This window comes from Streptomyces flaveus (genome assembly GCF_014647675.1).
Taxonomy (GTDB): domain Bacteria; phylum Actinomycetota; class Actinomycetes; order Streptomycetales; family Streptomycetaceae; genus Streptomyces; species Streptomyces flaveus.
The window spans coordinates 436,120-493,437 of record NZ_BMPQ01000003.1 but is presented as its reverse complement, the minus strand read 5'-3'; the positions used below and the strand labels follow the sequence as shown (position 1 = coordinate 493,437).

Below are 57,318 nucleotides of genomic sequence, written 5' to 3'. Positions count from 1 at the left end.
AGGCGACGCTGCGCCGGGTCACGCCGGACTTCTTCGCCGCGCACACGGTGGCCGACCTCGCGACCCGCAGCGGCTACTGGCTGGGCCAGCAGGGCCGTCTCACGCACCCCATGTATCTGGCGGAGGGCGCCGAGCACTACGCGCCGGTGTCCTGGGAGCGGGCCTTCGACATCATCGCGGAGGAACTCACCGCACTCGGTTCCCCAGACGAGGCCCTCTTCTACACCTCGGGCCGCACCAGCAACGAAGCGGCGTTCCTGTATCAGCTGTTCGCCCGCGAGTTCGGTACGAACAATCTGCCGGACTGCTCCAACATGTGCCACGAGTCGTCGGGTTCCGCGCTCAGCGAGACGATCGGCGTCGGCAAGGGCAGCGTCCTCCTGGAGGACCTCTACAAGGCGGATCTGATCATCGTTGCCGGGCAGAACCCGGGTACGAACCATCCGCGGATGCTCTCGGCCCTGGAGAAGGCGAAGGCGAACGGCGCGCGGATCATCACGGTGAACCCGCTGCCTGAAGCGGGCATGGAGCGGTTCAAGAACCCGCAGACCCCCCAGGGCATGTTCAAGGGCGCCGCCCTGACCGATCTGTTCCTGCAGATCCGCATCGGCGGCGACCAGGCCCTCTTCCGCCTTCTGAACAAGCTGATCCTCGAGACGGAGGGCGCGGTCGACGAGGCCTTCGTCAGCGAACACACCCACGGCTACGAGGAGTTCGCACAATCGGCCCGCGCCGCCGACTGGGACGAGACGCTCACCGCGACGGGCCTCACGCGCGCGCAGATCGACGAAGCGCTGCGCATGGTCCTCGCCTCGAAGCGCACCATCGTGTGCTGGGCCATGGGCCTGACCCAGCACAAGCACTCCGTGCCGACCATCCGCGAGGTGGTCAACTTCCTTCTGCTGCGCGGCAACATCGGCCGCCCGGGCGCGGGCGTGTGCCCGGTGCGCGGCCACTCGAACGTGCAGGGCGACCGCACGATGGGCATCTTCGAGCGCCCCGCACCGGCCTTCCTGGACGCCCTGGAGAGGGAGTTCGGCTTCGCGCCGCCGCGCGAGCACGGCTACGACGTCGTACGGGCCATCCGCGCGATGCGCGACGACAAGGCGAAGGTCTTCTTCGCGATGGGCGGCAACTTCGTGTCGGCGTCCCCCGACACCGAGGTCACCGAGGCGGCCATGCGCCGCGCCCGGCTCACTGTGCACGTCTCCACGAAGCTCAACCGCTCGCACGCCGTCACGGGCGCGCGGGCCCTGGTCCTGCCGACCCTCGGCCGCACCGAGCGTGATCTCCAGGGCAGTGGCGAGCAGATCGTCACCGTCGAGGACTCCATGGGCATGGTGCACGCCTCACGGGGCCGCCTCGAGCCCGCGAGCGAACACCTGCTGTCCGAGACGGCCATCGTGTGCCGCCTCGCGCGCCGCGTCCTCGGCGACGAATCCCGCACGCCCTGGGAGGAGTTCGAGAAGGACTACGCGACGATCCGCGACCGCATCGCGCGCGTGGTCCCCGGTTTCGAGGACTTCAACGCGCGCGTGGCCGATCCGGGAGGCTTCGCCCTGCCGCACGCACCGCGCGACGAGCGCCGCTTCCCGACCGCCACCGGCAAGGCCAACTTCACGGCCGCGCCCGTCGAGTACCCGAAGCTCCCCGAGGGCCGTCTCCTGCTGCAGACGCTGCGCTCGCACGACCAGTACAACACCACGATCTACGGCCTGGACGACCGCTACCGGGGCATCAAGAACGGCCGCCGGGTCGTGCTCGTGAACCCCGACGACGCCCGTGAGCTGGGCCTGGCCGACGGCTCGTACACCGATCTCGTCAGCGAGTGGCAGGACGGTGTGGAGCGGCGTGCCCCCGGCTTCCGGGTCGTGCACTATCCGACGGCCCGGGGCTGCGCGGCGGCGTACTACCCGGAGACCAACGTCCTGGTCCCTCTGGACGCCACCGCGGACACCAGCAACACCCCCGCCAGCAAGTCCGTCGTGGTCCGTCTGGAACAATCGGCCGCCAACTGAGCGTTCGCTTAGCGAGCGCGCCGACAGACGGCCGAAAGACGAAGGAGCCGGACTCCATGGGCGAGCACCAGCACGTGAACTTCCCGCAAGAGGTCATCGACGAGTACGCCGCCCTCGGCGTCGATCTCGTCGCCATGTTCTCCGCCGGGCACCTGGGCACGCGCATGGGCGTCGAGATCACCGAGGCCTCCGCGGACCGCATCGTGGGCACGATGCCGGTCGAGGGCAACACACAGCCGTACGGACTCCTGCACGGCGGCGCCTCCGCCGTGCTCGCCGAGACGTTGGGCTCGATCGGCGCGATGCTGCACGCCGGCAGCTCCAAGATCGCCCTCGGTATCGACCTCAACTGCACCCACCACCGGGGAGCCAGCTCCGGCCTCGTCACCGGTGTCGCGACACCCCTGCACCGCGGCCGGTCCACCGCTTCGTACGAGATAGCGATCAGCGACGAGGCGGGCAAGCGCGTATGCACCGCGCGACTCACCTGTCTGCTGCGCGATGTGACGGCGAGCGACGAGGAACGCGTACGTGCCGCGGACTGACCCACGCCCTTTCGGGGAACCGGGACCGCCGGACCCCAATCACCCTGGCGGGTACCGGAGTTGTCCACAGCACCGCGGCTGTCCACAGGGCCGTTGCTCCCCGGCACCCGGCAGCTTAGCGTCAAGGCATGAAATCGGGAGAAGCCCCCTGGCCGGGGGCACCGCTCGGATTCGGGCTCGGGCTTGCGCTGTTGACCGGCGCCCTGATCACCGGATGCGGGCAGGCCGACTCGAAGGACAGCGCGGGTCCGCGGGATGCCGCGCAGACCGGCGTCGGCTCGCCGTCGCCGTCGGCCACTCCTCCCAAGGACCTGTGCACGCGGATCGTCACGTACTGGTCGCGGGAGGCCCTGACGGGGGACACTTACGGGGACTATCAGTCGATGGGCCTGTCGGGCGGGCAGTACGAGATCCTGATGAAGGTCGTGGACGCCGCCCGGGCCGAGAAGAAGAGCAAGGGCGCACAGGCCGCGGAGCGGCTGATCGACCGCGAAGCGCGCGCGGGCTGCGAGGACCTGTACCGCGACGGCATCCCGAGCGGAGGGCCGTGGGGGTGAGCGGCGTCGGCCCCGTCGAGCCGGGCGAAGGCACGCGCGCGTGGGACATCCCAGGCCCGGGCACTCCGCCGGAGCCCTCGCCCGAACCACCGCGCGGGCGCCTCGCGCAGACGTACACCCGGCATCGCCGCGTCGTCCTGTCGATCGCGGCAGCAGCCGTTCTCCTCGCGGGCGGCGGCTATCTCTACGCCACCCGGCCCGAACAAGCCCCGCCGGACCCGCCGCCGTACCCCTCACAGGTGGTCGGCATCACCTACCTCGGGCCGGAGCCCTCGCCCGACAACGCTCCGCCCAAGAGCTTCAGCATCGGCGTGGAGCTGACCGTCCAGTCCGGCCCTCAGGTCACCGTGCTGCGGATAACGCAGCCCTATGCCGGTCTTTCGCTGGCCTCCGTTCCGCGTCTGCCTTTCCGGACAAGGACCGGCTTTCCCCACAAGATCAACATCACCATGCAGGTGACGGAATGCGCACAAGTGCCAACGAACGCCGGACTACCTTTCCTGGACGTAACTCTGCGTAATATGCGCGCAATACAAGTGCACAGTTTCATCCTTGGCGAACGGTATGCACACGACCTCTCGGAAGCCGTTCAAGGCGCCTGCAGCACCAACTCCGCGACAGCACCAAAACGGTAGTACACTCCTGACGACACCCGGTGAGGCCTGCGAGTTCTCACTATGCGGACCGGGCGAATCGGCCGTAATTCGACTCTTCCGCCCACTGAGTACCGCTCTGCATTACCTCGTGTCATAACAAGAGCGTCACAGCATTGGCCAGACCCTCCTCCACGTTCCCCACACACGCTTAGAGTCACGCCCAGTCACCGCGCCATCGGATCCGAACATTTTTCGGACCAGCGCTCGACTCGGCCGCTTCTACGGGGAAGGGCCGCGCCAGGGAAAGGACTGATCGTGCGCCAACGTTCGCTCATCGCCATCACCGCCGCGCTGGCGGCGGGAGCACTCACACTCACCGCCTGCGGCTCGCGAGACGACGACGGCGGCGGCTCCTCCGGCGACGGTGGCACCACCGTGGTCATAGGCGTCGATGCCCCGCTCACCGGCGACCTGTCGGCCCTGGGCCTCGGCATCAAGAACTCCGTCGACCTCGCCACCAAGCAGGCCAACAAGGAGAAGGTCGTCGACGGCATCACCTTCAAGATCGAAGCCCTCGACGACCAGGCACAGCCCTCCTCCGGCCAGCAGAACGCCACCAAACTGGTCGCCAACAAGGACGTCCTCGGCGCCGTCGGCCCGCTGAACTCCTCCGTCGCCGAGTCCATGCAGAAGGTCTTCGACGACGCCAAGCTCGTCCAGGTCTCCCCCGCCAACACCAACCCCGCCCTCACCCAGGGCCAGAACTGGAACGGCGGCGAGAAGGCCCGCCCGTACAAGTCGTACTTCCGCACCGCGACCACGGACGCCATCCAGGGCCCGTACGCCGCGCAGTACGTCTACAACGACGCCAAGAAGACCAAGGCCTTCGTCATCGACGACAAGAAGACCTACGGCGCCGGCCTCGCCGCCACCTTCTCCGACGAGTACAAGAAGCTCGGCGGCAAGATCGTCGGCACCGAGCACATCGACCCCGAGACCAAGGACTTCTCCGCGGTCGCCACCAAGGTGAAGAACTCCGGCGCCGACGTCGTCTACTACGGCGGCGAATACCCGCAGGCCGGCCCGCTCAGCAAGCAGATCAAGGCCGCAGGCGCCAAGATCCCGCTCGTCGGCGGCGACGGCATATACAGCGCCGACTTCATCAGTCTGGCCGGCGCCAGCGGAGCCGGCGACCTCGCCACCTCCGTCGGCGCACCCGTCGAGGAACTCCCCTCCGCCAAGGAGTTCGTCGCCAACTACAAGGCCGCCGGATACAAGGACGCCTACGAGGCGTACGGCGGCTACTCCTACGACTCCGCCTGGGCGATCATCCAGGCCGTGAAGAAGGTCGTCGAGGACAACAACGGCGAACTCCCCGACGACGCCCGCGCCAAGGTCACGGAGGCCATGCAGAACGTCTCCTTCGACGGTGTGACCGGCAAGGTCTCCTTCGACGAATTCGGTGACGCCACCAACAAGCAGCTCACCGTCTACTCCGTCGAGGGCACCGACTGGAGCCCGGTGAAGTCCGGCACGTACGAAGGCTGATCCACACCCGCACCACTGAACGAGCCGCGCGGGGCGCTGCACCACTGGCGCCCCGCGCGGACTCGCATCCGGTCACATCCCTCGACAAATCCGAAGTCTCGGAGGACATGCGGTGAACGAACTGCCGCAGCAGCTGGTCAACGGCCTGCTACTGGGATCCATGTACGGGCTCGTCGCCATCGGCTACACGATGGTCTACGGCATCGTCCAGCTCATCAACTTCGCCCACGGCGAGATCTTCATGATCGGAGGGTTCGGCGCCCTCACGGTCTACCTGTACGTCCTGCCCGACGGCACCACCATGTGGATCGCACTGCCCCTGATGCTCCTCGGCGCCGTCATCGCCGCGGTCATCGTCGCCGTAGGAGCGGAACGGTTCGCCTACCGCCCGCTGCGAGGCGCACCACGCCTCGCCCCCCTCATCACCGCCATCGGCCTCTCCCTCGCCCTCCAGCAGGCCGTATGGGCCTGGTACCCCGGCGCCAAGGAATCCATCAACTTCCCGGAGATCGCCGGCGGCCCCTTCGAGATCGGCAGCGTCACCATCCAGACAGGCGACGTCTTCCTGCTCGCCGTCGCCCCCATCAGCATGGCGATCCTCGCCTACTTCGTCATGAAGACCCGCACCGGACGCGGCATGCAGGCCACCGCCCAGGACCCCGACACCGCCAAACTCATGGGCATCAACACCGACCGCATCATCGTGGTCGCCTTCGCCCTCGGCGCCGTGTTCGCCGCCGTCGGAGCCGTCGCGTACGGCCTCAAGTACGGCCAGGTCCAGTTCCGCATGGGCTTCATCCTCGGCCTCAAAGCCTTCACCGCCGCCGTCCTCGGCGGCATCGGCAACATCTACGGAGCCATGATCGGCGGCCTCGTCCTCGGCATCGCCGAAACCATGGCCACCGCCTACATCGCCGACGTCCCCGGCATGTCGCAACTCGGCGGCCAGTCCTGGGCCAACGTCTGGGCCTTCGTACTTCTCATCCTCGTCCTCCTCTTCAGGCCACAAGGCCTGATGGGTGAGCGCGTGGCGGACAGGGCGTGACACCGATGACCACACAGACCACTGCCCCCCAGACGCCGAGCACCCCGGCCAAGGGCAAGCCCAGCGGCCTCATCGGCATCCCCGAAAACCTGGGCCGCACCCTCGCCACCGGCGGCGGCATCCTCACCGTCGTATCCACGTTCCTCGCCTGGACCTGGACCGACGCGTTCCCCGGTGACCTCACCGTCTACGGCTACCCCGGCGGCCTCCAGGTCCTCGTCCTCATCACAGGCGCCCTCACCGCACTCTTCGGCCTCGCCTCCTATGGAGTGAAGGGCCTGCGCTGGCTCACCCCCGGCTCAGCCGACAGCGCCATCAAGCTGGCCGCACTCGCCGCCTTCGCGACCGCCTGGTTCACGATCATCGCGATCAGCGTCAACCTCGGCGGCCTCGCCAACCTCGAGCCCGGCGGCTGGGTCGTCGCCATCGTCACCCTCGCGACCGTCCTCGGCGCCCTCTCCCTGCCCTTCGAACGGCCCGTAACCGAACCGGCCGACCCCGATGACACCGACTGGGAGCAGTTCCGCCACAACACCCGCAACAAGCTGACGGTCTTCAAAGCGGCCTTCGCCTCCAGCGAGGTAACTCCGGCCCGCAAGCTGCCCGCGTACGCCGAAATCCTCATCATCGTCGCGGCGCTCGCCCTCGGCCTGACCGTCTTCACCTACGGCATCGGCACCGAATACGACGAACTCTTCGTCGGCTTCATGATCACCGTCGGCTTCGGCTTCGCCGCCGTCACCAAGGCAGGACTGGTCGCCAGGGTCTCCGCGATCACCGCCAAGCACCGCAACGTCACGATGATCGGCGCCTTCGTCGCCGCCGCGGCCTTCCCCTTCACTCAGTCCGACGACCAGTACGCGACCATCGGTGTCTACATCCTGATCTTCGCGACCGTCGCCCTCGGCCTGAACATCGTCGTCGGCATGGCGGGGCTCCTCGACCTCGGATACGTCGCCTTCCTCGGCGTCGGCGCCTACACCGGGGCCATGGTCTCCGGCTCGCCCTCCTCGCCCTTCGACATCCACCTGCCGTTCTGGGCCTCCGCCCTCCTCGGCGCGGCAGTCGCCATGGTCTTCGGCGTCCTCATCGGCGCCCCCACCCTGCGCCTGCGCGGCGACTACCTCGCCATCGTCACCCTCGGCTTCGGTGAGATCTTCCGCATCGCCGTCCTCAACGCCGACGGCACCTCAGGCCCCGACATCACCAATGGCTCCAACGGCATCTCATCGATCCCGAACCTCAACATCTTCGGCTTCGACTTCGGCCAAGAACACAGCATCGCCGGATTCACCATCGCCCGCTTCGCCAACTACTTCCTGCTGATGCTCCTCATCACCCTCATCGTCGTCATCGTCTTCCGACGCAGCGGCGACTCCCGCATCGGCCGCGCCTGGATCGCCATCCGCGAAGACGAAACCGCCGCCCTCGCCATGGGCATCAACGGCTTCCGCGTCAAACTCATCGCCTTCGCCCTCGGCGCCGCACTCGCCGGCCTCGCCGGCACCGTCCAGGCCCACGTCACCTACACCGTGACCCCCGAGCAATACCAATTCGCCCACGTTGTACCACCGAACTCGGCATTCCTCCTCGCCGCGGTCGTCCTCGGCGGCATGGGCACCATCAGCGGACCCCTCGTCGGCGCCGCACTCCTCTACCTGATCCCCGCCAAGCTCCAATTCCTCGGCGACTACCAGCTCTTCGCCTTCGGCCTCGCGCTCGTCCTGCTGATGCGCTTCCGTCCGGAAGGCCTCATCCCGAACCGGCGCCGTCAGCTCGAATTCCACGAAGAAGCGGAAGCGCCCACAGTCCTCAGCAAGGCAGGGGCCTGACCACCATGACAACCGACACCACCACCAAGGACACCGCACCGGCCGCACCCACGCCCGGCCAGACCGTCCTCGACGCACGCGGCGTCACCATGCGCTTCGGCGGCCTCACCGCCGTACGCAACGTCGACCTCACCGTCAACAGCGGCGAAATCGTCGGCCTCATCGGCCCCAACGGCGCCGGCAAAACCACCTTCTTCAACTGCCTCACCGGCCTCTACATCCCCACCGAGGGAGAGGTCCGATACAAGGGCACCGTCCTGCCGGCCAAATCCTTCAAGGTCACCGCCGCCGGAATCGCCCGTACATTCCAGAACATCCGGCTCTTCGCCAACATGACGGTTCTGGAAAACGTACTCGTCGGCCGCCACACCCGTACGAAGGAAGGGCTGTGGTCCGCGCTGCTCCGCGGCCCCGGCTTCCACAAAGCCGAAGCCGCCTCCCGCGAACGGGCCATGGAACTGCTCAAGTTCATCGGCCTCGACAAGAAGGCGGAACACCTCGCCCGCAACCTCCCGTACGGCGAACAGCGCAAGCTGGAGATCGCGCGGGCGCTGGCCAGCGAGCCCGGCCTGCTGCTGCTCGACGAGCCGACTGCCGGCATGAACCCGCAGGAGACCCGGGCGACCGAAGAACTCGTCTTCGCCATCCGGGACATGGGCATCGCCGTACTCGTCATCGAGCACGACATGCGCTTCATCTTCAACCTCTGCGACCGCGTCGCAGTCCTCGTACAGGGCGAAAAACTCGTCGAAGGCAGCAGCGAAGTCGTACAGGGCGACGAACGCGTCGTCGCCGCCTACCTCGGAGAACCCTTCGAAGACGCCCCCGGCGCCAAAGAAGTAGCGGAAGTCGAAGCCGCCGAGGCCAACGCCGCCACCCAGACGGACGCCGCGCCCCGCAAGGAGAACGACCGATGACCGCCCTCCTCGAAGTCGACGAACTCCGAGTCGCCTACGGCAAAATCGAAGCCGTCAAAGGCATCTCCTTCAAGGTCGAAGCCGGCGAGGTCGTCACCCTCATCGGCACCAACGGAGCCGGCAAGACCACGACACTGCGCACCCTGTCGGGACTGCTGAAGCCGCTGAGCGGCCAGATCAAATTCGGCGGCAAATCGCTGAAGAAGACCCCGGCCCACCAGATCGTCTCGCTGGGACTCGCCCACTCCCCCGAGGGGCGGCACATCTTCCCCCGCATGACCATCGAGGACAATCTGCGGCTCGGCGCCTTCCTCCGCGACGACAAAGCAGGAATCGAAAAGGACATCCAGCGCGCCTACGACCTCTTCCCCATCCTCGGGGAACGCCGTAAGCAGGCCGCCGGAACCCTCTCCGGCGGCGAGCAGCAGATGCTCGCCATGGGCCGCGCCCTCATGTCACAGCCCAAACTCCTCATGCTCGACGAACCCTCCATGGGCCTCTCACCGATCATGATGCAGAAGATCATGGCCACCATCGCCGAACTCAAATCCCAGGGCACCACCATCCTCCTGGTCGAACAGAACGCCCAGGCGGCGCTGTCACTCGCCGACCACGGACACGTCATGGAAGTCGGCAGCATCGTGCTCACCGGCACCGGACAGGACCTCCTGCACGACGAATCCGTACGCAAGGCGTACCTCGGCGAGGACTGAGCTCCTCACCCTGTACGACCGTTGTACGACGAGGCCCGCACCCCCTCGCAGGGGGCGCGGGCCTCGTCGCATGTACGCGCGTGCAGGTACCGACCTCAGTCCTTCGCGGCCTTCTTCTCCTCCGCGTCCTGAATAACCGCCTCCGCCACCTGCTGCATCGACATCCGACGATCCATCGACGTCTTCTGAATCCACCGGAACGCCGCCGGCTCCGACAACCCGTACTCCGTCTGCAGAACCGACTTCGCACGATCCACGAGCTTCCGCGTCTCCAGACGCTGCGTCAGATCGGCGATCTCCTTCTCCAACTGCTTCAACTCCGTGAAGCGCGAGACAGCCATCTCGATCGCCGGGACGACATCGCTCTTACTGAACGGCTTCACCAAGTACGCCATCGCGCCGGCGTCACGGGCCCGCTCGACGAGATCGCGCTGCGAGAAGGCAGTCAGCATCAGTACGGGGGCGATCGACTCCTCCGCGATCTTCTCAGCGGCGGAGATCCCGTCCAGCTTCGGCATCTTCACATCGAGGATCACAAGATCCGGACGGTGCTCCCGAGCCAGCTCCACGGCCTCCTCGCCATCGCCGGCCTCACCAACGACGGAGTAGCCCTCTTCTTCGAGCATCTCCTTGAGATCGAGACGAATCAACGCCTCGTCCTCGGCGATGACGACACGGGTCGTCAGCGGAGGCACGTGCGACTTGTCGTCGTCGGGCGCGTCTGTGGGCTGGGGCGACTCGGGGGCGGTCACGGGGGGCTCCTCGTTCAGGGCAGAGGTACTGCTTTCCAAGAGGGTACCCAGCTGCGATATGGTGGACGGGCAGCGGGTCGAGGTTAACCTTCGATTCGCTGGGCCCCGGTAGCCCAATTGGCAGCAGGCAATGGATTCAAAACCCATACAGTGTCGGTTCGAGTCCGACCCGGGGCACTTTTCCTTAGATTCCAAGGTCACAATCGAGAAGCGGATGCTCACGTTGTCGTGAACATCCGCTTCTTGCTGGACTCCCCCTACTTGGGCGCGTCATCCTCGCCGATGTGATGCACACGGACCAGGTTCGTCGAGCCCGAGACCCCCGGCGGCGACCCGGCGGTGATCACCACGATGTCGCCCTTCTGGCAGCGGCCGATCTTGAGGAGTTGTTCGTCGACCTGGTCGACCATCGCGTCGGTGGAGTTGACGTGGGGGCCGAGGAAGGTTTCGACGCCCCAGGTCAGGTTGAGCTGGGAGCGGGTGGCCGGGTCGGGGGTGAAGGCCAGGAGGGGGATCGGCGACCTGTAACGCGAGAGGCGGCGGACCGTGTCGCCGGACTGGGTGAAAGCGACCAGGAACTTCGCGCCCAGGAAGTCGCCCATCTCGGCGGCCGCTCGGGCGACGGCGCCTCCCTGGGTGCGGGGCTTGTTGCGTTCGGTCAGGGGCGGGAGGCCCTTCGCGAGGATGTCCTCCTCGGCGGCCTCGACGATGCGGGACATCGTGCGAACCGTCTCGATCGGGTACTTGCCGACGCTTGTCTCGCCGGACAGCATCACCGCGTCCGTGCCGTCGATGACCGCGTTGGCGACGTCGCTCGCCTCCGCGCGGGTCGGGCGGGAGTTGTCGATCATCGAGTCGAGCATCTGGGTGGCGACGATGACGGGCTTGGCGTTGCGCTTCGCCAGCTTGATCGTGCGTTTCTGGACGATCGGGACCTGTTCCAGCGGCATTTCGACGCCCAGGTCGCCTCGGGCGACCATGATCCCGTCGAAGGCTGCGACGATGTTGTTGATGTTGTCGACGGCTTGGGGTTTTTCGACCTTGGCGATGACGGGGAGGCGGCGGCCCTCTTCGTCCATGATGCGGTGGACGTCCTTGATGTCGCGTCCGCTGCGGACGAAGGAGAGGGCGATGACGTCGAAGCCGGTGCGCAGGGCCCAGCGGAGGTCGGCTTCGTCCTTGTCGGAGAGGGCGGGGACGGAGACTGCGACGCCGGGGAGGTTCAGGCCTTTGTTGTCGGAGACCATGCCGCCTTCGACGACGGTGGTGTGCACGCGGGGGCCGTCGACGGCGGTGACTTCGAGGCAGACTTTGCCGTCGTCGACGAGGATGCGTTCGCCGGTGGTGACGTCGGCGGCGAGTCCGTCGTAGGTGGTGCCGCAGGTCTGGCGGTCGCCTTGGATGCCTTCTTCGACGGTGATGGTGAAGGTGTCTCCGCGTTCAAGGAGTACGGGGCCTTCGCTGAAGCGGCCGAGTCGGATCTTCGGGCCTTGAAGGTCGGCGAGGATTCCGACGCTGTGGCCGGTTTCGTCGGAGGCCTTTCGTACGTGCTGGTAGCGCTCCTCGTGGTCGGCGTATGTGCCGTGGCTGAGGTTGAAGCGGGCTACGTCCATTCCGGCTTCGACCAGTGCTTTGATCTGGTCGTACGAGTCGGTTGCGGGGCCCAGGGTGCAGACGATCTTTGCTCGGCGCATGGTTCGAGCCTAGGGCTTACCGGTGGGTAGGGAATTGGTCATGCATGACTACTCAACGACCTTTGCGTGAAGGGCTATTGACAAGTGTTGAATTGTGCGCCGGGGTGCTCCGATGAGCATTTGAGCTCGTTACCAGAGCTCTCGTTGCTAGAGCTGGGGCGGCGCCATTGTGAAGCGGGCGTTGATGTGGGCGTAGACGTGTTGGCGTTGGGGTTCGAGGTCGAGGGGTGCGGCGGCGGTGTCTTCGGCGGCTCGGGCGTAGCCGGCGCTGCGCATGCGGCTTGAGCCCGGTGCTGCGAATTGCTGGGTGTTTTCCGCGCCGATGTCGGCGAGTTCGACGAGTGCGGCGAGTGTCGTACCGAGTGCTTCGGCGTATTCGCGGGCGCGTTGGACGGCTTCGCGTACTGCTTGTTGGCGGGCTTGGCGGTGGGCGGGTGAGCCTGGGCGCAGGGCCCAGAAGGGGCCGTCGACGCGGGTGAGGTCGAGGTCCGCCAACTGTGTTGTCAGTTCGCCGAGTGCGGTGAAGTCGGTGAGTTCGGCGGTGGTGTGGACGCGGCCGTGGTAGGCGCGGATGCGTTCGCCGCGGCCGTGTTTGGTGAGTTCGGGGCTGATGGAGAAGGCGCCGGTTTCCACGCGTTCCACGGCTTCGCCGTATGTCTTGACGAGGTCGAGTGCGATGGCGTTGCGGCGGGTGAGGTCGTCGAGGGCGGTGCGTCGGTCGGTGCCGCGGGCCATGACGGTGATGACGATGCGGGCGATTTCGGGGTCGACTTCGAGGTGGGCTTCGCCTCGGACGGCGATGCGGGGGGCCTCCGGTGTGCCGTAGGGGGTTGCGGGGCGGGGTTCCTCTGCGGCTGGGGTCATACGTCCCACTCTGTCATCGGTGGCCTGGTTGTGGGGCTGGTTGGTCATCAGATCGAAACCTGGGGGGTCTGTTGCTGCTGGTCATGACCGGGTCAGAATCTACGCGCGTTGTTGACCATGCGCGCGCCGGATCCCACCCTCCCAGGGAGTTACGAGTCATGCCGTTGAACCGCCGGAAGTTCCTGAAGAAGTCCGCCGTGACTGGGGCGGGGGTGGCGCTCACCGGTACGGTCGCGGCTCCGGCGGCGCGCGCTGCGGAGACGAGGAGAGGCAGGAAGCCGGTGAAGCGGTATGCACTGACCGTCATGGGCACGACGGATCTGCACGGCCATGTCTTCAACTGGGACTATTTCAAGGACGCGGAGTACGCCGACACAGCGGGCAACGCACAAGGCCTGGCCCGCATTTCGACCCTGGTGAACCAGGTCCGTGCGGAGAAGGGCCGCCGCAACACTCTGCTCCTGGACGCGGGCGACACGATCCAGGGCACTCCGCTGACGTATTACTACGCGAAGGTCGATCCGATCACGGCCGAGGGCGGGCCGGTGCATCCGATGGCGCAGGCGATGAACGCGATCGGGTATGACGCGGTGGCGCTCGGCAATCATGAGTTCAATTACGGCATCGAGACGCTGCGGAAATTCGAGGAGCAGTGTCACTTCCCGCTGCTGGGTGCGAACGCGCTGGATGCGAAGACGCTGCGGCCGGCTTTTCCGCCGTACTTCATGAAGACGTTCCATGTGCGGGGTCTGCCGCCGGTGAAGGTGGCTGTGCTGGGGCTGACGAATCCGGGGATCGCGATCTGGGACAAGGCATATGTGCAGGGGAAGTTGACGTTCCCGGGGCTTGAGGAGCAGGCGGCGAAGTGGGTGCCGAAGCTGCGGTCGATGGGTGCGGATGTGGTGGTCGTTTCGGCGCACAGTGGGTCGTCGGGGAGGTCTTCGTACGGTGATCAGTTGCCGTATGTCGAGAATTCGGCGGCGTTGGTGGCGCAGCAGGTGCCGGGGATCGACGCGATTCTCGTCGGGCATGCGCATGTGGAGATTCCCGAGTTGAAGGTGACCAACGAGAAGACCGGCAAGGCCGTGGTGCTGTCGGAGCCGTTGGCGTATGCGGAGCGGTTGTCTCTCTTCGATTTCGAGCTGGTTTTCAAGCGGGGGCGGTGGGAGGTCGAGTCCGTGGCGGCCTCGGTGCTGAACTCGAATGCGGTCGCCGATGATCCGGAGATCACGAGGCTGCTGAAGGACGAGCACGACGTCGTGGTCGCGTACGTGAATCAGGTGGTCGGGGCGGCGACGGAGACGCTGACGACGGTCGATGCCCGTTATAAGGACGCGCCGATCATCGACTTGATCACGAAGGTCCAGGAGGACGTGGTCAAGGCGGCGCTGGCGGGGACGGAGTACGCCTCGCTGCCGGTGATCGCACAGGCGTCCCCCTTCTCCCGCACCTCTGAGATCCCGGCCGGCGAGGTGACCATCCGGGATCTGTCGAGTCTGTATGTGTACGACAACACGCTGGTCGCGAAGGTGATGACGGGTGTGCAGGTGCGGGCGTATCTGGAGTATTCGGCGGAGTATTTCGTGCGGACGGCGGCGGGTGCGCCCGTGGATGTGGAGAAGCTGACCAATGCGGGTGGCCGCCCGGACTACAACTACGACTATGTGTCGGGGCTGACCTACGAGATCGATGTCGCGCAGGCGGCCGGTTCGCGGATCAAGAACCTCTCCTACGGCGGTGCGGCGCTGGATGACGCGCAGGAGTTCGTGTTCGCGGTGAACAACTACCGGGCCAATGGTGGTGGAGCGTTTCCGCATGTGGCGGCGGCTACGGAGGTGTGGTCGGAGTCGACGGAGATCCGTACGCGGATCGCGGAGTGGGTGACTCAGAAGGGCACGCTGGATCCGAAGGAGTTCGCTTCGGTGGGGTGGAAGCTGACGCGGGAGGGTGCCCCGGTTTTCCCGTAATTCCCCGGTTTCCGGTAATTCCGTGTTTTCCCGGCGTGCCGTCTTCGAGGCCGAAGGTGGTGAAGGCGGTGCGCTGCGGGAGTGGGTAGGGGTCTTTGCCGGTGAGGGAGTTGAGGATGGTGGCGCTGCGCCAGGCGGCGAGGCCGAGGTCGGGGGTGCCGACGCCGTGGGTGTGGAGTTCGGCGTTCTGGACGTAGAGGGAGCCGGTGACGGTGGGGTCGAGGGTGAGGCGGTACTGGTCGTCGATGTGGGGGCGGCCGGCGCTGTCGCGGAGCACGTAGGGGTCGAGGCCGGCGAGGAGGGGGTCGAGGGGGCGTTCGCGGTAGCCGGTGGCGAGGACGACGGCGTCGGTGGTGAGGCGGGTGCGGGTGCCCTGCTGGACGTGTTCGAGGTGGAGTTCGATGCGCGTCCTGGCGATGCGGCCTGCGGTGCGGACGTGGATGCCGGGGGTGAGGACGGTGTCGGGCCAGCCGCCGTGGAGGGTGCGCTGGTAGAGCTCGTCGTGGATGGCGGCGATGGTGTCGGCGTCGATGCCTTTGTGGAGCTGCCATTGGGCGGGGACGAGGCGGTCGCGTACGGGTTCGGGCAGGGCGTGGAAGTAGCGGGTGTAGTCGGGGGTGAAGTGTTCGAGGCCGAGTTTGGAGTACTCCATGGGGGCGAACGCTTCGGTGCGGGCGAGCCAGTGGATTTTTTCGCGGCCTGGGGGGCGGTGGCGGAGGAGGTCGAGGTAGATCTCGGCGCCTGACTGTCCTGAGCCGATGACGGTGATGTGGTCGGCGGTGAGGAGTTGTTCGCGGTGTTCGAGGTAGTCGGCGGCGTGGATGACGGGTACGCCGGGGGCTTCGACCAGGGGGCGGAGCGGTTCGGGGATGTGGGGGGCGGTGCCGATGCCGAGGACGAGGTTCTTGGCGTACGTACGGCCGTGGGCTTCGCCTTCTTCGCTGTCGTCGCCGTCGAGGTCGGGGCCTTCGGGGTCGGGGCGTCGGGTGAAGTCGACTTCGAAGAGGTCGAGCCCGGGATTCCAGCGGACGGCGTCGATGTGGTGGCCGAAGTGGAGTGCGGGCAGGTGGTCGCTGACCCAGCGGCAGTACGCGGCGTATTCGGCGCGGTGGATGTGGAAGCGCTCGGCGAAGTAGAAGGGGAAGAGGCGGTCGCGGCTGCGGAGGTAGCTGAGGAAGGACCAGGGGCTTACGGGGTCGGCGAGGGTGACCAGGTCGGCGAGGAAGGGCACTTGGAGGGTGGCGCCGTCAATGAGGAGGCCGGGGTGCCAGTCGAAGGCGGGGCGCTGGTCGTAGAAGGCGGTGTCGAGTTCGGCGAGGGGGTGGGCGAGGGCGGCGAGGGAGAGGTTGAAGGGGCCGATGCCGATGCCGATCAGGTCGCGGGGTGCTTCGGGTTCGTGCTGTGCGGGGCGGGGCCTCGGGATCATCGGGGGGTGTGTCCTTCCACCAGTTTCAGGAGTGCGGCGAGGTCGCCGGCTGTGGTGTGCGGGTTGAGCAGGGTGGCTTTGAGCCAGAGGCGTCCGTCGGGGCGGGCGCGGCCGAGGACGGCGTGGCCTTGGGTGAGGAGTGTGCGGCGTATGTCGGCGACGGCGTCGTCGGTAGCTTGGGTGGGCCTGAAGAGGACGGTGCTGATGGTGGGCGGCGCGTAGAGCTCGAAGCCGGGGTGTGACGCGATGAGGTGGGCGAACTCGCGGGCGTGGGCGCAGACTTGGTCGACGAGTGTGCCGAGTCCTTGGCGGCCGAGTGTTTTGAGGGTGACGGCGGTTTTGAGGATGTCGGGGCGTCTGGTCGTACGCAGGGAGCGGCCGAGGAGGTCGGGGAGGCCCGCCTCGGTGTCGTCGTCGGCGTTGAGGTAGTCGGCGTGGTGTTCCAGTACGCGGAGGTCGTGCGGGTCCTGGACGGCGATCAGGCCTGCGGCGATGGGCTGCCAGCCGAGTTTGTGCAGGTCGAGGGTGACGGTGTGGGCGCGGGTGAGTCCGTCGAGTCTGCTGCGGTGGCGGTCGCTGAAGAGGAGGGCTCCTCCGTAGGCGGCGTCGATGTGCAGGCGGGCGCCGTGGGTGTGGCAGACGTCGGCGATGGCGGGGAGCGGGTCGATGAGTCCGGCGTCGGTGGTGCCGGCGGTGGCGGCGACGATCAGTGGGCCGGGCAGCTTGGTGAGGGTTTCGTCGAGGGTGGCGGGATCGAGTGTGCCTGTGGGGGCGGGGACGGTGACGGGTTCGGGGAGGCCGAGTAGCCAGGTGGCGCGGTGGAGGGAGTGGTGGGCGTTCTCCGCGCATACGAGTTGGACGTTGCCGTTCAGTTCGCGGGCGAGGAGGAGTGCGAGCTGGTTGGACTCGGTGCCGCCGGTGGTGACGAGGGCGTCAGCTTGTTTGCCGTACACCTCCTTGGCGAGGGCTGCCGTGACCAGGGTTTCCAGCTCGGAGGCGGCGGGGGCCTGGTCCCAGGAGTCGAGGGAGGGGTTGAGGGCACTGGCGGCGAGGTCGGCGGCTGTGGCGACGGCGAGGGGCGGGCAGTGGAGGTGGGCGGTGCACAGGGGGTCGGCGGGGTCGGCGGCGCCTGCCGCGAAGGCGTGGACGAGGGTGCGGAGGGCGTCCGGGTCGCCGTGTTGGGGCAGGGGGTCGCCTAGTGCGGTGCGTATGCGTGCGGCCACCGTTTCGGGGCCGCCTGTGGGGAGTGGGCCTCTTCTTGCGGCGGCGCCGGTGCGTAGTGCGTCGAGCACTGTGGTGAGCAACGGGCGTAGGGCGGCGGGGCCTTGGGGGCCTGATGCGAGGCCTGGTGCGACGTCTGATGCGAGCGGGCTCATGGTGGTCCTCCGGGGCGCGGGGTTGGGGCTGCGCGCCCGGAGGCTCAACGATCGTTACCCGAATGGGGGTACGGTGCGCTCCGCGGGTTGGGCGGGGCGCCTACGGGGGTGGTGGGTTGGGTTCGTGGGCGAGTGCGGGTTCGTTGTGGCTTGTCGCGCAGTTCCCCGCGCCCCTTGGGGCCTCCGGCCCCTCGGGGTCACCCGCACCCCCGGCCCTGCTCACGAGGGTGCCGTTATGCCTCCCTCACCCTCAACGCCCGCTCCATGTCATCCAGTTGATCCACCAGCTTGCGCTGCAGCGCCGGTGTCGGGTCGGCCTTGTTCAGGCACTTCTTGCCCAGGCGGAGTGTCTCGGGTGAGACCGCATACACCGGGAACGCCCAGCGGCCCGCCGCTTCGGCGATCGCGGGGCCTCGGCGGGCTGCCACGGCCGGGGCGTTCTTGAAGTAGCGGGGGACGTAGTCCCGTACCAGATCCGCCTGTTCGGGTTGCCAGAAGCCCTTGGCTGTGGCGGTGAACAGGTAGTTGGAGAGGTTGTCGGTGGTGAACATGGCCTCCCAGGCCTGGCGTTTGGCTTCGGGGTCGGGGAGGGCGGCGTGGCAGCGGGCGGCGCCTTCCTGGCCGGTGGCGCTGGGGTCCTGGACGAGTTCGGCGTCGATGACGGCGTCGTCGATGGCGCCGAGTACGGCGAGGCGGCCGAGGATGCGCCAGCGCAGTTCGGGGTCGAGTTCGGGGCCGCCGGGGACGGTGCCTTCGGAGAGCCAGGCGGTGATCGTGTCGGGTTGGGCGGCTGCGTCGATGAAGTGGCGTACGGCGGTGAGGCGCAGTCCGGGGTGGGAGCCGTCCTCGGTTCGGCGGATCAGGTCGCGGCACAGGGAGGTGAGGGTGGCGAGGGCGGCGGGCCGGTCGGGGGCGGGCAGGTAGCGGTCGGCGATCTGGGTGGCGGCGAAGGCAAGGACGCCCTGGACGAGGGCGAGGTCCGTCTCGTGCGGGAGGTGGGTGCGGGCGGTGTCGAGGTAGGCGGTGGGGGCGAGTTCGCCGTCGCGTACGCAGTCGCGGAGTGCGTTCCAGACGACGGCGCGGGTGAGCGGGTCGGGCAGGGCGGACAGGTGGGCGCGTACGGTCGCGAAGGAGTCCGTGTCGAAGCGGATCTTGGCGTAGGAGAGGTCGGCGTCGTTGAGGAGGAGCAGGGCGGGGCGTTTGCCGATGGGGTGGGCCGGTTCGGTCTGGGGGACGTCGACTTCGAGGCGTTCGCGGAGGCTGAGGCGGCCTTCGTCGCTGAGGTCGCGGTCGTAGAGGCCGACGGCGATGCGGTGGGGGCGGCTGCCGTGGTGGGCGATGGTCAGGGTGCAGGTGCCGTTGTCGGTGGGGCCGATCTTCGGGGTGAGGGTGTCGACTCCGGTGGTGCGCAGCCAGGAGTCGGCCCAGGCGTGGACGTCGCGTTCGGTGGTGTCGGCGAGGGATTCGATGAAGTCGGCGAGGGTGGCGTTGGCGAACTTGTGCCGGGCGAAGTGGGTGTTGATGCCGGCGAGGAAGTCCTTCTCGCCGAGCCAGGCGACGAGCTGGCGTAGTGCGGAGGCGCCCTTGGCGTAGGAGATGCCGTCGAAGTTGAGGAGTGCGGAGGCGGTGTCGGGGACGGTTTCGGGGTCGGGGGCGACGGGGTGGGTGGAGGGCCGCTGATCGGCTTCGTAGCCCCAGGGTTTGCGGGTGACGCCGAAGTCGGTCCAGGTGCCGGTGAACCGGGTCGCTTCGATGAGGGTCTGGTAGCCCATGTACTCGGCGAAGGACTCGTTCAGCCAGATGTCGTCCCACCAGCGCAGGGTGACGAGGTCGCCGAACCACATGTGGGCCATTTCGTGGGCGATGACCATGGCGCGGGTCTGGCGTTCGGTGTCGGTGACGGCGGAGCGGTAGACGAACTCGTCGCGGAAGGTGACCAGGCCCGGGTTCTCCATGGCGCCGGCGTTGAACTCGGGGACGAAGGCCTGGTCGTAGGAGTCGAAGGGGTAGGGCTCCTCGAACTTCTCGTGGTAGCGGTCGAAGCAGGCGCGGGTGATGTCGAGGAGTTCGTCGGCGTCGGCGTCGAGGTACGGGGCCAGCGAGCGGCGGCAGTGGATGCCGAAGGGGAGGCCTCGGTGTTCGGTGCGCACGGAGTGCCAGGGGCCGGCGGCGACGGCGACGAGGTAGGTGGAGATCAGCGGGGTCTTCGCCGCCTTCCACCTGCCCTCCCCCAGATGCTCGGTGATCCCGTTGGCGAGGACGGTCCAGTCCTCGGGGGCCTTGATCGACAGTTCGAAGACGGCTTTGAGGTCGGGCTGGTCGAAGGCGGCGAAGACCCGCTGGACGTCGTCCATGAACAGCTGGGTGTAGACGTACGTTTCGCCGTCGGTGGGATCGGTGAAGCGGTGCATGCCCTCGCCGGTGCGTGAGTAGCGCATGACGGCGTCGATGTGCAGTTCGTGCTCGCCCGGGGTGAGGTCTTTGAGGGGCAGCCGGTTCTCGGCCAGGGTGTCCAGGTCGAGCAGCTGTCCGTCGAGGGCGGCCTTGCGCAGTTCGGCGGGCTTGAGCTCGACGAAGGTGTCCACGGCCTCCAGGTCGCTCCGTACCGTGAAGTGGATGACGGTACGGGAGTCGAAGAGCTCGTCGCCGCGCGTCAGGTCGAGTTCGATCTGGTAGCGGTGGACGTCGAGAAGCCGGGCACGGAGCTGCGCTTCGGCGCGCGTCAGTACGGACATGGGGACATGTTGCCTGATGGGTGGGGTTCGGCGCAGGTGAGGTCGGGTTCCGATCGGGTTCCGGTCGGCTGCCTCGTATGTGCGCGGTCCTCGGGGTCGCAGATGGTCCTACGCGGTTTGGTCGTGCTCGCGCAGGACGGGCCGCTGCGGCGGTACGCGGGTGTCGAGGCGGGTTTCGGGTTCGAGGGTCTGGTTCGGGGGCGGTAACTCCTTTACCAGCGACCGGAGTTCGCGTACCTCTTGCTTCATCCGCAGGTAGCGCTGGTGGGCGTCGTACAGGTATCGCACCTTGGTGCGCAGGGCCCAGGGGTCTATGGGTTTCATCACAAGGTCGGCGACGCCGAGCCGGAAGGCGGTGGTGGTGAGTTCGGCGTCCGGGCCGAAACCGGTGACCAGGATGACGGGAATGTGCTGGGTCTGTTCCAGGCGGCGCAGGTAGCGGACGACGTCGAAGCCGCTGACGTCGGGCATGTGCACATCGAGGACGAGCAGTCCGACCTGGCCGCGCAGGACTTCCTTGAGGGCGGCGTCGCCGCTGGAGGCGCGCGCCAGCCGGTAGCCGAGCGGGGCCAGGGCGCTTTCCAGCGCATAGAGCGTTTCCTCATGGTCGTCGACGATGAGGATCTTGGCATCCGACGGCATTGCGCGAAGTCCCCTCGCTTGGACAACCAGATGGTGCCCGGCCCGGTTGACAGGGAGTACTCACAGACTGACAAGGAGTGCTGCGCGCAGGATGCCTCATTTCGGCCCTGAGGCCGAGGGGGTGCGCGGACAAAAGCGCGAGGAACAGGGCCAGCCGGTAAAAGACGGTTGCCGTCGGGACGGCTGAGAAGCCGAAACCGGTTACTGCTGTTGCTGAACGATGTTCGTGTTGTCGGCGATGCTCTCGTGATGGCGGATGACCTCGGCGATGATGAAGTTGAGGAGCTTCTCGGCGAACGCGGGGTCGAGTTTGGCGTTCTCCGCGAGCCGGCGCAGGCGGGCGATCTGGTGGGCCTCGCGGGCCGGGTCGGCGGGCGGCAGCTGGTGGGCGGCCTTGAGGTGGCCGACCTGCTGGGTGCACTTGAAGCGTTCGGCGAGCATATGGACGACGGCGGCGTCGATGTTGTCGATGCTGTCGCGCAGCCTGGCGAGCTCGGCGCGGACAGCGGGGGCAACAGGCTCGACGCCTTCGGTTCCGTTGTTGCTGGTGGTCATGACCGTTCACCCTACTGTCGGCTCTCACCGCCACCCGCAGGCACCGGACGCTTATCGTGGATGTGGGTTCAAGCCTCCTGGGGGGTGCGGGCGTGGCGAACGGCGGTCCCGTCGAGCATGGCTACCCGCACCTGGACACGGTGCGGGCGGCGATCACCGCGCTGTACAAGCGGCTCTCGTACGACACCATCCACACCTTCGACACCAGCGTGGCCCCCGCCGACGTGGCCTTCGCCGATCATGACGACCTGTACCTGGGCGCCCAGCGCGTGGCCCGCGAGCTGGTCCAGCACTTCCGGCTGCCGGACGCCCGCATGATCGTCGGCTTCCGCGAGATGCACCACGCGGCGAGCGTCGAACTCGCCGCGGGCCCCGAGTACTTCATCGAGCTGAACGACCGCTTCCGCTCCCACCGCAGGGACATCGGCGCCGCCCTCGCCCACGAGATCATGCATGTCTATCTGCACCGTCTGGACCTGTCGTTCCCGGGCACGCGCGACAACGAGATCCTCACGGACACGGCGACGACGTATCTGGGCGCGGGCTGGCTGCTGCTGGACGCGTTCCGCGAGGACGGTGCCTCCTCGCAGAAGCTCGGCTATCTGACTCCGGAGGAGTACGGATACGTGCTGGCCAAGCGGTCCCTGGTCTTCGGCGAGGATCCCTCGACGTGGTTCACCAGCCCGCAGGCGTACACGGCGTACACGAAGGGCATGGCGCGGGCCCGCCACGACGAGCAGCAGCCCCCGCTGACCGCGGCCGGCTGGGCGGGCCGCCGCCGCTACGCCAAGGACCGCCGCCACGCCCAGGACCACCTCGGCCGTCCCGTCGGCGTCCCGTACGACTTCACCCCCGACGGCCATGGCCCGCTGCGCGTGTCGTTCCCCTGCCCGACCTGCCATCAGCGGATCCGGGTGCCGGTACGGGGCCGGGTGCGGGCCCGCTGCGGCCTGTGCCGCACGGTGCTGGAGTGCGATACCTAGCCCAGTGCGACGTATGGGCAACGTCACGTGATTCATGGCGAAATGCTTTGCCCCGCACACGTCTGACGGGCGAAGGTCGAAGGATGAACACGCACGATCTGGCGGCCGCTCTTTTCACCGCCGTGTACGAGGCCGACGAGGACGCGGTCGTACGGCAGCTGTGCGCGGGCGCGAGTCCGGAATCGGTGGACGAGGACGGCCAGACGGTCCTGTATCTGGCGGCCATGACGGACGACCCAGGTGTCGTACGCCTCCTCCTGGCGGCCGGAGCCTCACCGGACCGGCTCAGCGCGGGCAGCGACTCGCCGCTGTGCGGAGCGGCGTGCGGCGGGCACACGGAGGTCGTACGTGCGCTGCTGGCGGCCGGGGCGCGGCCGGATCTGGTGGAGGAGGGCGGGTTCACGGCCCTGACCTGGGCTGTCCAGCGCGGCCACGCGCCCGTGGTGGCCGCGCTGCTCGCGGGCGGCGCGGACCCGAACCGTCCGGGCCCCACCGGCGAGTCCCCGCTGGTGACGGCCGCGCGCCGCGGCTCCCCCGGTTGCGTACGCGCCCTGCTCGTGCACGGGGCGCGGGCCCGGTCCGAGGCGCTGACCGAGGCCCGGCGCCGGCTGACCGTGGACGTGGAGGCGGAGCTGCGGGCGGGCCTGGAGCGCACGCACGGGCCCGGCCATGAGTACGTCACCCACCGTTTCCCGGAGGACGGCGGCGTGACCGTCGAGGTCCTACTGCTGATGGACGGCCGCCCGAGCTCGGGCAACGACCAGCAGACGGGCCACGCGGCCATCGTCACCCTTCTGGAGACATCGCTGAGCATCGCGGCCCCCGCCCCCGAACTCGCCGACCGCGCCCTGCGCTTCGGCGACCCCGACAACGACGACTGGACCGAGGCGGTGACCGCGCTCGCCCGGCGCGGCGACGAGGAGACGTTCCGGGCGGCGGCCCTCTGGTGCGGCGACGGCGCGAACCCGTTGCGGCAGGCGTTCGGAGCGGATGTGCTGGGGCGGTTGGGGGCGGAGGGCGGGCCGGAGCAGGACGAGACAGCCGTACGCCCCTTCGCGAGCCAAAGCGTGCCGCTGCTGCGGGAGTTGGCGCGCGAGACCGAGCAGCCGTTGACGTTGCGATCCGTGGTCGCGGCGCTCGGGCAGCACCAGGACCCCACCGCACTTCCCGAGATCCTCGGGTACGCCGGCCACCCGGACACCGGCGTACGACGCGCCGTCGCCGTCGCCCTGTGCGGGCTCGTTCCCGCCTCTCACGCGGAGGGCATCGCGCGGCTCGTCGCCCTGGCGGGGGACGCGGACAGGGACGTACGCAACTGGGCGACGACGGCCCTGGCCGTACTCGACACGGACACCCCCGCGCTGCGGGACGCCCTTGCCACGCTCCTCGACGACCCGGATCCGGAGGTGGTGGCGGAGGCGGCACGCGGGCTGGCCGTGCGTCAGGATCCACGTGCGATCGCCGCGTTGGAGCGACTCCTCGCCGAGGAGAAGCCCGACAGCCCGCCTCGCACGACCGCCGAGGAGGCGGTCGAGCACATACGGGACGACCGCGTACGGACATTGCTGTCGTGGACGCTGCCACGCCGCCGAGTATGACGAGGTCTCCGGAACCGGACGGCGCAGACACATCTCCTGGGTGTCGTACGCCGATTGCCCTCCCGATTGCTCTACCGGGCCCCGTAGACCGGCTGCGGCGGCTCCGCCTGAGCGAGCAGCTTGAGTGCCGTATCCCCGGCCTCGGACGGCGTCCAGCGGGCCCTCTTGTCGGCGCTCGGCCCGGCCCGCCAGCCCTCCATCACGGTGATACGGCCGCCTTCGGCCTCGAAGACCCGGCCGGTGACCCCGGCGCTGGCGGCGGACCCGAGCCAGACGACGAGCGGCGAGACGTTCTCGGGCGCCATCGCATCGAAGCCGCTGCCAGGCGCCGGCGCCGCCATCGTCTCGGCGAAGGTTCGTTCGGTCATACGGGTGCGCGCGGCTGGCGCGATCGCGTTGACCTGCACTCCATAGCGCCCCATCTCGGCGGCGGCCACCAGCGTGAGCCCGACGATGCCCGCCTTCGCCGCGCTGTAGTTGCCCTGCCCGACCGACCCCAACAGCCCCGCCCCGGAGCTGGTGTTGACGACGCGCGCCTCAGGCGTACGCCCTGCCTTCGCCTCCGCCCGCCAGTACACAGCGGCCTGCTGAAGCGGCAGGAAGTGCCCCTTCAGGTGGACGCGCATGACGGCGTCCCAGTCGTCCTCGTCGAGGTTCACAAGCATCCGGTCGCGCAGGAACCCGGCGTTGTTGACGAGCGTGTCCAGCCGCCCGAACGCGTCGAGTGCCGTCGCGATCAGCGACTCGGCGCCCTCGCGCGTGGCGATGTCCCCGCCGTGCGCGACGGCCTCGCCGCCCGCCGCGCGGATCTCCTCGACGACCCGTGCGGCCGGGCTGTCGGGCCCGGGCGCTCCGTCGAGGCCGACACCGAGGTCGTTGACGACGACCCGCGCCCCCTCGGCCGCGTACGCGAGGGCGTGCGCCCGTCCGAGGCCACGTCCCGCGCCGGTGACGATCACGACCCGGCCGTCGCAGATTCCGGTCATGTCACTTCTCCTTGTTGACGGTCGCAGCGTCCAGGAAGGCGGGCCGCTCTCCCCCGCCATGCACGAGCAGGCCGGCCCCGGTGATGTACGCGGCGGCGTCCGAGGCGAGGAACACGGCCGCCTCGCCGATGTCGGAGGGCGCGGCGAGGCGGCCCAGCGGAACTGTGCGGGACACGGCGGCGATGCCCTCCTCGTCCCCGTAGTGGAGAGGGGACAGTTCGGTACGGACCATCCCGACGACCAGCGTGTTGACGCGGACGTCCGGCGCCCATTCCACGGCCATCGACCGGGCCAGATTCTCCAGGCCCGCCTTGGCCGCACCATAGGCCGCCGAACCGGGAGAGGGCCGGGTCCCGCTGACGCTGCCGATCATCACGACCGAGCCCCGGGCGCGTTTGAGGTGCTCGTACGCCGCCAGGGACACGGTCAGCGGTGCGGTGAGATTGAGCTCGATCACGCGCGCATGCCGCTCGGCGTCCGCGTCGGCGAGCAGCCGGTACGGGGCGCCGCCCGCATTGTTGACCAGGACGTCGAGCCGGGGCAGCGCATCGAAGAAGTCGCGTACGGCTGTCGGGTCACGCACGTCGAGGGGCATGAACTCGACACCCTCGACCGGTGCTTCGGGCGGTCTGCGGGCGCAGGCCACGACCTCGGCGCCCGCCTCGGCGAACGCTCGGGCGATCCCGGCGCCGACGCCGCGGGTTCCGCCGGTGACAACCACGAGTCGCTTGTCCTGCCGGGTGTCCTCCCGGTTGTCCACAGGGCCTCCCGCTGGTCGGCATTCGCTGTTACCTTCACTTCAGATCGCACCTAACAAATGTTTGGTGGAAAGGTAGCTGATGCGTCCATGGGTGTCTCCACCTCGTCCCCGGAAAAGGGGATTTCCGTAGTCACGGTCGACTTCCCGCCCGTGAACGCGCTTCCGGTGCGCGGCTGGTTCGACCTGGCCGACGCCGTGCGCACGGCGGGCCGCGACCCCGAGATCCGCTGTGTCGTGCTGACCGCCGAGGGGCGGGGGTTCAACGCGGGCGTCGACATCAAGGAGATACAGCGGGACCAGGACCGGCCGGAGCAGGACCGGCGGGATTATGGGCGGCAGCAGGACGGTCGGCGTGGCGCGACGGGCCATGATGCGCTGATAGGCGCCAACCGCGGCTGCGCGGAGGCGTTCGCCGCGGTGTACGAGTGCGAGGTGCCCGTGGTGGCGGCCGTGCGGGGCTTCTGCCTGGGCGGCGGCATCGGGCTTGTGGGGAACGCGGACGCGATCGTGGCGAGCGATGACGCCACCTTCGGCTTGCCCGAGCTGGACCGGGGCGCGCTGGGTGCGGCCACGCATCTGGCCCGCCTCGTGCCGCAGCACCTGATGCGCGCGCTGTACTACACCTCGCGTACGGCCACGGCGGCCGAGTTGCACGCGCACGGTTCGGTGTGGCGGGTCGTTCCGCGTGCCGAAGTTCTGGACGCAGCCCTGGAGTTGGCGCGGGAGATAGCGGCCAAGGACGGGCAGCTGATCCGGCTCGCCAAGGCCGCCATCAACGGCATCGACCCCGTCGACGTGCGCCGGAGCTACCGCTTCGAGCAGGGCTTCACCTTCGAGGCGGGCCTCAGCGGGGTGGCGGACCGAGTTCGGAGCACATTCGGCCATGACGCGTCCAGCCATGACACATCCGGAAAGGAGGGCCGGTGAGTTGAGCGACAAGACCATGTCGGCGGATGAGGTCGTCGGCCGTCTGGAGAGCGGGATGACGATCGGCATCGGAGGCTGGGGGTCTCGCCGCAAGCCGATGGCGCTGGTGAGAGCACTGCTCCGTTCCGGGATCACCGATCTCACGGTCGTCTCGTACGGCGGCCCGGACGTCGGCATGCTCGCGGCCGCCGGGCGGATACGGAAACTGGTCGCCGCCTTCGCGACCCTCGACTCGATCCCGCTCGAACCGCACTATCGCTCGGCGCGCGAGAGCGGTGCTCTCGAACTGATGGAGATCGACGAGGCGATGTTCATGTGGGGTCTGCACGCCGCCGCGAACCGGCTGCCCTTCATACCGGTGCGGGCCGGCGTCGGCTCGGATGTGATGCGGGTCAACCCCGGCCTGCGGACGGTCACTTCACCGTACGAGGACGCGTCGACGGGACTCCAGGAGACCTTCGTCGCCATGCCCGCCCTGCGCATGGACGCCGCGCTGGTCCATGTGAACCGCGCGGACCGTCTCGGCAACGGGCAGTATCTGGGCCCGGATCCGTACTTCGACGACCTGTTCTGCGAGGCGGCCGACACCGCGTATGTCTCCTGCGAGCGCATCGTCGACACGGCCGAGCTGACGAAGGAGGCCGCCCCGCAGACCCTGCTGATCAAGCGGCACAGCGTGACCGGCGTGGTGGAGACGCCGAACGGGGCGCACTTCACGTCCTGCGCGCCCGACTACGACCGGGACGAGGGCTTCCAGCGGCTGTACGCGACCACACCCTGGCCGGAGTTCACCGAGCGGTTCCTGCACGGAGGCGAGAAGGACTACCAGTCCGCCGTACAGGCCTGGCACGCGTTGGAGGAGGAGCGGCGATGAGCGAGGTACTGAGCGACGTGACGCGCGCCGAGTACTGCGTGATCACCTGCGCCGAGGCCTGGCGGGACAACGGCGAGGTGCTCGCCAGTCCCATGGGTACTGTCCCGTCCATAGGCGCCCGGCTCGCCAGGCTGACCTTCGCCCCCGACCTGCTCCTCACCGACGGCGAGGCGATGCTGGTCGGCCCGGACGGCACTGTGGAGGGCTGGCTGCCGTACCGGCAGCACCTCACGATGGTCACCGGCGGCCGACGGCACGTGATGATGGGCGCGAGCCAGATCGACCGGTTCGGCAACCAGAACATCTCCTGCATAGGCGACTGGGAACGGCCCGCACGGCAGCTTCTCGGGGTGCGGGGCGCGCCGGTCAACACCCTGAACAATCCGGTCAGTTACTGGGTCCCCCGGCACTCCACCCGGGTCTTCGTCGAGAAGGTCGACATGATCTGCGGAGTGGGGTACGACAGCGCCGCGGCGGCCGGTCCCACGACGACCCGTTTCCACCGCATCCCCCGGGTCGTCTCCAGCCTCGGCGTGTTCGACTTCGCGACCCCGGACCGCTCGATGCGGCTCGCCTCGCTGCATCCGGGGGTGACGGTCGAGGAGGTCAGAGAGGCGACGGGGTTCGAGCTGACGGTTCCCGAGAAGGTGCCGTACACGCGCGAACCGACCGGGGAGGAGCTGGAGTTGATACGCGAGGTGCTCGACCCGCAGGGGCTGCGCAACCGTGAGGTCAAGGGCTGATGGAGACCGCGCTGACGAAACTCGTCGGGGTGCGCCATCCGATCGTGCAGACCGGTATGGGCTGGGTCGCGGGCCCTCGCCTGGTCTCCGCCTCCGCAAACGCGGGCGCTCTGGGGATTCTGGCCTCCGCGACGATGACCGTGGAGGGGCTGAGGGGGGCCGTCCGGGAGGTCAAGTCCCGTACGGACGCGCCGTTCGGCGTGAACCTGCGAGCGGACGCGGGCGATGCTCACGAACGGGTGCGGATCATCATCGACGAGGGCGTGAAGGTCGCCTCGTTCGCGCTCGCGCCCTCCCGTGAGCTGATCGCCGAACTGAAGGACGCGGGTGTCGTGGTCATCCCGTCCGTCGGGGCCCGCCGCCATGCCGAGAAGGTCGCGGCGTGGGGTGCGGACGCGGTGATCGTGCAGGGCGGCGAGGGCGGCGGGCACACGGGCGAGGTGGCGACGACGGTGCTGTTGCCACAGGTCGTGGACGCGGTGGAGATACCCGTCGTGGCGGCGGGCGGCTTCTTCGACGGCCGGGGCCTGGTCGCGGCGCTCGCGTACGGGGCGGCGGGGATCGCCATGGGCACCCGTTTCCTGCTCACCTCGGACTCGACGGTGCCGGACGCGGTGAAGGCCGAGTACCTCGCGGCGACGGTGAAGGACGTCACGGTGACGAGGGCAGTGGACGGCCTGCCCCACCGCATGCTCCGCACGGACCTGGTCAACTCCCTTGAGGGAGCGGGCCGTACGAGATCCTTGGCCCGCGCAGTACGCCGAGCCGCCGGCTTCCGGAAGCTCTCCGGCCTCACCTGGCCCGGAATGATCCGCGACGGCCTCGCCCTGAAGCACGGCAAGAACCTGTCCTGGAGCCAGGTCCTGCTCGCCGCCAACACACCGATGCTGCTGCGCGCGTCGATGGTCGAGGGCCGTACGGACCTGGGGGTGATGGCCTCGGGCCAGGTGGCGGGAGTGATCGACGACCTGCCGTCATGCGCGGAACTGGTGGAACGCGTGATGGCCGATGCCGAGCGGGTGCTCCAGGAACTGGCTGTCGCCAAGCACTGAGGTGACCGGCGGGCGTCAGAGCCGCTCGATGATCGTCACGTTCGCCTGACCGCCCCCCTCGCACATCGTCTGCAGGCCGAACCGGCCCCCCGTGCGCTCCAGTTCGTGCAGCAGCGTCGTCATCAGCTTGACGCCGGTCGCGCCCAGTGGGTGGCCCAGGGCGATCGCGCCCCCGTTGACGTTGACCTTTGCCGGATCCGCGCCCGTCTCCTTCAGCCAGGCCAGGACGACGGGAGCGAAAGCCTCGTTGATCTCCACAAGGTCGATGTCGTCGATGGTCAGGCCGGTCTTCTTCAGGGCGTGTGCCGTGGCCGGGATCGGAGCCGTGAGCATGCGGATGGGGTCCTCGCCTCGTACGGAGAGGTGGTGGACGCGCGCGCGTGGCGTCAGGCCGTGTTCGCGTACCGCCCGCTCGGAGGCCAGCAGCATCGCGGCGGCGCCGTCGGAGACCTGGGAGGAGCAGGCGGCGGTGATGGTGCCGCCTTCGATGACCGGCTTCAGGCCGGCCATCTTCTCCAGTGAGGTGTCCCGGCGCGGCCCCTCGTCGACCGTGACGTCGCCGTACGCCACGGTCTCGCGCTCGAAGCGGCCCTCGTCGATCGCCCCGATCGCCCGCTGATGGGACCGCAGCGCGAACTCCTCCTGGTCGAGGCGGCTGATACCCCACTTGGCGGCGATCATCTCGGCGCCGACGAACTGGTTCACCGGCTGGTCCCCGTACCGCGCCCGCCACCCCTCGCTCCCCGCGAACGGCCCCTCCGTGAGCCCCAGTGGAGCGGTGGCCCGCCCGGAGGCGAACCCGATGGGGACCTGCGTCATGTTCTGGACACCGCCCGCGACCACCAGGTCCTGCGTGCCGGACAGCACACCCTGCGCGGCGAAGTGCACGGCCTGCTGCGACGAACCGCACTGCCGGTCGACCGTCACCCCCGGCACCTCCTCGGGCAGCCCTGCCGCCAGCCAGCACGTCCGCGCGATGTCACCGGCCTGCGGCCCCACGGTGTCCAGGCAGCCGAAGACGACGTCCTCGACGGCGGCCGGGTCGACGCCGGCACGCGCGACCAGAGCCTTCAGCACATGCGCCCCCAGGTCGGCGGGATGCACCCCGCTCAAGCCACCTTTGCGGCGCCCGACGGGCGTACGGACCGCTTCGACGATGTAGGCCTCGGCCATGACAACTCCCAGTCAGATCAAGTCGATCCAGTTCGCTACGGTCGATCCAGTGCGATGTCGATCCAGTTCGGTTACGTACGTACTGCGATCCCGTCCAGCACCATCGACAGGTACTGCCGGGCGATCTCCTCGGGGCCGTGCTGTCCGCCGGGCCGGTACCAGGACGCGGCGACCCACACCGTGTCGCGCACGAACCGGTAGGTGAGCCGTATGTCGAGGTCCTCCCGGAAGACCTCGGCGGCCACCCCCCGCTCCAGCGTGCTCAGCCACGCCTTCTCGAACTTGCGCTGCGAGTCGGCGAGAAACGCAAAGCGCTCCTGCGACGCCAGGTGCTTGGACTCCTTCTGGTAGATGGCGACGGCCGCGCGGTGCCGGTCGATCTCCCGGAAGGACTCGATGACCAGGGCCTCCAGCGTCTCCCGGGGCCCGAGCTCGGCATCCAGGACGGTGTCGTACCCGTCCCACAGCTCGTCCAGGAACGTCCGCAGGATCTCCTCCAGCATCGACTCCTTGGAGTCGAAGTGGTAATAGAGGCTGCCCGCGAGCATGCCCGCGTGGTCGGCGATCTTGCGGACGGTGGTGGCGTTGTAGCCCTGCTCGGCGAAGACCTCGGCGGCGGTGCCGAGGAGTTCACTGCGCCTGGCGGGCGAGGCGGTCACCTGGGGCTTCTTCTTCGTAGGCACGGATCCATTGTCGTCCTAGGCATGCTGGCTGCTGACGGACACGACCTCGCCGGTCATGTACGAGGAGTAGCCGGACGCGAGGAACACGATCACGTTGGCCACCTCCCAGGGCTCGGCGTACCGCCCGAAAGCCTCGCGCTCGGTGAGTTCCTCCAGCAGTTCGGGGCTGGTGACCTTCACCAGATGCGGGTGCATGGCGAGGCTCGGCGACACGGCGTTCACCCGCACCCCGTACTCGGCCGCCTCCATGGCCGCGCACCGGGTCAGCGCCATCACGCCCGCCTTCGCGGCGGCGTAGTGCGCCTGGCCGGCCTGGGCGCGCCAGCCGACGACGGAGGCGTTGTTGACGATCACGCCGCCGCCACCGGACTCCCGCATCGCCCGCAGTACCGCCCGCGTACACCGGAAGGTGCCATTCAGCGTCACGTCGAGCACTCTCGACCACTGCTCGTCCGTCATGTCGACGAGGTCCGAAGTCCCGCCGAGACCGGCGTTGTTGACCACGATGTCGAGCCGCCCGTGCAGCCGCTGGGCTGCGTCGAAGAGCGCCTGCACCTGAGCCTCGTCGGTGACGTCACAGGCGAGCGCCGCGACCCCCTCGAACTCGGCCGCCAGCTCCCCCTCGTACTCCTTCAGCCGCCGCGCGTGCGCGTCGCTGATCAGTACGCGCGCGCCCTCCTCCAGGAAGCGGCGTGCCGTGGCCCCGCCTATCCCCGCGCCCGCGGCAGCCGTGATGACGGCCGTACGCCCCTTCAGCAGCCCGTGCCCGGGCACGTACGCCGGACCCTCGACGTCTGTCATGGAGCCACGCTAACCTACCAAACACTTGTTAGGGAAGCCCGTTCTCGCTGCGCGGAGCCTCGAGGGACTCCGATGAACTTCTAGAAACTCCTGGGAACTCCGAGGAAGGTGACCGTGGACCTGAACCACTCCCCCGCCGACGAGGCGTTCCGCGCCGAAGCCCACGCCTGGCTCGCCGCGCACGTACCGCCCGAGCCCCTCCCCTCCCTGGAGACCGAGGAGGGCTTCGCGGCACACCGCGCGTGGGAGGCCGAACTGGCCGCGGACCGCTGGTCGGCGGTGTCCTGGCCGGTCGCGTACGGCGGCCGGGGCGTCGACATCCTCAAGTGGCTGATCTTCGAGGAGGAGTACTACGCGGCGGGCGCCCCCGGCCGCGTCGGCCAGAACGGCATCAGCCTCCTCGCCCCCACCCTCTTCGATCACGGCACCGAGGAGCAGCGCGCCCGGATCCTGCCGCCCATGGCATCCGGCGAGGTGATCTGGGCGCAGGCGTGGTCCGAGCCCGAGGCCGGTTCGGACCTGGCCTCGCTCAGGTCAAGGGCGGTGCGCACGGACGGGGGCTGGCGCTTGAGCGGGCAGAAGACGTGGTCGTCGCGGGCCGCGTTCGCCGACCGCGCGTTCGGCCTGTTCCGCAGTGAGCCGGACACCCCGAAGCCCCACCAGGGGCTCACGTACGTGATGTTCGACCTGCGCGCGCCGGGCGTCACCGTCCGCCCCATAGGCCGCCTCGACGGGAAGCCTGCCTTCGCGGAACTCTTCCTGGACGAGGTCTTCGTGCCGGACGAGGACGTGATCGGCGAGCCCGGCCAGGGCTGGCGGGTCGCCATGTCGACAGCGGGCAACGAACGCGGTCTGACCCTCCGCTCCCCCGGCCGTTTCCTCGCCGCCGCCGACCGGCTCGTCGACCTGTGGCAGGCGCACGGCGACCCGTCCGACACGGCCCTGCGCGACCGCGTGGCGGACGCGGTGATCGGCGCCCGCGCGTATCAGCTCTTCACGTACGCCCACGCCTCCCGCTTCCTCCAGGGCGAGCCCCTCGGCCCCGAGTCCAGCCTGAACAAGGTCTTCTGGTCGCAGTACGACATCGCCCTGCACGAGACGGCGCTAGATCTGCTGGGCGCGGAGGGCGAGCTGGCGGACACCGACTGGTGCGAGGGCTACGTCTTCTCGCTCGCCGGCCCCGTCTACGCCGGCACCAACGAGATCCAGCGCGACATCATCGCCGAGCGCCTCCTCAGCCTGCCGAAGGGACGCCGCTGATGCGCTTCCTCCTCGACGACGAGCAGCAGGCCTTCGCCCGCTCGCTGGACGCGATGCTGACGGCCGCGGACACCCCGTCGGTCATACGGTCCTGGAGCGCCGGGGACCCCACGGCCGGGCGCGCGCTGTGGACCCGTATCGCGGAGGCGGGAGTGTTCGCGCTGGCGGTTCCGGAGGCGTACGAGGGAGTCGGGCCGCTGCCCGTCGAACTGGCCGTCGCCTTCGTGGAGTTGGGCCGACATGCGGCGCCGGGACCGCTGGTCGAGACGGTGGCGGCGGCCGTGCTGCTCACCGAGCCGGAGGCCGCCAAGCGGCTGCTCCCGGCGCTGGCGTCCGGCGAGGTGATCGCGACGGTGGCGTCGGAAGGCTCGTACGCCCTGGACGGAGACGTGGCCACGGTCCTTCTCACGGTCGACGGCGAGGCACTGCGCCTGGCCCCCGGGCACGGCCCGGTACGTACATCCCTGGACCCGGCCCGCCGCCTCACCCGCCTCGACCCCGGCGGTGAACTCCTCGCCAGGAACCAGCCCCTCCCCCGGGCCCTCACCTGGGCCCGGCTCGCCACCGCCGCGCAGGCCTTGGGGGTGGGACTCGCCCTCCTCGACAGGACGGTCGCGTACGTCAAGCAGCGCGTCCAGTTCGGCGTGCCCATAGGCTCGTTCCAGGCGGTCAAGCATCAACTGGCCGATGCGAAGATCGCGTTGGAGTTCACGCGCCCGCTCGTCTTCGGCGCCGCGCTGTCCATGGACCCGGCCGATGTCGCCGCGGCCAAGGTCACGGCGTGTGAGGCGGCGTACGCCACGGCGCGCACGGCGCTGCAACTGCACGGCGCGATCGGCTACACCGCGGAGTACGACCTGTCCCTGTGGCTGACCAAGGCACGCGCCCTGCGAACCGCCTGGGGCACCCCGGGCGAGTGCCGAGCCATGGTGCTCGACAGCGGGCTCAGTGGTGATGGTCGCCGCTCGTGAGCTCCCGGTACTCCTCGGGGGTTGGTTTGGGGATGTGCGTGTGCGGTCCGTACATGGCGCGGGCGAGCCGGGCGCGCAGCCGCTCCGCGGGTCTGACCTTCCGGACGACGCCGTTCGCGTCGACAGTCGGGCCCACCTCGTACGGCGGGGCCTGCTCGTGCTGGGTGAGGGTGAACCGCTGTGCCTGCGAGAGCGGTTCGTGCACCTCGACGAACTCGCCGTTCGGCAGCCGCTTGATGGTGCCGGACTCCCTGCCGTGCAGCACCTTGTCCCGGTCGCGGCGTTGCAGCCCCAGACAGATCCGTCTGGTGATGATGAAGGCGAGGACGGGCACCACGAAGAAGCCGATCCGTACGGCCCACGTGATCACGTTGATCGACAGATGGAAACGCGTGGCCACGATGTCGTTGCCGCCGCCGATCAGCAGCACCCCGTACAGACTCAGCCAGGCCACGCCGAGGCCGGTGCGCGTGGGCACGTTGCGCGGGCGGTCCAGGATGTGGTGCTCGCGTTTGTCGCCGGTGATCCAGGCCTCGATGAACGGGTACACGCCGATCGCCAGCATGAGCAGCGGGAAGAGGGAGAAGGGGATGAAGACGCCCAGCGCCAGGGTGTGGCCGAAGGCGTTGATCTCCCATCCCGGCATCACCCGGATCAGGCCCTCGGAGAAGCCGAGGTACCAGTCGGGCTGGGCGCCGGTGGTGACCAGGTCGGCCCGGTAGGGGCCGAAGGCCCACACGGGGTTGATGGTCGCGATCGCGCCCATCACCGAAAGCACACCGAAGACCAGGAAGAAGAAGCCGCCCGCCTTGGCCATGTAGACCGGCAGGAACGGCATGCCGACCACGGACTTCTGGTCGCGTCCGGGCCCGGGGAACTGCGTGTGCTTGTGGTAGAAGACCAGGATCAGATGGGCGACCACCAGGCCGAGCATGATCCCGGGCAGCAGGAGAATGTGGATCGGGTACAGCCGGGAGATGATGTCGTCCCCGGGGAACTCTCCGCCGAAGAGGAAGAAGGAGAGATACGTTCCCACGACCGGCACCGACAGGATCGCGCCCTGGGCGAAGCGCAGGCCCGTGCCGGAGAGCAGGTCGTCGGGGAGCGAGTAGCCGGTCAGTCCGGTGATGATGCCGAGGAACAGCAGCGTCCAGCCGAACAGCCAGTTCAGCTCGCGCGGCTTGCGGAAGGCGCCGGTGAAGAACACCCGCATCATGTGGATCAGCATCCCGGCGACGAACACGACCGCCGCCCAGTGGTGGATCTGCCGGATGAGGAGTCCACCGCGTACGTCGAAGCTGATGTCGAGCGTGGACTCGTACGCCCTGGTCATGATGATGCCGTTCAGGGGCTCGTACGAACCGTGGTAGACGGTCTCGGCGCTGCTCGGCTCGAAGAACAGCGTGAGGTAGACGCCCGTGAGGATCAGGATGAGGAAGGTGTAGAGGCAGATCTCACCCAGCATGAAGGACGGGTGGTCCGGGAACACCTTGCGCATCTGGGACTTGGCAAGCCCGTAGACCCCGAGCCGTCCGTCGGCCCAGTCCGCCAGCCGCTCACCCTTGCCCGTCTGCACCGGCCGCCCGCCGCTGCCGTGCCGGTCCGCCGATCGCGCGCCCATATGCCGCCTCTCGCCGCAGATCCTCCCAGAGTGACACGACGATCACACAAATCCAACGGGGTCGCTAGCGATCTTTCAGCCGACGATGCCCCGGGCCCGGGCCGCCGACAGCCACTGCGGGAACTCGGCCACCAGACGGTCGTACAACTCGCGGTCGGAGACCCGTCGCGGATCCGCACCGGCGTGGAAGAAACCGGCGTTGTCGACGATCCGCTTGCCCGGCACCGCCAGTTCGTCGAGCTTGCGGAGGAAGTCGAACTGCTTGCTCGTCGCGTCGCCGAAGCCGATGAACTGCCAGAAGAGGGGGAGCTTCGCGGCCTTGCACAGGTACCGCTCGGCGGCGAGCTTGTTGATCGGGCCGCCGTCGGTCTGGAAGACGACCAGGGCCGGGTCCTTGGAGCCGCTGTCCAGGTAGTGGTCGATGACCGCGTCCATGGCCAGGTGATAGCTGGTCTTGCCCATGTGGCCGAGGCCCGCGACGATCTGTTCGATACGGCCCTGGTGGTTGTCGAGCGCGATGTCCGTCACCGCGTCGATGTCCGTGGAGAAGAACACCACGGGTACGGTCCCGTCGTCGTCGAAGTGCGTCGAGAGGCCCAGCACCCGGTCGGCGAGCGCCTGTACGCTGCCGTCCTTGTAGTACGGCTTCATCGAGCCCGAGTAGTCGACGACGAGATAGACGGCGGCCCGCTGTCCGCTCAGCCCGTGCTCGGCGAGGCTCGCTCCCGCGCTCTTGTAGAGGGAGACCAGCGCGGGCGCGGTCTCCTCCACCTTGCTGAGACTGATCCCGGCCACAGCGGCTCCTTTCGGTCAAGGGCTGACCGGGTGAGCGTAGCTGGGAGAACCGCTCGCCAAGCCGGCGTACGGCGGAACGTACCCTGAGCGCCATGAAGCGTGCCGGTTGCCTGTTGTTCGCTGCCGTACCCGTCGTTGTGACGGCCACGGTCTACCTTTCCACGCCCGAGACGAAGTCGGACGGCTCCGGCTCCGGCTCCGGGGGAAAGCCGTCGGCCACGCAGCCGACCGGGCGGGCGGCCGAGGATGCGCTGATCGCGAATCTGCCGCCCGGGCTCGCGGCGCCGGAGAAGAAGGAACTCGCCAACAAGATCGTGACGAGCGCGGAGAACTCGACACTGAACTGGCGCGGCCAGTACGGCTACATCGAGGACATCGGCGACGGCCAGGGCTACACCGCGGGCATCATCGGCTTCTGCACCGGTACCCACGATCTCCTCGTCCTCGTCGAGCGCTATACGAAGGACCACCCGGACAACGGGCTCGCACGTTATCTGCCCGCTCTGCGCAAGGTGGACGGTACGGATTCCCACGAGGGCCTGGACCCCGGGTTCACCGCTGCCTGGAAGAAGGAGGCGGAGGTGGCGGCCTTCCGTGAGGCCCAGAACGAGGTGCGCGACCGTATCTACTTCGACCCCGCGGTGCGGCTCGCCAAGCTCGACGGTCTCGGTACGCTCGGTCAGTTCATCTACTACGACGCCATGGTCATGCACGGTCCCGGCACCGGCCCGACCGGCTTCTACACCCTGCGTGAGCGCGCCGTCTCCGAGGCGGACACGCCCGCGCAGGGCGGCAAGGAGAAGGCGTACCTCGACATCTTCCTGGACACCCGCCGCAAGGCCATGAAGTCCAAGAAGTCCCACCGTGACACCAGCCGAATCGATACGGCACAGCGGCGTTTCCTGTACGACGGGAACTTCGACCTCAAGCCTCCGCTGGAGTGGGCGATGTACGGGGAAACGTTCCGGGTGACCCGGTAGCGGGGCGGAACACCACAACGCCCGCCCTGCGTCCGGTCGGGGACAAGGGGCGGGCGTCGTGGTGTTCCGTACGCCTTTGTACGGGACGTTCTGGGAGGGGCCGTCAGACCGCGAGTGCGCGGTCCGTCGGGCGGATGGGAGCCGGGAGGCCGCTCGCGCCCGTGAGGAAGCGGTCGACGCCGCGGGCGGCCGAGCGGCCCTCCGCGATGGCCCACACGATCAGCGACTGGCCGCGGCCGGCGTCACCCGCCACGAAGACACCCGGAACGCTCGTCTGGAAGTCGCCGTCACGGGCGACATTGCCCCGCTCGTCGAGGTCCAGGCCGAACTGCGAGACCATCCCGTTCTCCTGGTCGATCCCGGTGAAGCCCATCGCGAGTGTGACCAGCTGAGCCGGAATCTTCCGCTCCGTACCAGGCTTCTGGTTCAGCTTGCCGTCCACGAACTCGACCTCGACAAGGTGCAGCCACTGCACGTTGCCGTCCTCGTCGCCCTCGAAGTGGGTGGTGGAGACGGAGTACATCCGCTCGCCGCCCTCCTCGTGTGCGGAGGTGACCTTGTAGAGCATGGGGAACGTCGGCCAGGGCTGGCCGGGGTTCCGCTCCTCGCCCGGCTGCGGCATGATCTCCAGCTGCGTGACGGAGGCCGCGCCCTGACGGTGGGCGGTGCCCACGCAGTCCGCGCCCGTGTCGCCGCCGCCGATGACCACGACGTGCTTGCCCTCGGCGGTGATCGGAGGCGTCACATAGTCGCCCTCCTGCACCTTGTTGGCCAGCGGCAGGTACTCCATCGCGAAGTGGATGCCGTTCAGCTCACGCCCGGGGACGGGAAGGTCACGCGAGACGGTCGACCCGGCCGCGATGACCACGGCGTCGTACCGCTTGCGCAGATCCGTCGCCTTCATGTCGCGGCCGATCTCGATGCCCGTACGGAAGCGGGTGCCCTCCGCGCGCATCTGCTCGATACGGCGGTTGATGTGCCGCTTCTCCATCTTGAACTCGGGGATGCCGTAGCGCAGGAGACCGCCGATACGGTCCGCTCGCTCGTAGACGGCGACGGTGTGGCCGGCCCGCGTCAGCTGCTGGGCGGCGGCCAGGCCGGCCGGGCCCGAGCCGATGACCGCGACCGTCTTGCCGGACAGCCGCTCCGGCGCCTGCGGCGCGACATCGCCGCTGTCCCACGCCTTGTCGATGATCGAGACCTCGACGTTCTTGATGGTCACGGCGGGCTGGTTGATGCCGAGGACGCACGCCGACTCGCACGGGGCGGGGCACAGTCGCCCGGTGAACTCCGGGAAGTTGTTCGTGGCGTGCAGCCGCTCCAACGCCGCCGACCAGTCCTCGCGGTACGCGTAGTCGTTCCACTCGGGGATGAGGTTCCCCAGCGGACAGCCGTTGTGGCAGAACGGGATACCGCAGTCCATGCAGCGCGAGGCCTGCTTGGAGATGATCGGCAGCAGCGAGCCGGGGACGTAGACCTCGTTCCAGTCCTTGACGCGCTCCTCGACGGGACGGGTCCTGGCGACCTCGCGGCCGTGGTTGAGAAAGCCCTTGGGATCAGCCATTGGTCGCCGCCTCCATCATCTTCTCGGTGATCTCGGACTCGGAGAGCCCGGCTCGCTCGGCGGCGTCCTTGGCGGCGAGCACTGCCTTGTACGTACTGGGGATGATCTTGCTGAAGCGGTCCACCGACTCGGACCACTCGGCGAGGAGCTTCCCGGCGACCGTGGAGCCGGTCTCCTCCGCGTGCCGGCGCACCACGTCGTGCAGCCACTGCTTGTCGGTGTCGTCCAGCTTCTCGATGGCGCCGACGTTACCGACGTTCACGTTGTCGCGGTCCAGGTCGATGACGTACGCGATGCCGCCCGACATGCCGGCCGCGAAGTTGCGACCCGTCTCGCCGAGGACGACCGCGTGCCCGCCGGTCATGTACTCGCAGCCGTGGTCGCCCACGCCCTCGGACACGACGGTCGCGCCGGAGTTGCGGACGCAGAACCGCTCGCCGGTACGGCCCCGGAGGAACAGCTCGCCGCCGGTCGCGCCGTACGCGATGGTGTTGCCCGCGATCGTCGAGAACTCGGCGAGGTGGTCGGCACCCCGGTCCGGGCGGACGATCACACGGCCGCCGGACAGGCCCTTGCCGACGTAGTCGTTGGCGTCGCCCTCCAGGCGCAGCGTCACACCGCGCGGCAGGAAGGCCCCGAAGGACTGGCCCGCCGAACCCGTGAAGGTGATGTCGATGGTGTCGTCGGGCAGACCCGCGCCGCCGAACTTCTTCGTCACCTCGTGGCCGAGCATGGTGCCGACCGTGCGGTTGATGTTGCGGATCGCGACCTGGGCGCGGACCGGCTGGGCGTCGGTCGCGCCGGCCGCGGCCAGGGCGTCGGCGGAGAGCTTGATCAGCTCGTTGTCGAGCGCCTTCTCCAGGCCGTGGTCCTGCGCGATGACCTGGTGGCGCACCGCGCCCTCGGGCAGCTCGGGCACGTGGAACAGCGGCTCCAGGTTCAGGCCCTGCGCCTTCCAGTGGTCGATGGCACGCGTGACGTCAAGCGTCTCGGCGTGGCCGACGGCCTCCTCGATGGAGCGGAAGCCCAGCTCGGCGAGGATCTCGCGGACCTCCTCGGCGATGAACTGGAAGAAGTTCACGACGTACTCGGCCTTGCCCGTGAACCGGTCGCGGAGCGTCGGGTTCTGCGTGGCGATGCCGACCGGGCAGGTGTCCAGGTGGCAGACGCGCATCATGACGCAGCCGGACACGACGAGCGGCGCGGTCGCGAAACCGAACTCCTCGGCGCCGAGCAGCGCGGCGATGACGACGTCACGGCCGGTCTTCAGCTGGCCGTCGGTCTGCACGACGATGCGGTCGCGCAGGCCGTTGAGCAGGAGGGTCTGCTGGGTCTCGGCGAGGCCCAGCTCCCAGGGACCACCGGCGTGCTTGAGCGACGTCAGCGGGGACGCGCCCGTACCGCCGTCGTGACCCGAGATCAGTACGACGTCCGCGTGCGCCTTGGAGACACCCGCGGCGACCGTGCCGACACCGACCTCGGAGACCAGCTTCACGTGAATCCGCGCCTGCGGGTTCGCGTTCTTCAGGTCGTGGATCAGCTGGGCCAGGTCCTCGATGGAGTAGATGTCGTGGTGCGGCGGCGGGGAGATCAGGCCGACACCGGGGGTGCTGTGCCGGGTCTTGGCCACCCATGGGTAGACCTTGTGGCCGGGCAGCTGGCCGCCCTCGCCGGGCTTGGCGCCCTGGGCCATCTTGATCTGGATGTCGTCCGCGTTGACCAGGTACTCGGACGTCACGCCGAAGCGGCCGGAGGCGACCTGCTTGATCGACGAACGGCGCGCCGGGTCGTACAGCCGGTCCGCGTCCTCGCCGCCCTCACCGGTGTTGGACTTGCCGCCCAGCTGGTTCATCGCGATGGCGAGCGTCTCGTGCGCTTCCTTCGAGATGGAGCCGTACGACATGGCGCCGGTGGAGAAGCGCTTGACGATCTCGCTCGCCGGCTCGACCTCGTCGATGGAGATCGGCTCGCGGCCCGACTTGAAGCCGAACAGCCCGCGCAGGGTCATCAGCCGCTCGGACTGCTCGTTCACGCGGTCCGTGTACTTCTTGAAGATGTCGTAGCTGCCGCTGCGCGTGGAGTGCTGGAGGCGGAAGACCGTCTCCGGGTCGAACAGGTGAGGCTCGCCCTCGCGGCGCCACTGGTACTCGCCGCCTATGTCGAGGGCGCGGTGCGCGGGCGCGATGCCGCTCGCCGGGTACGCCTTCGCGTGGCGGGCGGCGACCTCCTTGGCGATGACGTCGATGCCGACGCCGCCGATCTTGGTGGCGGTGCCGTTGAAGTACTTCTGGACGAAGGCCTGGTCGAGACCGACGGCCTCGAAGACCTGGGCGCCGCGGTAGGAGGCGACGGTCGAGATGCCCATCTTGGACATGACCTTCAGGACGCCCTTGCCGAGGGCGTAGATCAGGTTGCGGATGGCCTTCTCGGGCTCGATGCCGGGCAGGAACGTCCCTGCGCGGACGAGGTCCTCGACGGACTCCATCGCCAGGTACGGGTTCACGGCCGCGGCGCCGTAGCCGATGAGCAGGGCCACGTGGTGGACCTCGCGGACGTCACCGGCCTCGACGAGCAGGCCCACCTGGGTGCGCTGCTTCGTACGGATGAGGTGGTGGTGGACGGCCGCGGTGAGCAGCAGCGACGGGATCGGCGCGTGCTCGGCGTCGGAGTGCCGGTCCGAGAGGACGATCAGGCGGGCGCCGTTCTCTATGGCGGCGTCGGCCTCGGTGCAGATCTCCTCGATACGGGCCGCGAGGGCGTCGCCGCCTCCGCCGACCCGGTAGAGACCCGACAGGGTCGCGGCCTTCATGCCCGGCATGTCGCCGTCGGCGTTTATGTGGATGAGCTTGGCCAGCTCGTCGTTGTCGATCACCGGGAAGGGCAGCGTGACACTGCGGCACGACGCGGCGGTGGGCTCCAGGAGGTTGCCCGCGGGGCCGAGGGACGAACGCAGCGAGGTGACGAGCTCCTCGCGGATGGCGTCCAGCGGCGGGTTGGTGACCTGCGCGAACAGCTGGGTGAAGTAGTCGAAGAGCAGCCGCGGGCGCTCGGACAGGGCCGCGATCGGCGAGTCCGTGCCCATGGAGCCGAGGGGCTCGCCGCCGGTCTTGGCCATCGGCGCGAGGATGACGCGCAGCTCCTCCTCGGTGTAGCCGAAGGTCTGCTGGCGGCGGGTGACCGAGGCGTGGGTGTGCACGATGTGCTCGCGCTCGGGCAGGTCGGAGAGCTCGATCTCGCCGGCTTCCAGCCAGTCCGCGTACGGCTTCTCGACGGCGAGCTCGGCCTTGATCTCGTCGTCCTCGATGATGCGGTGCTCGGCGGTGTCCACGAGGAACATCCGGCCGGGCTGCAGACGGCCCTTGCGGACGACCTTCGCCGGGTCGATGTCGAGGACGCCGACCTCGGAGCCGAGGACGACGAGGCCCTCGTCGGTGACCCAGTAGCGGCCGGGGCGCAGGCCGTTGCGGTCGAGGACCGCGCCGACCTGGGTGCCGTCGGTGAAGGTGACACAGGCCGGGCCGTCCCAGGGCTCCATCATCATGGAGTGGAACTGGTAGAAGGCGCGCCGGTCCGGGTCCATGGAGTCGTGGTTCTCCCACGCCTCCGGGATCATCATCAGCACGGAGTGCGGCAGCGAACGGCCGCCGAGGTGGATCAGCTCCAGGACCTCGTCGAAGGTCGCCGAGTCGGACGCGTCCGGGGTACAGATCGGGAAGATCCGCTCCAGCTTCTCCGACGGGCCGAACAGATCGGAGACCAGCTGGGACTCGCGGGCGCGCATCCAGTTGCGGTTGCCCATGACCGTGTTGATCTCGCCGTTGTGCGCGACGAAGCGGTACGGGTGCGCGAGCGGCCAGCTCGGGAAGGTGTTGGTGGAGAACCGGGAGTGCACGAGCGCGATCGCGGAGGCGAAGCGGCGGTCGGACAGGTCCGGGAAGAAGGGCTCCAGCTGACCGGTGGTCAGCATGCCCTTGTAGACGATGGTGCGCGCGGAGAGCGACGGGAAGTACACGTCGGCCTCACGCTCGGCGCGCTTGCGCAGCACAAAGGCCTTGCGGTCGAGGTCGATGCCCTTGCTGACGCCGTCGCTGACGAAGATCTGCCGGAAGGCGGGCATCGTGGAGCGGGCGGTGGCGCCGAGGAGTTCGGGGGCGACCGGGACCTCGCGCCAGCCGAGGACGGTCAGGCCCTCTTCGGCGGCGATCGCGTCGATCCGCGCGACGGCGTCGGCCCCGTTGTGCTCGGGCAGGAAAGCGGTACCGACCGCGTACGCACCGGCCTCGGGCAGCGCGAAACCGGCCACCTCACGGAAGAAGGCGTCGGGGACCTGGGACAGGATGCCGGCACCGTCGCCCGAGTCGGGCTCGGCGCCGGTGGCACCACGGTGCTCCAGGTTGCGCAGAACCGTGAGCGCCTGCTCGACCAGCGTATGGCTCGCCTCGCCGGTGAGGGTCGCCACGAAACCGACGCCACAGGCGTCGTGCTCGTTGCGGGGGTCGTACATACCCTGCGCAGCAGGGCGAGCATCCATGAACGACCACTTCTGGCCGTTCTCGGAATGCTGGGACGGCTGGCGCGGCGTACGCATCGGCTCTCCCGTCGTCGTGTTGTGGCATATGCAGATTGCCGAGGGACGACGCTGGCCCTCTGCTGAGATCAAAATTTCGTGCAGGTTACATGATGGAGCGGTTCTCGGGAACCGGATACCGCGTTCCAACATGCGGACACCGCGGGTCGCGGTGGGAGTACCGCTCGTGGCGGTGAAATAAGGGGGCCAACGGGGACAGATCCTGCCCGCCGGTCCGGGTTCGCGGCGGGCAACGTCGCCCACCGCACTGGTGCACAGCAGGCCTCATTGCCCGCAGCGCTTACGGCTCATGCCCAGTGGTTAAGGATTCGAAACCGCCGAGTAACAGTTACTTATGCAGCCCAATGCATAGAACCCTCAGCCGATCCATCATACGGCCGCACCGAACAAACTGCCCAGGGCGTACGTCACACCCGCCGCGGCACCGCCCAGAGCGAGCTGCCGCAGCCCGCTGTACCACCAGGAACGCGCGGTCACCCTGGCCACAACCGCCCCGCACGCGAAGAGCCCGAGCAGCGCCAGCAGCACCGCCGGCCACAGCGCGGTCGCACCGAGCAGATACGGGAGTACGGGCAGCAGGGCGCCCAGCGCGAACGAGCCGAAGGAGGAGGCGGCGGCCACGGCCGGCGAGGGCAGGTCGCCGGGGTCGATACCCAGCTCCTCGCGCGCGTGGATCTCGAGGGCCTGCTCGGGATCCTTGGACAGCTGCCCGGCCACCTCGCGGGCGAGCTCCGGGGTCACACCCCGGCCTTCGTACAGCTTGGCGAGCTCGTGCTCCTCATCCTTGGGATGCTTGCGCAACTCCCTGCGCTCCACGTCGAGTTCGGCCTCGACGAGTTCGCGCTGCGAGGCGACGGAGGTGTACTCGCCGGCCGCCATGGAGAAGGCGCCGGCGGCGAGTCCCGCAAGGCCGGTGAGAACGACGGTCTGGTGGGCGACGGCACCGCCCGCCACACCCGTCATCAGCGCCAGGTTGGAGACGAGACCGTCCATCGCGCCGAAGACCGCGGGACGCAGCCAGCCACCGTTGACGTCCCGGTGGGTGTGGTTGTCGCGGTGCGCTTCGTGCAGGCTCGCTTCGGTCTCGATGATGGCCACGCCGGTTCCCCCAGAGAGCTTTGCTGGACTGATTCCACGTCTTGACCACATCAAAAGTACGCCGGGAATTTCGCCCCTGCCAGCAAGGAAGGCCGTACTTACCCTGCGCTTTTGCGCGATGTCGGCATGACGAAGGGGGCGCCCCGAGCAACCGGGGCGCCCCCTTCGACGTACAAACCGATGTCAGGTCTTCTTGGCCGACTCGGCGTCCTTCACGTCGGACTTCGCATCGGAGGAGTCAGAAGAGTCAGAGGACTCCGCGACGTCGGCCTTCTTGAACCCCTTCGCCGACTCCTCGCCGGAGGCCTCCGCGTCGCCCGCCGGACCGTCGGCGACAGCCGCCGGCTCGACGACCTCTTCCCGGCCCGGCCGCCTCTTGGCCGACAGCACGATGTAGAGGACGGCGAGGAGGAAGACCACGATCGCGGTCCAGTTGTTCAGGCGCAGCCCGAGGAATTCATGGGCCTCGTCGACGCGCATGTACTCGATCCAGAACCGGCCCGCGCAGTACGCGGCGACGTACAGCGCGAACGCCCGCCCGTGCCCGAGCTTGAAGCGCCGGTCGGCCCAGATCACGAGCAGCGCTACGCCGATGCACCACAACGACTCGTAGAGGAAGGTCGGGTGGTACGTGCCAGGAATGCGCCCGTCGTCCGAGGACGTGATCTTCACTGCCCAGGGCAGGTCCGTGGCCCGCCCGTACAGTTCCTGGTTGAACCAGTTGCCCCAGCGGCCGACGGCCTGCGCGAGAGCGATGCCCGGGGCGACGGCGTCGGCCCAGGCGGGCAGCGGGATCCCGCGGCGACGGCAGCCGATCCACGCTCCCAGGCCACCCAGCGCGATGGCGCCCCAGATACCGAGGCCGCCCTCCCAGATCTTGAAGGCGTCGACCCAGTCCTCGCCCTCGCTGAAGTAGAGCTGGTAGTCCGTGATGACGTGGTACAGCCGGCCGCCGACGAGACCGAACGGCACCGCCCACACGGCGATGTCGGCCACGGTGCCGGACCGGCCGCCGCGGGCGATCCACCGTTTGTTTCCGAGCCAGACGGCCAGAAAGACGCCGATGATGATGCAGAACGCGTAGCCGCGCAGCGGAATGACACCGCCGAGTTCGTACACTCCGCGCGACGGGCTGGGGAAAGAGGCAAGTTCCATGGCAGGGTCGACGCTACCCTGCCGGGCGGGAAGTGCGGCAACCCGCCCGGGCTACGGCTCCATAACGGGATGACGGGCCATGGGCCCCAGGCCCCGAAACCCGCGCCGACGCTACGACTTGTCCGACTCCTCGATCATCCGCTTCAGCTTCGCCGGGGTCATCGCCCGGTCCTGGTAGATGTTCTTGCCGTTCAGCAGCACCGTCGGCGTGCCCTGGAAACCGCCGGCCTGGAAGGCCTTGTTGGACTTGGCGACCCAGCTGTTGTGCGTACCGTCCTCGACGCACTTCCGATACGTGGGGGTGTCGAGTCCGTCGACCTTGCCCGCCAGCTCGATCAGCTTGCCGTTGTCGGCGAACTCGTCGCTCGTCTCCGGAGGCTGGTTCTGGAACAGCACGTCGTGGTACTCAGGGAACTTCCCGGCGTTCTGAGCGCACGCCGAGGCGTTGGCGGCGCGCAGGGAGCCGCTGCCGCCCATGTTCCCGTCGATCAGCGTCGCGAGGTGGTACTCGACCTTCAGCTGTCCGGAGTCCGTCAGCTCATGGATCGTCGAGCGGTACGCGTCCTCGAAGCTCTTGCAGGCCGGGCAGCGGAAGTCCTCCCACACGGTGAGCGTCGATCTGGCGCTCTCCTTGCCCACGGGGATGGCGGGACTGTCGCCGCCGGTCGCCTTCGAGGGCGCTCTGACCGGGCCCTCGGGATCTGCCTTGCCGTTGCCCGCGTTCGCGGCCAGGGTGCCGATCACACCCGCCAGTGCCAGTACGCAGACCACGGTGGAGCTCACGATCAGCGCACGGCGGCGCCTCTCCCCGGCCTTCTGCTTCTCTCGCTCGGCCGCCAGCCGCTCGCGGGCGGTGCGCTTTCCTTCACGGTTCTTCTCGCTCACATCCGGCAGAACGAACCGGGGAGGCAACAAGCGCCTCCCCGGTCCCAGGTCCACCCGTACGAGTGAGCGGATTTTCCGTTTCTCCCCCGTCTGAGGGACCGCCCGTCACGCCGTCCCGCGCACGCCCTTCGCGAGGTCCGCGGCGAGTGCGCGTACGGCCTCCAGAGCCGCCGTCTCGTCCGGCGCGTCCAGCATGCGCTTGACGAAGGCCGAGCCGACGATGACGCCGTCGGCGAAGCCGGCGACCTCGGCGGCCTGTCCGGCGTTGGAGACGCCGAGGCCGACACAGACCGGCAGTTCGGTGGTGGCCTTGGTGCGGTGTACGAGGTCCTGCGCCTGTGCGCCCACCGACTCGCGGGTGCCGGTGACGCCCATCAGGGAGGCCGCGTACACGAATCCGGAGCCCGCCGCGGTGATCTGGGCGAGCCGGGCGTCCTTGCTGCTGGGCGCGACGACGAAGACGGTCGCGAGGTCGTGCTTCTCGGCGTGCTCCCTCCAGAGGGCCGACTCCTGCACCGGGAGGTCGGGCAGGATGCAGCCCGCCCCGCCGGCTTCCGCCAGCTCGGCGGTGAAGCGCTCGACGCCGTAGCGGTCGATGGGGTTCCAGTACGTCATGACGAGTACCGGCTTCCCGGTCGCCTCGTAGGCCTCTCGGACCGTGCGCATCACGTCCGCGATCCTGACTCCGCCGCGCAGGGCGATGTCGTCGGCGGTCTGGATGACCGGGCCGTCGAGGACCGGGTCGCTGTGCGGCAGCCCGACCTCGACGACATCGGCGCCGCCGTCGAAGACGGCCTTGATGGCGGCGATCCCGCCGTCGACGGTCGGAAAGCCGGCCGGGAGGTACGCGATGAGGGCGGACCGGCCCTCCGTCTTCGCTGCCGCGAGGGTGTCGCTCAACAGCTCGATGTTGCCGCTCACTTGGCGTCCCCTTCGATCTCGGCGGTGTCACTGTCGGCATCCGCGGCGACGACGGCGTCGGCGCCCTTGTCGTACAGGCCGAAGTAACGGGCGGCCGTGTCCATGTCCTTGTCGCCGCGTCCGGACAGGTTGACGATGATCAGCCCGTCCTTGCCCAGCTCCTGGCCCACCTCCAGGGCACCGGCGAGCGCGTGCGCGCTCTCGATGGCCGGGATGATGCCCTCGGTGCGGGACAGCAGGCGCAGGGCCTGCATGGCCGCGTCGTCGGTGACGGCGCGGTACTCGCCGCGGCCGCTGTCCTTGAGGTACGAGTGCTCGGGGCCGATGCCCGGGTAGTCGAGCCCGGCCGAGATCGAGTACGGCTCGGTGATCTGGCCTTCCTCGTCCTGGAGGACGTAACTCCTCGAACCGTGCAGGATGCCCGGCTCACCGGCGGTGAGGGTGGCCGCGTGCTCGCCGGTCTCGATGCCGTGGCCGGCCGGCTCGCAGCCGATGAGGCGTACGTCCGTGTCGGGGATGAACGCGTGGAAGAGGCCGATGGCGTTCGAGCCGCCGCCGACGCAGGCGATGGCGGCGTCGGGGAGACGACCGGCGCGCTCCAGGAGCTGGCGCCGGGCCTCGACGCCGATCACCCGGTGGAAGTCGCGCACCATGGCGGGGAAGGGATGCGGGCCTGCCACGGTCCCGAACAGGTAGTGCGTGTGCTCGACGTTGGCGACCCAGTCGCGGAAGGCCTCGTTGATGGCGTCCTTGAGCGTCCGGCTGCCGGACTTCACGGCGATGACCTCGGCGCCGAGCATGCGCATACGGGCGACGTTGAGGGCCTGCCGCTGGGTGTCGATCTCGCCCATGTAGATGGTGCACTCGAGGCCGAAGAGGGCGCAGGCGGTGGCGGTCGCGACGCCGTGCTGGCCGGCTCCGGTCTCGGCGATGACGCGGGTCTTGCCCATGCGCTTGGTGAGCAGGGCCTGGCCGAGCACGTTGTTGATCTTGTGCGAGCCGGTGTGGTTCAGGTCTTCCCGCTTGAGGAAGATCCGGGCGCCACCGGCGTGTTCGGCGAACCGGGGCACCTCGGTCAGGGCGCTCGGCCGCCCGGTGTAGTTGACGAGCAGGTCGTCCAGCTCGCGCGCGAACTCCGGATCGGACTTCGCCTTGTCGTACTCCACGGCGACCTCGTCCACGGCGGCGACCAGCGCCTCCGGGATGAACTTGCCGCCGAACACGCCGAAGTAGCCCTCGGCAGTGGGGACTTGACCCTCCGGGTCAGGAATGAAGAACTCGCTGGGCATGCGGTTACCTCGCAGGGGCGTGAGGCCCCAGGTCTCGAGTCTGACAATGGTCACGGTATGCCTCGGGTGGGACACCTGCGGGGGCGTCGTCACCTTCGGCGGGAGTCGGTGCCGTCCTGCGCCTCGGCGGACAGTGGCTGCCGCCTGTGCCTCCGGCGGGCTCTGGCTGCCGCCACGGGGTGGCGGTCCGCCGGAATCCGACGGTCCGAAACCACGGGGCTGGTCGCCGCCTCGGCGGGACAGAGGCGTCCAGGCGGGGCGCACCCGGTCCGTGGCGGACCGATGCGCGCCCACAGGGGACACGCCCGGGAACGAACCGGCGGAGCCTACCGGCGGCTCAGAGCTCCGAACAGAGTGGGCACACGAGGCGCCGACGCCATCGCATCCCGTTGACCTGGCCCGGCTCGTCGCCGATCACGTACCGCACCCGGCGTCCGTGGACCCGGCGGGCGGGTGCCCGGCAGCCGCGCGGGCGGCAGCCTCGGGCGAGGCGGGCGTAGGGGTCGCGGGCCGCCGTGAGGGCCTCGGCGACCGCACGGGCCCCGAGGCAGCCGGGGCGGGTGAGGCCCCGCGGCGCGAGGCCGGCCGAAGTGCCATGACCGACAACAGGGCGCGCCGCAAGGCGGTGAGCGACCGCGCATACGCCGGGGCGGGCCTCCCCGGCACGCGGGGCCGCCGCGACCGGGCGCCCTCCGAGAAGGGCCACGCCGTCACTCGGATCGTGCGGTGCAGCCGACCGTACGCGCGCCGAGTCCCCGTCGGGGCGCAGGCCCGGACGGGTGGCGGCGGCGTCGGAAACGGTGTGCACCGGAGCGTCAGCCCCGTCCGTGCCGCAGCGCGGGGTGCGCGCCCGCCGCCACCAGGTCGGAGACCGCTGCCTTCGGGTCGCGGCCCGTGACCAGGGACTCGCCGACCAGGACCGCGTCGGCACCGGCGTTGGCGTAGGCGATGAGGTCATGGGGGCCGCGGACGCCGGACTCGGCGATCTTGACGATGGTGTCGGGGATCTCGGGGGCGATGCGGTCGAACGTCGAGCGGTCGACCTTCAGGGTCTTCAGGTCGCGAGCGTTGACGCCGATGACCTTCGCACCGGCCTCCACCGCACGCTCGACCTCGTCCTCGTCGTGCACCTCGACGATCGGGGTGAGCCCGATGGACACGGCGCGCTCGATGAGGGACTCCAGGGCGGGCTGGTCCAGGGCCGCGACGATCAGCAGGGCCAGATCCGCGCCGTACGCCCGTGCCTCCCACAGCTGGTACGACGTGACGATGAAGTCCTTGCGCAGGATTGGGATGTCCACCCGGGCGCGGACGGCCTCCAGGTCGGCCAGCGAACCTCCGAAGCGACGCTGCTCGGTCAGTACCGAGATCACCGCCGCGCCGCCCGCCTCGTAGTCCGCCGCAAGCCCTGCCGGGTCGGCGATCGCGGCGAGCGCGCCCTTGGACGGGCTCGAACGCTTCACCTCGCAGATGACCTTGACGCCGTCGCCGCGCAGGGCGGCCACGCCGTCCTTGGCCGCAGGAGCCTTCGCCGCACGCTCCTTGAGCTCGTCGAGGCTGACGCGTGCCTGCCGCTCCGCGAGGTCGGCACGGACTCCGTCGATGATCTCGTCGAGCACACTCACGCGAGCGGCCCCCTTCCTGACGGTGGACGGTTGTAGCTGTCGAGCTGCTGAGCGGTTGATTCGAAGGTCGCCCGCATCAGACGAAACCGATGGTCACTGCGATGGTATCCGCAGGAGGGCTCAGCTCTCGCATCCGGTTGACGGCGGCCCCTCCCCCACCCTCGAACCAGCTTCGCACGGCTCGGACGGGAGGTGCCCCCGTACTGGGCATTCGCCAGTCGATCAAGGGTGAAGCCAGCCACCGAACGGCAGGTTCCGGACAACCGTGAAGACCAGCAACAGCGCCCCGAGCCCCCACAGGTGAACGGTCCTCAAGTCGAGGCTCAGCGGGCGGCCCCGGACCGATCGGACCGCCCAGACGATCCACAGCACCGCGAACACGAAGTACGCCACGACCGCGACCGCGTTGGCCTGGAGCGCCGCCGCGAAGTCCCCGTGCACGAAGGCGTGCGCGCTGCGCAGTCCGCCGCAGCCGGGGCAGTACACGCCCGCGTACTGGAACAGCGGGCAAGCGGGGTAGTGCCCCGGCTCGTTCGGATCCACGGCGGCGACGTACGCGAAGGCGCCGGCGACGGCCGCGAGCACACCGCCGGGCACGGCGAGCCGCCGCACCACGGATCCGGGAGGGGACGTCGCCCTCTGGCTTTCGGGGTCCACTCAACGCATTCTGCCTCGCGCACAGGAAACCGCGCACAGCAAAAGGCGGCCCCGGCTTCCAGCGCCGGTGCCGCCTTAACTCGTCGCCGTGGTGGGGGTCCCCCCGCTCTGGGGGTCCCCCAGGCCCTTAAGGCACTGGGGGAGAAGCCGAGAGTGGGGGAGGATCAGCTCTCGGAGGCCACCTTGTGCGGCGGGTGGGTGGACTTCGGCTGGCCGAGGCCCGCCGCGCGCATGGCCATGCCGACCACTCCGCCGAGGACGCAGATGACCATGCCGGCCCAGAAGCCCAGCGGGTTGGCCAGCACCATGAAGGCACCCGAGACGCAGAAACCGATGAAGACGATGATGACACCGGTCCAGGCGGCCGGGGTGTGACCGTGGTGGTTGCCCGCCATGACTTGCTCCTCGTTGCTGATTGCGTGTGTGGCTGTATGTGCCTGTGCGAGTCGCCTGAGTGAGTCGGACGCTCGAAGCCCATTGTTCCGCACGCGCGCGTGCGTGTTGATCGGGGGTCCTGCCTCCAGCAGCCGCGCTAGGCCCCCGTGGGGTCCTCGCCGCGGTCCAGCGCCTTCCACATCTCCTCGGGCCGGTCCGGGTCCGCGGCAGGCCTGGGCTTACGGGGCCTGGGGGTGCCGTCCCGCTCGTACCGGCCCGACATGGCCGGCCACAGCCGTCCGTAGCGCAGCGCGAGCAGTCCGGCGAGCAGGAGCAGCACTCCGCCCGCGGCGGCGACGTACGGCCAGGCGGTATGGCTCATGGAGTCGACGGTCGCGGCGGTGTCGCCGGAGGCCTGCGCGGCCTTGTCGTCGAGTGCGGAGCTGTCGGAGGCGCCGAGGAGGGCCGCGGCCACGGTACCCGCGCCGGAGAGCGCGAGGAGCCCGGCGACCAGGAAGCGCCCGGCGCGGCGGACGGCGAAGACGGCGACGAGGGCGGCCAGGCCCACTATGGCGAGGGACGCGGGCACACCCGTGACGTCGCTGCCCGTGGCCTTCAGCGGGAAGTCGCCGCCGGCCACCGTCGCGGTGCCCTCCGACCAGCCCTGCCGCGTGGCGAGCAGCGCCACGGCCGCGCCGAGCGCGCCGCACAGCAGGGCGATGGCAAGGCTCCGGCGGCCGGACCGGGCGGGTCCGGCGGCTTCGGATCGGGAGTGAGGTACAGCAGTCACGTACCCCACTATCGCCTGGACCCGGGGCGAACGGTCACCCGGGGCCCACGTGAGAAGTGCCCTATTGTCCGAGCCGGTTCGCCGTATGCACCGCACGCAGGACGGCCGCCGCCTTGTTGCGGCACTCGTCGTCCTCGGCCACGGGGTTCGAGTCGGCGACGACTCCGGCGCCGGCCTGCACGTACGCCGTGCCGTCCCGCAGCAGGGCCGTACGGATGGCGATGGCGGTGTCGGAGTCGCCCGCGAAGTCGAGGTAGCCGACGCAGCCGCCGTACACGCCGCGGCGGCTCGGCTCCAGCTCGTCGATGATCTGCATCGCGCGGGGCTTGGGGGCGCCGGAGAGGGTGCCTGCGGGGAAGCAGGCGGTCAGGACGTCGAAGGCCGTACGCCCCTGTGCGACCTTGCCGGTCACCGTCGAGACGATGTGCATGACGTGCGAGTACCGCTCGATGGACATGAAGTCGACGACCTCGACGGAACCCGGCTCGCAGACGCGGCCCAGGTCGTTGCGTCCCAGGTCGACGAGCATCAGGTGCTCGGCGCGTTCCTTGGGGTCGGCGAGGAGTTCGTCGGCGAGGGCCTGGTCCTCCTGCGGGGTCGCGCCGCGCGGTCGCGTACCGGCGATGGGGTGCACCATCGCGTGCCCGTCCTCGACCTTGACGAGAGCCTCCGGGGAGGAGCCCACGACGTCGAAGCCGTCGAAGCGGAAGAGGTACATGTACGGGGAGGGATTGGTCGCCCGCAGTACACGGTAGACGTCCAACGCGCTTGCCGTGCAAGGGGTTTCGAAGCGCTGGGAAGGTACGACCTGGAAGGCCTCGCCTGCCCGGATGCGCTCCTTGATGTCCTCGACGGCGACCTGGTAGTCGGGGCCGCCCCACAGCGCGGTGTACTCGGGGAGTTCGGAGGGCGGGAGCGCGGCCGGGGGCTGGGAGACGGCGCGCGAGAGGTCGGCCTCCATGGCGTCCAGGCGGGCGACGGCGTCCTCGTAGGCCTCGTCGACGCCCGTGTCGAGGTCGTTGTGGTTGATCGCGTTGGCGATCAGCAGGACCGTGCCGTCCCAGTGGTCCAGGACCGCGAGGTCGCTGGTGAGCAGCATGGTCAGCTCGGGAAGTTTCAGGTCGTCGCGCTCGCCGGGGCCGATCTTCTCCAGGCGGCGCACGATGTCGTAGCCGAGGTAGCCGACCATGCCGCCGGTAAACGGGGGCAGTCCGCTGTCGTGGACGAGGTCGTGCGGGGTGTGCAGCGCCTCGACGGTGGCGCGCAGGGCGGCCAGCGGGTCCCCGTCGACGGGAACACCGACGGGCGGGGTGCCGAGCCAGTGCGCCTGCCCGCCGCGCTCGGTGAGAGTCGCGGCGGAGCGGACGCCCACGAAGGAGTAACGGGACCAGGAGCGGCCGTTCTCGGCGGACTCCAGCAGGAAGGTGCCGGGGCGCTCGGCGGCGAGCTTGCGGTAGAGCGCGACGGGCGTGTCGCCGTCCGCGAGGAGCTTGCGGCTGACGGGGATGACACGCCGGTCGATGGCCAGCTTGCGGAACGTCTCGAGGTCCATGGCGGCTGACCTTACTGACCGAGGGACTGTACGTCGGACACGGCGTCCTCGATCAGGACGTCGGCGTCGAAGCAGGTGCGGGCGCCCGTGTGGCAGGCGGCGCCCACCTGGTCGACCTTGACCAGGACGGTGTCGGCGTCACAGTCGAGGGCGACGGACTTGACGTACTGGACGTGCCCGGAGGTGTCGCCCTTGACCCAGTACTCCTGACGGCTGCGCGACCAGTAGGTGCAGCGGCCCGTGGTCAGCGTGCGGTGCAGCGCCTCGTCGTTCATCCAGCCCAGCATCAGCACCTCCCCGGTGTCGTACTGCTGGGCGATCGCGGGGACGAGCCCGTCCGTGCTGCGCTTGAGGCGCGCGGCGATGGCGGGATCCAGGCGACTGGATGGAGAACTGTGGCGCGAAGCGCCTCGATGAGGGGCGGTGGTCGGGTGACGGGCGGGATGGGGCTTGCGGGTCATGGGAGCCATTGTGCCGCGCTCGTACGGGCCGTTCGGCGGGCGTCCACTGTCCGGACCGCGAAGCCGGTCGTAGGCTGGCAGGCATGTCGACCCATGCAAAGCGTGAACGACTTCTCCTCGCCGACCTGTTGGAGGCCTCGGGCCCGGATGCCCCGACCCTGTGCGAGGGCTGGAACACCCGGGATCTGGCCGCCCATGTGGTGGTGCGCGAGCGCCGCCCGGACGCAGCGGGCGGCACCCTGATCAAACAGCTCGCGCCGCGCCTGGACCGGGTGATGGCGGAGTTCACCGAGAAGCCGTACGAGGAACTGATCCAGCTGATCCGTACCGGCCCGCCCCGCTTCTCGCCCTTCTCTCTCAAGCAGATCGACGAGGCGGCGAACACGGTCGAGTTCTACGTCCACACCGAGGACGTACGGCGCGCGCAGCCGGACTGGACCCCGCGCGAACTGGACCCCGTCTTCCAGGACGCCCTCTGGTCCCGCCTGGAGCGAACGGCCCGCCTCGTGGGCCGCAGCGTCCCGACCGGCCTGGTGCTGCGCCGCCCGGACGGCCAGACGGCGGTGGCCCACCGGGGCACCCCGGTGGTGACAGTGACCGGCGAGCCCTCCGAGCTGCTGATGTTCACCTACGGCCGCTTGAACGAGGCCGACGTGGAACTGGAAGGCGACAAGGCCGCGATCGCGAAGCTGCACGAGACGAAGCAGCTGGGGATCTAGGCGGGGACTGATACGCGCAGGAAGGCCGCGCAACGAGCGTTGCGCGGCCTTCCTCGTCCATCCTGTCTACGCGGCCCAGTCGCGCAGCAAACGGGCCGTTTCCGTGAGGTCGGCCTCGTCGCTGCGGATGTCGGCTACGAGTTTCGCAACCTCGCCGTACGACAGCTCGAACGGCATCCCGGACTGCTCCATGTACTCCCAGGCGCAGGCGATGCCGATCGAGGCGTTGTAGTCGCTGAAGGGTCGCAGCCTCAGGGCGGTGTGCAGGAAGGTCGCCGCCCGTGCAGGGATCTCCTCGTAGTAGGGCTCGCCTGCGACACGTTCGTACCTGTGCCGTTCGGCCATGCAGTGCAACGCGCCCCAGTCGCGGATCGGCGTGTTCTGCGGGGAGACGTTCACCTGGATGTTGAGGACCCATCCGGTGTCCACGTAGAGGGTCACCGCAGGCCCTTCGGGAAGCGCTCGTCGAAGTCCGCCATGATCTCCCGGGCCTTCTTCGACGCCCCCTCGACGAACCGCTGCTTCTGCCGTCGGCGCACAACATCCTCGGTCAGTATGTCGTGCGCCAGCCGCTTGATCGCGACGCCCTGTTCCTTGGCCTCGGCGCGCAGCTCGGCCAGCTCTTCCTCGGTGAACTCGATCGTGATTCCAGGCATGCGATCACGATAGCCACGAAAGAAACCTGATTACTACCAAATTCACTACCAAGAGTGATACCTCGAACTACCGTACGGGGTGTCCCGCCCCCCGCAGCGTCTCCTTCACCTCGCCGATCCGCAGGTCCCCGAAGTGGAAGACGGAGGCCGCGAGTACCGCGTCCGCGCCCGCGGTGATCGCCGGCGGGAAGTCGGCGAGCCGCCCGGCTCCGCCACTGGCGATCAGCGGGACGGTGACATGCCCCCGTACCGCTTCGATCATCTCGATGTCGTAGCCGTCCTTCGTGCCGTCCGCGTCCATCGAGTTGAGCAGGATCTCGCCCGCGCCCAACTCGGCTGCCTGATGCGCCCATTCGACGGCGTCGATGCCCGTGCCCTTGCGACCACCGTGCGTCGTCACCTCGAAGCTTCCGGACGACGTCCTGCGCGCGTCGACCGACAGGACCAGGACCTGCCGGCCAAAGCGTTCGGCGATCTCGCGGATCAGCTCCGGACGGGCGATCGCCGCGGTGTTCACGCCCACCTTGTCCGCGCCCGCCCGCAGCAGTTTGTCGACGTCCTCGGTGGTACGGACCCCACCGCCGACCGTCAGCGGAATGAACACCTGCTCCGCCGTGCGCCGCACCACGTCGTACGTCGTCTCGCGGTTGCCCGAAGACGCCGTGATGTCCAGGAACGTCAACTCGTCGGCGCCCTCGGCGTCGTACACCTTGGCCATCTCGACGGGGTCGCCCGCGTCGCGCAGGTTCTGGAAGTTGACGCCCTTGACGACCCGGCCGTTGTCGACGTCCAGGCAGGGGATGACTCGGACCGCCAGGGTCATGAATTCACGGCTCCTCACCAGCAAAAATGCGCTTCTAGCCTCTGAAGGCTTCCAGTTCCACTTCGACCAGGATGCGCGGATCGACGAAGCCGTCCACGATCAGCAGGGTCGAGACCGGGCGCACGGAGTCGAAGAGCTCCTTGTGGGCCCGGCCCACCTCGTCCACGTCCC

The 57,318-nt window shown here is 69.0% G+C and carries 51 protein-coding genes, 1 tRNA gene and 2 pseudogenes (2 of these 54 cut by a window edge); 21 read left to right on the top strand and 33 right to left on the bottom strand.

Going from position 1 to position 57,318, the window contains the following annotated elements; translation table 11 throughout:
- From IEZ21_RS08960 to IEZ21_RS08920, 9 genes are all read left to right on the top strand, one after another.
- A protein-coding gene (locus IEZ21_RS08960; RefSeq protein WP_189321409.1) for an FdhF/YdeP family oxidoreductase crosses the window boundary here: on the top strand, positions 1-2,018 show its 3' portion. The gene continues 262 nt to the left of window position 1, outside the view; the window shows 2,018 of its 2,280 coding nt (coding positions 263-2,280); the start codon falls outside the window, past its left edge; its stop codon occupies positions 2,016-2,018.
- 56 nt (positions 2,019-2,074) lie between these two features.
- On the top strand, positions 2,075-2,563 hold the full coding sequence (locus IEZ21_RS08955; protein WP_189321312.1) for a hotdog fold thioesterase: 489 nt from the start codon (positions 2,075-2,077) through the stop codon (positions 2,561-2,563).
- 128 nt (positions 2,564-2,691) lie between these two features.
- Positions 2,692-3,120, top strand: coding sequence for a hypothetical protein (locus IEZ21_RS08950; protein WP_189321311.1), 429 nt, complete (start codon positions 2,692-2,694; stop codon positions 3,118-3,120).
- Positions 3,117-3,755 (top strand): Tat pathway signal sequence domain protein, encoded by a 639-nt coding sequence (locus IEZ21_RS08945; RefSeq protein ID WP_189321310.1) that lies wholly within the window; start codon positions 3,117-3,119, stop codon positions 3,753-3,755. Before IEZ21_RS08950 ends, IEZ21_RS08945 begins: the two co-directional genes overlap by 4 nt.
- Positions 3,756-4,031: 276 nt before the next feature.
- Positions 4,032-5,264: a branched-chain amino acid ABC transporter substrate-binding protein gene (locus IEZ21_RS08940; RefSeq protein ID WP_189321309.1), complete on the top strand. Its 1,233-nt coding sequence runs from the start codon at positions 4,032-4,034 to the stop codon at positions 5,262-5,264.
- 112 nt (positions 5,265-5,376) lie between these two features.
- Positions 5,377-6,309 carry a branched-chain amino acid ABC transporter permease gene (locus tag IEZ21_RS08935; protein ID WP_189321308.1) on the top strand — a complete coding sequence of 311 codons (933 nt, stop codon included), beginning with the start codon at positions 5,377-5,379 and terminating at the stop codon, positions 6,307-6,309.
- A 5-nt stretch (positions 6,310-6,314) separates the two neighbouring features.
- The gene (locus IEZ21_RS08930; protein WP_189321307.1) at positions 6,315-8,141 is read left to right on the top strand and encodes a branched-chain amino acid ABC transporter permease; all 1,827 of its coding nucleotides are present in this window, start codon (positions 6,315-6,317) and stop codon (positions 8,139-8,141) included.
- A 5-nt stretch (positions 8,142-8,146) separates the two neighbouring features.
- On the top strand, positions 8,147-9,058 hold the full coding sequence (locus tag IEZ21_RS08925) for an ABC transporter ATP-binding protein (RefSeq protein ID WP_189321306.1): 912 nt from the start codon (positions 8,147-8,149) through the stop codon (positions 9,056-9,058).
- Positions 9,055-9,771, top strand: coding sequence for an ABC transporter ATP-binding protein (locus IEZ21_RS08920; protein ID WP_189321305.1), 717 nt, complete (start codon positions 9,055-9,057; stop codon positions 9,769-9,771). Before IEZ21_RS08925 ends, IEZ21_RS08920 begins: the two co-directional genes overlap by 4 nt.
- A 95-nt stretch (positions 9,772-9,866) precedes the next feature.
- Here IEZ21_RS08920 and IEZ21_RS08915 read toward each other — a convergent pair whose 3' ends face one another.
- Entirely contained in the window at positions 9,867-10,523 is a 657-nt protein-coding gene (locus IEZ21_RS08915) for an ANTAR domain-containing response regulator (protein WP_033318006.1), read from the bottom strand.
- 102 nt (positions 10,524-10,625) lie between these two features.
- Here IEZ21_RS08915 and IEZ21_RS08910 point away from each other — a divergent pair.
- Positions 10,626-10,700: transfer RNA gene (locus IEZ21_RS08910), tRNA-Leu, on the top strand.
- A gap of 80 nt (positions 10,701-10,780) precedes the next feature.
- Here IEZ21_RS08910 and pyk read toward each other — a convergent pair.
- Both pyk and IEZ21_RS08900 read right to left on the bottom strand, forming a co-directional pair.
- Complete coding sequence (gene pyk / locus IEZ21_RS08905; protein ID WP_033318008.1) at positions 10,781-12,217, bottom strand: pyruvate kinase; 1,437 nt, start codon at positions 12,215-12,217, stop codon at positions 10,781-10,783.
- Between the two features lie 147 nt (positions 12,218-12,364).
- Positions 12,365-13,081 (bottom strand): SIMPL domain-containing protein, encoded by a 717-nt coding sequence (locus IEZ21_RS08900; protein WP_189321304.1) that lies wholly within the window; start codon positions 13,079-13,081, stop codon positions 12,365-12,367.
- A 158-nt stretch (positions 13,082-13,239) separates the two neighbouring features.
- Between IEZ21_RS08900 and IEZ21_RS08895 the strand changes: the two genes are divergently transcribed.
- Complete coding sequence (locus tag IEZ21_RS08895; protein ID WP_189321303.1) at positions 13,240-15,048, top strand: bifunctional metallophosphatase/5'-nucleotidase; 1,809 nt, start codon at positions 13,240-13,242, stop codon at positions 15,046-15,048.
- 31 nt (positions 15,049-15,079) lie between these two features.
- Here IEZ21_RS08895 and IEZ21_RS08890 read toward each other — a convergent pair.
- The 5 genes and pseudogenes from IEZ21_RS08890 to IEZ21_RS08870 all read right to left on the bottom strand — a co-directional run.
- Positions 15,080-16,474: pseudogene (locus tag IEZ21_RS08890) on the bottom strand (lysine N(6)-hydroxylase/L-ornithine N(5)-oxygenase family protein); the annotation flags it as partial.
- Positions 16,471-17,850: a pyridoxal phosphate-dependent decarboxylase family protein gene (locus tag IEZ21_RS08885; protein WP_189321302.1), complete on the bottom strand. Its 1,380-nt coding sequence runs from the start codon at positions 17,848-17,850 to the stop codon at positions 16,471-16,473. The gene IEZ21_RS08885 and the pseudogene IEZ21_RS08890, both read right to left, overlap by 4 nt.
- Positions 17,851-18,083: 233 nt before the next feature.
- Positions 18,084-20,585: an aminopeptidase N gene (pepN, locus tag IEZ21_RS08880; protein ID WP_189321301.1), complete on the bottom strand. Its 2,502-nt coding sequence runs from the start codon at positions 20,583-20,585 to the stop codon at positions 18,084-18,086.
- 108 nt (positions 20,586-20,693) lie between these two features.
- On the bottom strand, positions 20,694-21,227 hold the full coding sequence (locus IEZ21_RS08875) for a response regulator (RefSeq protein ID WP_189321300.1): 534 nt from the start codon (positions 21,225-21,227) through the stop codon (positions 20,694-20,696).
- Positions 21,228-21,428: 201 nt separating this feature from the next.
- Positions 21,429-21,782, bottom strand: a complete 354-nt coding sequence (locus IEZ21_RS08870; protein WP_189321299.1) for a chorismate mutase — start codon at positions 21,780-21,782, stop codon at positions 21,429-21,431.
- A 92-nt stretch (positions 21,783-21,874) separates the two neighbouring features.
- Between IEZ21_RS08870 and IEZ21_RS08865 the strand changes: the two genes are divergently transcribed.
- Positions 21,875-22,765, top strand: a complete 891-nt coding sequence (locus IEZ21_RS08865; protein ID WP_189321298.1) for a hypothetical protein — start codon at positions 21,875-21,877, stop codon at positions 22,763-22,765.
- Between the two features lie 83 nt (positions 22,766-22,848).
- On the top strand, positions 22,849-24,363 hold the full coding sequence (locus IEZ21_RS08860) for an ankyrin repeat domain-containing protein (RefSeq protein WP_189321297.1): 1,515 nt from the start codon (positions 22,849-22,851) through the stop codon (positions 24,361-24,363).
- 71 nt (positions 24,364-24,434) lie between these two features.
- Here IEZ21_RS08860 and IEZ21_RS08855 read toward each other — a convergent pair whose 3' ends face one another.
- Positions 24,435-25,349: an SDR family oxidoreductase gene (locus IEZ21_RS08855; RefSeq protein WP_189321296.1), complete on the bottom strand. Its 915-nt coding sequence runs from the start codon at positions 25,347-25,349 to the stop codon at positions 24,435-24,437.
- Between the two features lies 1 nt (position 25,350).
- Positions 25,351-26,109, bottom strand: coding sequence for an SDR family oxidoreductase (locus IEZ21_RS08850; protein WP_189321295.1), 759 nt, complete (start codon positions 26,107-26,109; stop codon positions 25,351-25,353).
- 87 nt (positions 26,110-26,196) lie between these two features.
- Between IEZ21_RS08850 and IEZ21_RS08845 the strand changes: the two genes are divergently transcribed.
- From IEZ21_RS08845 to IEZ21_RS08830, 4 genes are read left to right on the top strand one after another with little or no spacing between them, the layout of a single operon-like run.
- Entirely contained in the window at positions 26,197-27,036 is an 840-nt protein-coding gene (locus IEZ21_RS08845) for an enoyl-CoA hydratase family protein (protein ID WP_189321294.1), read from the top strand.
- Between the two features lies 1 nt (position 27,037).
- Positions 27,038-27,910 carry a CoA transferase subunit A gene (locus IEZ21_RS08840; RefSeq protein WP_189321293.1) on the top strand — a complete coding sequence of 291 codons (873 nt, stop codon included), beginning with the start codon at positions 27,038-27,040 and terminating at the stop codon, positions 27,908-27,910.
- Positions 27,907-28,653, top strand: coding sequence for a CoA-transferase subunit beta (locus tag IEZ21_RS08835; RefSeq protein ID WP_189321292.1), 747 nt, complete (start codon positions 27,907-27,909; stop codon positions 28,651-28,653). Before IEZ21_RS08840 ends, IEZ21_RS08835 begins: the two co-directional genes overlap by 4 nt.
- On the top strand, positions 28,653-29,705 hold the full coding sequence (locus IEZ21_RS08830) for an NAD(P)H-dependent flavin oxidoreductase (protein WP_189321291.1): 1,053 nt from the start codon (positions 28,653-28,655) through the stop codon (positions 29,703-29,705). Before IEZ21_RS08835 ends, IEZ21_RS08830 begins: the two co-directional genes overlap by 1 nt.
- Positions 29,706-29,720: 15 nt before the next feature.
- Here IEZ21_RS08830 and IEZ21_RS08825 read toward each other — a convergent pair whose 3' ends face one another.
- The 3 genes from IEZ21_RS08825 to IEZ21_RS08815 all read right to left on the bottom strand — a co-directional run bounded on the left by IEZ21_RS08825 (position 29,721) and on the right by IEZ21_RS08815 (position 32,362).
- The gene (locus tag IEZ21_RS08825) at positions 29,721-30,878 is read right to left on the bottom strand and encodes an acetyl-CoA C-acetyltransferase (protein WP_189321290.1); all 1,158 of its coding nucleotides are present in this window, start codon (positions 30,876-30,878) and stop codon (positions 29,721-29,723) included.
- Between the two features lie 71 nt (positions 30,879-30,949).
- Positions 30,950-31,561, bottom strand: coding sequence for a TetR/AcrR family transcriptional regulator (locus tag IEZ21_RS08820; RefSeq protein ID WP_033318022.1), 612 nt, complete (start codon positions 31,559-31,561; stop codon positions 30,950-30,952).
- A 15-nt stretch (positions 31,562-31,576) separates the two neighbouring features.
- Positions 31,577-32,362, bottom strand: coding sequence for an SDR family oxidoreductase (locus tag IEZ21_RS08815; RefSeq protein WP_189321289.1), 786 nt, complete (start codon positions 32,360-32,362; stop codon positions 31,577-31,579).
- Between the two features lie 114 nt (positions 32,363-32,476).
- Here IEZ21_RS08815 and IEZ21_RS08810 point away from each other — a divergent pair, with 114 nt between their 5' ends.
- The gene (locus tag IEZ21_RS08810; protein WP_189321288.1) at positions 32,477-33,622 is read left to right on the top strand and encodes an acyl-CoA dehydrogenase family protein; all 1,146 of its coding nucleotides are present in this window, start codon (positions 32,477-32,479) and stop codon (positions 33,620-33,622) included.
- On the top strand, positions 33,622-34,593 hold the full coding sequence (locus tag IEZ21_RS08805; protein WP_189321287.1) for an acyl-CoA dehydrogenase family protein: 972 nt from the start codon (positions 33,622-33,624) through the stop codon (positions 34,591-34,593). The genes IEZ21_RS08810 and IEZ21_RS08805 overlap by 1 nt, the downstream gene beginning before the upstream one ends.
- Here IEZ21_RS08805 and qcrB read toward each other — a convergent pair.
- Together qcrB and IEZ21_RS08795 are read right to left on the bottom strand one after the other, a co-directional pair.
- The gene (qcrB, locus tag IEZ21_RS08800; protein WP_189321286.1) at positions 34,568-36,214 is read right to left on the bottom strand and encodes a cytochrome bc1 complex cytochrome b subunit; all 1,647 of its coding nucleotides are present in this window, start codon (positions 36,212-36,214) and stop codon (positions 34,568-34,570) included. The genes IEZ21_RS08805 and qcrB overlap by 26 nt on opposite strands.
- Before the next feature lie 75 nt (positions 36,215-36,289).
- Entirely contained in the window at positions 36,290-37,009 is a 720-nt protein-coding gene (locus IEZ21_RS08795) for a vWA domain-containing protein (protein ID WP_189321285.1), read from the bottom strand.
- 92 nt (positions 37,010-37,101) lie between these two features.
- Here IEZ21_RS08795 and IEZ21_RS08790 point away from each other — a divergent pair, with 92 nt between their 5' ends.
- Positions 37,102-37,989 carry a chitosanase gene (locus IEZ21_RS08790; protein WP_246567425.1) on the top strand — a complete coding sequence of 296 codons (888 nt, stop codon included), beginning with the start codon at positions 37,102-37,104 and terminating at the stop codon, positions 37,987-37,989.
- 103 nt (positions 37,990-38,092) lie between these two features.
- Here IEZ21_RS08790 and IEZ21_RS08785 read toward each other — a convergent pair whose 3' ends face one another.
- The 14 genes and pseudogenes from IEZ21_RS08785 to hisI all read right to left on the bottom strand — a co-directional run bounded on the left by IEZ21_RS08785 (position 38,093) and on the right by hisI (position 54,958).
- The gene (locus tag IEZ21_RS08785) at positions 38,093-39,553 is read right to left on the bottom strand and encodes a glutamate synthase subunit beta (protein WP_189321284.1); all 1,461 of its coding nucleotides are present in this window, start codon (positions 39,551-39,553) and stop codon (positions 38,093-38,095) included.
- The gene (gltB, locus tag IEZ21_RS08780) at positions 39,546-44,141 is read right to left on the bottom strand and encodes a glutamate synthase large subunit (RefSeq protein WP_189321283.1); all 4,596 of its coding nucleotides are present in this window, start codon (positions 44,139-44,141) and stop codon (positions 39,546-39,548) included. Before gltB ends, IEZ21_RS08785 begins: the two co-directional genes overlap by 8 nt.
- Positions 44,142-44,510: 369 nt before the next feature.
- On the bottom strand, positions 44,511-45,239 hold the full coding sequence (locus tag IEZ21_RS08775; RefSeq protein ID WP_189321282.1) for a VIT1/CCC1 transporter family protein: 729 nt from the start codon (positions 45,237-45,239) through the stop codon (positions 44,511-44,513).
- Between the two features lie 183 nt (positions 45,240-45,422).
- Positions 45,423-46,394, bottom strand: coding sequence for a prolipoprotein diacylglyceryl transferase (gene lgt / locus IEZ21_RS08770; RefSeq protein WP_189321281.1), 972 nt, complete (start codon positions 46,392-46,394; stop codon positions 45,423-45,425).
- 111 nt (positions 46,395-46,505) lie between these two features.
- Positions 46,506-47,279 (bottom strand): DsbA family protein, encoded by a 774-nt coding sequence (locus IEZ21_RS08765; protein WP_189321280.1) that lies wholly within the window; start codon positions 47,277-47,279, stop codon positions 46,506-46,508.
- 105 nt (positions 47,280-47,384) lie between these two features.
- Positions 47,385-48,200, bottom strand: coding sequence for a tryptophan synthase subunit alpha (gene trpA / locus IEZ21_RS08760; protein WP_189321279.1), 816 nt, complete (start codon positions 48,198-48,200; stop codon positions 47,385-47,387).
- Complete coding sequence (gene trpB, locus IEZ21_RS08755; protein ID WP_033318034.1) at positions 48,197-49,489, bottom strand: tryptophan synthase subunit beta; 1,293 nt, start codon at positions 49,487-49,489, stop codon at positions 48,197-48,199. Before trpB ends, trpA begins: the two co-directional genes overlap by 4 nt.
- Positions 49,490-49,826: 337 nt before the next feature.
- Positions 49,827-50,057, bottom strand: a pseudogene (gene trpM, locus IEZ21_RS48600) (tryptophan biosynthesis modulator TrpM); the annotation flags it as partial.
- 247 nt (positions 50,058-50,304) lie between these two features.
- Positions 50,305-51,114, bottom strand: coding sequence for an indole-3-glycerol phosphate synthase TrpC (gene trpC / locus IEZ21_RS08745; protein ID WP_189321278.1), 810 nt, complete (start codon positions 51,112-51,114; stop codon positions 50,305-50,307).
- Between the two features lie 222 nt (positions 51,115-51,336).
- Complete coding sequence (locus IEZ21_RS08740) at positions 51,337-51,771, bottom strand: DUF2752 domain-containing protein (protein ID WP_189321277.1); 435 nt, start codon at positions 51,769-51,771, stop codon at positions 51,337-51,339.
- A 164-nt stretch (positions 51,772-51,935) separates the two neighbouring features.
- A complete protein-coding gene (locus tag IEZ21_RS08735; protein ID WP_033318037.1) occupies positions 51,936-52,166 on the bottom strand; it encodes an HGxxPAAW family protein in 231 nt (76 codons plus the stop codon).
- A gap of 137 nt (positions 52,167-52,303) precedes the next feature.
- Positions 52,304-52,945 (bottom strand): TIGR02234 family membrane protein, encoded by a 642-nt coding sequence (locus IEZ21_RS08730; protein ID WP_189321276.1) that lies wholly within the window; start codon positions 52,943-52,945, stop codon positions 52,304-52,306.
- A gap of 52 nt (positions 52,946-52,997) precedes the next feature.
- Positions 52,998-54,488: an anthranilate synthase component I gene (locus tag IEZ21_RS08725; RefSeq protein ID WP_189321275.1), complete on the bottom strand. Its 1,491-nt coding sequence runs from the start codon at positions 54,486-54,488 to the stop codon at positions 52,998-53,000.
- An 11-nt stretch (positions 54,489-54,499) separates the two neighbouring features.
- Positions 54,500-54,958, bottom strand: coding sequence for a phosphoribosyl-AMP cyclohydrolase (gene hisI / locus IEZ21_RS08720; RefSeq protein WP_373302190.1), 459 nt, complete (start codon positions 54,956-54,958; stop codon positions 54,500-54,502).
- Positions 54,959-55,032: 74 nt separating this feature from the next.
- Between hisI and IEZ21_RS08715 the strand changes: the two genes are divergently transcribed.
- Complete coding sequence (locus tag IEZ21_RS08715; RefSeq protein WP_189321274.1) at positions 55,033-55,668, top strand: TIGR03085 family metal-binding protein; 636 nt, start codon at positions 55,033-55,035, stop codon at positions 55,666-55,668.
- Between the two features lie 66 nt (positions 55,669-55,734).
- Here IEZ21_RS08715 and IEZ21_RS08710 read toward each other — a convergent pair whose 3' ends face one another.
- The 4 genes from IEZ21_RS08710 to IEZ21_RS08695 form a co-directional block, all read right to left on the bottom strand.
- Positions 55,735-56,109, bottom strand: coding sequence for a hypothetical protein (locus tag IEZ21_RS08710; protein ID WP_189321273.1), 375 nt, complete (start codon positions 56,107-56,109; stop codon positions 55,735-55,737).
- Entirely contained in the window at positions 56,106-56,324 is a 219-nt protein-coding gene (locus IEZ21_RS08705; protein WP_033318043.1) for a hypothetical protein, read from the bottom strand. The genes IEZ21_RS08710 and IEZ21_RS08705 overlap by 4 nt, the downstream gene beginning before the upstream one ends.
- A 67-nt stretch (positions 56,325-56,391) precedes the next feature.
- Positions 56,392-57,147 carry an imidazole glycerol phosphate synthase subunit HisF gene (gene hisF, locus IEZ21_RS08700; protein ID WP_189321272.1) on the bottom strand — a complete coding sequence of 252 codons (756 nt, stop codon included), beginning with the start codon at positions 57,145-57,147 and terminating at the stop codon, positions 56,392-56,394.
- Between the two features lie 34 nt (positions 57,148-57,181).
- Positions 57,182-57,318 carry the 3' end of a RidA family protein gene (locus tag IEZ21_RS08695; RefSeq protein WP_189321271.1) on the bottom strand. 253 nt of this gene lie beyond the right edge of the window, so the window shows 137 of its 390 coding nt (coding positions 254-390); the start codon falls outside the window, past its right edge — the gene reads right to left on this strand; it ends in the stop codon at positions 57,182-57,184.

Bases quoted from the DNA above. Each gene is read 5' to 3' on its own strand.
- IEZ21_RS08955 (WP_189321312.1), top strand. From the start codon at position 2,075: ATGGGCGAGCACCAGCACGTGAACTTCCCGCAAGAGGTCATCGACGAG.
- IEZ21_RS08950 (WP_189321311.1), top strand. From the start codon at position 2,692: ATGAAATCGGGAGAAGCCCCCTGGCCGGGGGCACCGCTCGGATTCGGG.
- IEZ21_RS08930 (WP_189321307.1), top strand. From the start codon at position 6,315: ATGACCACACAGACCACTGCCCCCCAGACGCCGAGCACCCCGGCCAAG.
- IEZ21_RS08925 (WP_189321306.1), top strand. From the start codon at position 8,147: ATGACAACCGACACCACCACCAAGGACACCGCACCGGCCGCACCCACG.
- IEZ21_RS08920 (WP_189321305.1), top strand. From the start codon at position 9,055: ATGACCGCCCTCCTCGAAGTCGACGAACTCCGAGTCGCCTACGGCAAA.
- pyk (WP_033318008.1), bottom strand. From the start codon at position 12,217: ATGCGCCGAGCAAAGATCGTCTGCACCCTGGGCCCCGCAACCGACTCG.
- IEZ21_RS08900 (WP_189321304.1), bottom strand. From the start codon at position 13,081: ATGACCCCAGCCGCAGAGGAACCCCGCCCCGCAACCCCCTACGGCACA.
- IEZ21_RS08895 (WP_189321303.1), top strand. From the start codon at position 13,240: ATGCCGTTGAACCGCCGGAAGTTCCTGAAGAAGTCCGCCGTGACTGGG.
- IEZ21_RS08885 (WP_189321302.1), bottom strand. From the start codon at position 17,850: ATGAGCCCGCTCGCATCAGACGTCGCACCAGGCCTCGCATCAGGCCCC.
- pepN (WP_189321301.1), bottom strand. From the start codon at position 20,585: ATGTCCGTACTGACGCGCGCCGAAGCGCAGCTCCGTGCCCGGCTTCTC.
- IEZ21_RS08875 (WP_189321300.1), bottom strand. From the start codon at position 21,227: ATGCCGTCGGATGCCAAGATCCTCATCGTCGACGACCATGAGGAAACG.
- IEZ21_RS08870 (WP_189321299.1), bottom strand. From the start codon at position 21,782: ATGACCACCAGCAACAACGGAACCGAAGGCGTCGAGCCTGTTGCCCCC.
- IEZ21_RS08860 (WP_189321297.1), top strand. From the start codon at position 22,849: ATGAACACGCACGATCTGGCGGCCGCTCTTTTCACCGCCGTGTACGAG.
- IEZ21_RS08855 (WP_189321296.1), bottom strand. From the start codon at position 25,349: ATGACCGGAATCTGCGACGGCCGGGTCGTGATCGTCACCGGCGCGGGA.
- IEZ21_RS08845 (WP_189321294.1), top strand. From the start codon at position 26,197: ATGGGTGTCTCCACCTCGTCCCCGGAAAAGGGGATTTCCGTAGTCACG.
- IEZ21_RS08835 (WP_189321292.1), top strand. From the start codon at position 27,907: ATGAGCGAGGTACTGAGCGACGTGACGCGCGCCGAGTACTGCGTGATC.
- IEZ21_RS08830 (WP_189321291.1), top strand. From the start codon at position 28,653: ATGGAGACCGCGCTGACGAAACTCGTCGGGGTGCGCCATCCGATCGTG.
- IEZ21_RS08825 (WP_189321290.1), bottom strand. From the start codon at position 30,878: ATGGCCGAGGCCTACATCGTCGAAGCGGTCCGTACGCCCGTCGGGCGC.
- IEZ21_RS08815 (WP_189321289.1), bottom strand. From the start codon at position 32,362: ATGACAGACGTCGAGGGTCCGGCGTACGTGCCCGGGCACGGGCTGCTG.
- IEZ21_RS08805 (WP_189321287.1), top strand. From the start codon at position 33,622: ATGCGCTTCCTCCTCGACGACGAGCAGCAGGCCTTCGCCCGCTCGCTG.
- qcrB (WP_189321286.1), bottom strand. From the start codon at position 36,214: ATGGGCGCGCGATCGGCGGACCGGCACGGCAGCGGCGGGCGGCCGGTG.
- IEZ21_RS08790 (WP_246567425.1), top strand. From the start codon at position 37,102: ATGAAGCGTGCCGGTTGCCTGTTGTTCGCTGCCGTACCCGTCGTTGTG.
- IEZ21_RS08785 (WP_189321284.1), bottom strand. From the start codon at position 39,553: ATGGCTGATCCCAAGGGCTTTCTCAACCACGGCCGCGAGGTCGCCAGG.
- gltB (WP_189321283.1), bottom strand. From the start codon at position 44,141: ATGCGTACGCCGCGCCAGCCGTCCCAGCATTCCGAGAACGGCCAGAAG.
- lgt (WP_189321281.1), bottom strand. From the start codon at position 46,394: ATGGAACTTGCCTCTTTCCCCAGCCCGTCGCGCGGAGTGTACGAACTC.
- trpB (WP_033318034.1), bottom strand. From the start codon at position 49,489: ATGCCCAGCGAGTTCTTCATTCCTGACCCGGAGGGTCAAGTCCCCACT.
- IEZ21_RS08735 (WP_033318037.1), bottom strand. From the start codon at position 52,166: ATGGCGGGCAACCACCACGGTCACACCCCGGCCGCCTGGACCGGTGTC.
- IEZ21_RS08725 (WP_189321275.1), bottom strand. From the start codon at position 54,488: ATGGACCTCGAGACGTTCCGCAAGCTGGCCATCGACCGGCGTGTCATC.
- hisI (WP_373302190.1), bottom strand. From the start codon at position 54,958: ATGGCTCCCATGACCCGCAAGCCCCATCCCGCCCGTCACCCGACCACC.
- IEZ21_RS08715 (WP_189321274.1), top strand. From the start codon at position 55,033: ATGTCGACCCATGCAAAGCGTGAACGACTTCTCCTCGCCGACCTGTTG.
- IEZ21_RS08705 (WP_033318043.1), bottom strand. From the start codon at position 56,324: ATGCCTGGAATCACGATCGAGTTCACCGAGGAAGAGCTGGCCGAGCTG.
- hisF (WP_189321272.1), bottom strand. From the start codon at position 57,147: ATGACCCTGGCGGTCCGAGTCATCCCCTGCCTGGACGTCGACAACGGC.